59 protein-coding genes (2 of these 59 running past the window's edge) are annotated in these 55500 nt (G+C 57.3%); 38 read left to right on the top strand and 21 right to left on the bottom strand.

Annotation, left to right across the window (positions count from 1 at the left end):
* Both CMQ96_RS11290 and CMQ96_RS11285 read left to right on the top strand, forming a co-directional pair.
* Positions 1-474, top strand: the 3' portion of a protein-coding gene (locus tag CMQ96_RS11290) for a YbaK/prolyl-tRNA synthetase associated domain-containing protein (RefSeq protein ID WP_024359470.1). The gene continues 27 nt to the left of window position 1, outside the view; 474 of the gene's 501 nt are visible here — the last part of the coding sequence; its start codon lies off the left edge, out of view; the stop codon is at positions 472-474.
* Positions 475-626: 152 nt separating this feature from the next.
* The gene (locus CMQ96_RS11285) at positions 627-1073 is read left to right on the top strand and encodes a DUF441 domain-containing protein (protein ID WP_004138309.1); all 447 of its coding nucleotides are present in this window, start codon (positions 627-629) and stop codon (positions 1071-1073) included.
* Here CMQ96_RS11285 and CMQ96_RS11280 read toward each other — a convergent pair.
* The gene (locus tag CMQ96_RS11280) at positions 1057-1848 is read right to left on the bottom strand and encodes a helix-turn-helix transcriptional regulator (RefSeq protein WP_049089989.1); all 792 of its coding nucleotides are present in this window, start codon (positions 1846-1848) and stop codon (positions 1057-1059) included. The genes CMQ96_RS11285 and CMQ96_RS11280 overlap by 17 nt on opposite strands.
* Positions 1849-1948: 100 nt before the next feature.
* Here CMQ96_RS11280 and CMQ96_RS11275 point away from each other — a divergent pair, with 100 nt between their 5' ends.
* On the top strand, positions 1949-3133 hold the full coding sequence (locus tag CMQ96_RS11275) for a CynX/NimT family MFS transporter (protein ID WP_098066815.1): 1185 nt from the start codon (positions 1949-1951) through the stop codon (positions 3131-3133).
* A 37-nt stretch (positions 3134-3170) separates the two neighbouring features.
* Here the strand turns inward: CMQ96_RS11275 and CMQ96_RS11270 are convergent, their stop codons facing one another.
* Entirely contained in the window at positions 3171-3863 is a 693-nt protein-coding gene (locus CMQ96_RS11270; protein WP_064342476.1) for a CTP synthase, read from the bottom strand.
* Positions 3864-4025: 162 nt separating this feature from the next.
* Between CMQ96_RS11270 and CMQ96_RS11265 the strand changes: the two genes are divergently transcribed.
* Together CMQ96_RS11265 and CMQ96_RS11260 are read left to right on the top strand one after the other, a co-directional pair.
* Complete coding sequence (locus CMQ96_RS11265) at positions 4026-4535, top strand: DUF523 domain-containing protein (protein WP_004138316.1); 510 nt, start codon at positions 4026-4028, stop codon at positions 4533-4535.
* Positions 4522-4866 carry a DUF488 domain-containing protein gene (locus CMQ96_RS11260; protein ID WP_004138318.1) on the top strand — a complete coding sequence of 115 codons (345 nt, stop codon included), beginning with the start codon at positions 4522-4524 and terminating at the stop codon, positions 4864-4866. Before CMQ96_RS11265 ends, CMQ96_RS11260 begins: the two co-directional genes overlap by 14 nt.
* Here CMQ96_RS11260 and CMQ96_RS11255 read toward each other — a convergent pair.
* On the bottom strand, positions 4861-5100 hold the full coding sequence (locus CMQ96_RS11255; protein ID WP_098066814.1) for a DUF333 domain-containing protein: 240 nt from the start codon (positions 5098-5100) through the stop codon (positions 4861-4863). The two genes, CMQ96_RS11260 and CMQ96_RS11255, sit on opposite strands and share 6 nt — an antisense overlap.
* Before the next feature lie 297 nt (positions 5101-5397).
* Here CMQ96_RS11255 and CMQ96_RS11250 point away from each other — a divergent pair, with 297 nt between their 5' ends.
* From CMQ96_RS11250 to CMQ96_RS11240, 4 genes are all read left to right on the top strand, one after another.
* A complete protein-coding gene (locus CMQ96_RS11250; protein WP_082237268.1) occupies positions 5398-6411 on the top strand; it encodes a diguanylate cyclase in 1014 nt (337 codons plus the stop codon).
* A gap of 57 nt (positions 6412-6468) precedes the next feature.
* Positions 6469-6570: a YoaK family small membrane protein gene (locus CMQ96_RS11245; RefSeq protein ID WP_004101234.1), complete on the top strand. Its 102-nt coding sequence runs from the start codon at positions 6469-6471 to the stop codon at positions 6568-6570.
* Complete coding sequence (gene yoaJ, locus CMQ96_RS29025; protein WP_049250439.1) at positions 6570-6644, top strand: protein YoaJ; 75 nt, start codon at positions 6570-6572, stop codon at positions 6642-6644. The genes CMQ96_RS11245 and yoaJ overlap by 1 nt, the downstream gene beginning before the upstream one ends.
* Before the next feature lie 140 nt (positions 6645-6784).
* Positions 6785-6910: a hypothetical protein gene (locus CMQ96_RS11240; protein WP_004138323.1), complete on the top strand. Its 126-nt coding sequence runs from the start codon at positions 6785-6787 to the stop codon at positions 6908-6910.
* A gap of 48 nt (positions 6911-6958) precedes the next feature.
* Here the strand turns inward: CMQ96_RS11240 and CMQ96_RS11235 are convergent, their stop codons facing one another.
* The 3 genes from CMQ96_RS11235 to lpxP form a co-directional block, all read right to left on the bottom strand.
* Positions 6959-7222, bottom strand: a complete 264-nt coding sequence (locus CMQ96_RS11235) for a DUF2534 family protein (RefSeq protein ID WP_004131510.1) — start codon at positions 7220-7222, stop codon at positions 6959-6961.
* A 128-nt stretch (positions 7223-7350) separates the two neighbouring features.
* Positions 7351-7989, bottom strand: a complete 639-nt coding sequence (gene leuE / locus CMQ96_RS11230) for a leucine efflux protein LeuE (RefSeq protein ID WP_049085394.1) — start codon at positions 7987-7989, stop codon at positions 7351-7353.
* Between the two features lie 88 nt (positions 7990-8077).
* Positions 8078-8992, bottom strand: a complete 915-nt coding sequence (gene lpxP / locus CMQ96_RS11225; RefSeq protein ID WP_004138325.1) for a kdo(2)-lipid IV(A) palmitoleoyltransferase — start codon at positions 8990-8992, stop codon at positions 8078-8080.
* An 878-nt stretch (positions 8993-9870) separates the two neighbouring features.
* Between lpxP and fecI the strand changes: the two genes are divergently transcribed.
* The 7 genes from fecI (at position 9871) to fecE (ending at position 17438) form a co-directional block, all read left to right on the top strand.
* Positions 9871-10392 carry a ferric citrate uptake sigma factor FecI gene (gene fecI, locus CMQ96_RS11215; RefSeq protein WP_024359511.1) on the top strand — a complete coding sequence of 174 codons (522 nt, stop codon included), beginning with the start codon at positions 9871-9873 and terminating at the stop codon, positions 10390-10392.
* Entirely contained in the window at positions 10389-11336 is a 948-nt protein-coding gene (gene fecR, locus CMQ96_RS11210; RefSeq protein ID WP_049103372.1) for a ferric citrate uptake sigma factor regulator FecR, read from the top strand. The genes fecI and fecR overlap by 4 nt, the downstream gene beginning before the upstream one ends.
* Positions 11337-11433: 97 nt before the next feature.
* The gene (gene fecA, locus CMQ96_RS11205) at positions 11434-13764 is read left to right on the top strand and encodes a TonB-dependent Fe(3+) dicitrate receptor FecA (RefSeq protein WP_049086654.1); all 2331 of its coding nucleotides are present in this window, start codon (positions 11434-11436) and stop codon (positions 13762-13764) included.
* A gap of 58 nt (positions 13765-13822) precedes the next feature.
* A complete protein-coding gene (locus tag CMQ96_RS11200; protein WP_098066813.1) occupies positions 13823-14725 on the top strand; it encodes a Fe(3+) dicitrate ABC transporter substrate-binding protein FecB in 903 nt (300 codons plus the stop codon).
* Entirely contained in the window at positions 14722-15720 is a 999-nt protein-coding gene (fecC, locus tag CMQ96_RS11195) for an iron-dicitrate ABC transporter permease FecC (RefSeq protein ID WP_098066812.1), read from the top strand. Before CMQ96_RS11200 ends, fecC begins: the two co-directional genes overlap by 4 nt.
* The gene (fecD, locus tag CMQ96_RS11190) at positions 15717-16670 is read left to right on the top strand and encodes a Fe(3+) dicitrate ABC transporter permease subunit FecD (protein WP_098066811.1); all 954 of its coding nucleotides are present in this window, start codon (positions 15717-15719) and stop codon (positions 16668-16670) included. Before fecC ends, fecD begins: the two co-directional genes overlap by 4 nt.
* The gene (fecE, locus tag CMQ96_RS11185) at positions 16671-17438 is read left to right on the top strand and encodes a Fe(3+) dicitrate ABC transporter ATP-binding protein FecE (protein ID WP_049130898.1); all 768 of its coding nucleotides are present in this window, start codon (positions 16671-16673) and stop codon (positions 17436-17438) included.
* A 36-nt stretch (positions 17439-17474) separates the two neighbouring features.
* Here the strand turns inward: fecE and fraE are convergent, their stop codons facing one another.
* Positions 17475-18518, bottom strand: coding sequence for a fructose-asparagine asparaginase (fraE, locus tag CMQ96_RS11180; protein ID WP_004138332.1), 1044 nt, complete (start codon positions 18516-18518; stop codon positions 17475-17477).
* A 278-nt stretch (positions 18519-18796) separates the two neighbouring features.
* Here fraE and CMQ96_RS11175 point away from each other — a divergent pair, with 278 nt between their 5' ends.
* Positions 18797-19984 (top strand): HD-GYP domain-containing protein, encoded by a 1188-nt coding sequence (locus CMQ96_RS11175; protein ID WP_024359519.1) that lies wholly within the window; start codon positions 18797-18799, stop codon positions 19982-19984.
* A 75-nt stretch (positions 19985-20059) separates the two neighbouring features.
* Positions 20060-21844, top strand: coding sequence for a sensor domain-containing diguanylate cyclase (locus tag CMQ96_RS11170; RefSeq protein WP_098066810.1), 1785 nt, complete (start codon positions 20060-20062; stop codon positions 21842-21844).
* A gap of 70 nt (positions 21845-21914) precedes the next feature.
* Here CMQ96_RS11170 and CMQ96_RS11165 read toward each other — a convergent pair whose 3' ends face one another.
* Positions 21915-22799, bottom strand: coding sequence for a LysR substrate-binding domain-containing protein (locus tag CMQ96_RS11165; RefSeq protein ID WP_098066809.1), 885 nt, complete (start codon positions 22797-22799; stop codon positions 21915-21917).
* A gap of 100 nt (positions 22800-22899) precedes the next feature.
* Here CMQ96_RS11165 and CMQ96_RS11160 point away from each other — a divergent pair, with 100 nt between their 5' ends.
* Together CMQ96_RS11160 and CMQ96_RS11155 are read left to right on the top strand one after the other, a co-directional pair.
* A complete protein-coding gene (locus CMQ96_RS11160) occupies positions 22900-23202 on the top strand; it encodes a carboxymuconolactone decarboxylase family protein (RefSeq protein ID WP_024359522.1) in 303 nt (100 codons plus the stop codon).
* A gap of 5 nt (positions 23203-23207) precedes the next feature.
* Positions 23208-23594, top strand: coding sequence for a tautomerase family protein (locus tag CMQ96_RS11155; protein ID WP_004138337.1), 387 nt, complete (start codon positions 23208-23210; stop codon positions 23592-23594).
* 155 nt (positions 23595-23749) lie between these two features.
* Here the strand turns inward: CMQ96_RS11155 and icd are convergent, their stop codons facing one another.
* Positions 23750-25000: an NADP-dependent isocitrate dehydrogenase gene (icd, locus tag CMQ96_RS11150; protein ID WP_004131480.1), complete on the bottom strand. Its 1251-nt coding sequence runs from the start codon at positions 24998-25000 to the stop codon at positions 23750-23752.
* Between the two features lie 236 nt (positions 25001-25236).
* Between icd and rluE the strand changes: the two genes are divergently transcribed.
* From rluE to purB, 5 genes are read left to right on the top strand one after another with little or no spacing between them, the layout of a single operon-like run.
* Complete coding sequence (rluE, locus tag CMQ96_RS11145; RefSeq protein ID WP_098066808.1) at positions 25237-25887, top strand: 23S rRNA pseudouridine(2457) synthase RluE; 651 nt, start codon at positions 25237-25239, stop codon at positions 25885-25887.
* 20 nt (positions 25888-25907) lie between these two features.
* Positions 25908-26384, top strand: coding sequence for an NUDIX hydrolase (locus tag CMQ96_RS11140; RefSeq protein WP_049085859.1), 477 nt, complete (start codon positions 25908-25910; stop codon positions 26382-26384).
* A gap of 38 nt (positions 26385-26422) precedes the next feature.
* The gene (mnmA, locus tag CMQ96_RS11135) at positions 26423-27529 is read left to right on the top strand and encodes a tRNA 2-thiouridine(34) synthase MnmA (protein ID WP_004138341.1); all 1107 of its coding nucleotides are present in this window, start codon (positions 26423-26425) and stop codon (positions 27527-27529) included.
* Positions 27530-27588: 59 nt separating this feature from the next.
* On the top strand, positions 27589-28230 hold the full coding sequence (hflD, locus tag CMQ96_RS11130) for a high frequency lysogenization protein HflD (RefSeq protein ID WP_004138343.1): 642 nt from the start codon (positions 27589-27591) through the stop codon (positions 28228-28230).
* A gap of 3 nt (positions 28231-28233) precedes the next feature.
* A complete protein-coding gene (purB, locus tag CMQ96_RS11125; RefSeq protein WP_098066806.1) occupies positions 28234-29604 on the top strand; it encodes an adenylosuccinate lyase in 1371 nt (456 codons plus the stop codon).
* A gap of 54 nt (positions 29605-29658) precedes the next feature.
* Here the strand turns inward: purB and CMQ96_RS11120 are convergent, their stop codons facing one another.
* The 3 genes from CMQ96_RS11120 to CMQ96_RS11110 form a co-directional block, all read right to left on the bottom strand.
* Positions 29659-30021, bottom strand: coding sequence for a cupin domain-containing protein (locus CMQ96_RS11120; RefSeq protein WP_098066805.1), 363 nt, complete (start codon positions 30019-30021; stop codon positions 29659-29661).
* 82 nt (positions 30022-30103) lie between these two features.
* Positions 30104-30910 carry an AraC family transcriptional regulator gene (locus CMQ96_RS11115; RefSeq protein ID WP_049130909.1) on the bottom strand — a complete coding sequence of 269 codons (807 nt, stop codon included), beginning with the start codon at positions 30908-30910 and terminating at the stop codon, positions 30104-30106.
* Positions 30911-30997: 87 nt separating this feature from the next.
* Complete coding sequence (locus tag CMQ96_RS11110; protein ID WP_098066804.1) at positions 30998-32227, bottom strand: MFS transporter; 1230 nt, start codon at positions 32225-32227, stop codon at positions 30998-31000.
* Between the two features lie 100 nt (positions 32228-32327).
* Between CMQ96_RS11110 and CMQ96_RS11105 the strand changes: the two genes are divergently transcribed.
* From CMQ96_RS11105 to CMQ96_RS11090, 4 genes are all read left to right on the top strand, one after another.
* Positions 32328-32774, top strand: a complete 447-nt coding sequence (locus CMQ96_RS11105) for a helix-turn-helix domain-containing protein (protein ID WP_064411137.1) — start codon at positions 32328-32330, stop codon at positions 32772-32774.
* A gap of 84 nt (positions 32775-32858) precedes the next feature.
* On the top strand, positions 32859-33533 hold the full coding sequence (gene phoP / locus CMQ96_RS11100) for a two-component system response regulator PhoP (RefSeq protein ID WP_004101181.1): 675 nt from the start codon (positions 32859-32861) through the stop codon (positions 33531-33533).
* Entirely contained in the window at positions 33530-34996 is a 1467-nt protein-coding gene (gene phoQ / locus CMQ96_RS11095; protein WP_024359527.1) for a two-component system sensor histidine kinase PhoQ, read from the top strand. Before phoP ends, phoQ begins: the two co-directional genes overlap by 4 nt.
* 86 nt (positions 34997-35082) lie before the next feature.
* Positions 35083-36204: a cupin domain-containing protein gene (locus CMQ96_RS11090; protein WP_004131462.1), complete on the top strand. Its 1122-nt coding sequence runs from the start codon at positions 35083-35085 to the stop codon at positions 36202-36204.
* Positions 36205-36448: 244 nt separating this feature from the next.
* On the opposite strand, the gene CMQ96_RS11085 is transcribed toward CMQ96_RS11090, so the two are convergent.
* Both CMQ96_RS11085 and pepT read right to left on the bottom strand, forming a co-directional pair.
* The gene (locus CMQ96_RS11085; protein WP_098066803.1) at positions 36449-36940 is read right to left on the bottom strand and encodes a hypothetical protein; all 492 of its coding nucleotides are present in this window, start codon (positions 36938-36940) and stop codon (positions 36449-36451) included.
* Positions 36941-37104: 164 nt separating this feature from the next.
* Entirely contained in the window at positions 37105-38334 is a 1230-nt protein-coding gene (gene pepT, locus CMQ96_RS11080) for a peptidase T (protein WP_098066802.1), read from the bottom strand.
* A gap of 257 nt (positions 38335-38591) precedes the next feature.
* On the opposite strand from pepT, the gene potA reads away from it, so the two are divergent.
* From potA to potD, 4 genes are read left to right on the top strand one after another with little or no spacing between them, the layout of a single operon-like run.
* Positions 38592-39728, top strand: a complete 1137-nt coding sequence (gene potA, locus CMQ96_RS11070) for a spermidine/putrescine ABC transporter ATP-binding protein PotA (protein ID WP_004138358.1) — start codon at positions 38592-38594, stop codon at positions 39726-39728.
* Positions 39712-40569, top strand: a complete 858-nt coding sequence (gene potB / locus CMQ96_RS11065) for a spermidine/putrescine ABC transporter permease PotB (protein WP_004131456.1) — start codon at positions 39712-39714, stop codon at positions 40567-40569. The genes potA and potB overlap by 17 nt, the downstream gene beginning before the upstream one ends.
* Complete coding sequence (gene potC, locus CMQ96_RS11060; protein WP_004138360.1) at positions 40566-41351, top strand: spermidine/putrescine ABC transporter permease PotC; 786 nt, start codon at positions 40566-40568, stop codon at positions 41349-41351. Before potB ends, potC begins: the two co-directional genes overlap by 4 nt.
* Positions 41348-42394: a spermidine/putrescine ABC transporter substrate-binding protein PotD gene (gene potD / locus CMQ96_RS11055; RefSeq protein ID WP_024359528.1), complete on the top strand. Its 1047-nt coding sequence runs from the start codon at positions 41348-41350 to the stop codon at positions 42392-42394. The genes potC and potD overlap by 4 nt, the downstream gene beginning before the upstream one ends.
* Positions 42395-42740: 346 nt before the next feature.
* Here the strand turns inward: potD and CMQ96_RS11050 are convergent, their stop codons facing one another.
* The 6 genes from CMQ96_RS11050 to lolC are packed head-to-tail and all read right to left on the bottom strand — an operon-like array spanning position 42741 to position 48032.
* The gene (locus CMQ96_RS11050) at positions 42741-43046 is read right to left on the bottom strand and encodes a hypothetical protein (protein ID WP_004138364.1); all 306 of its coding nucleotides are present in this window, start codon (positions 43044-43046) and stop codon (positions 42741-42743) included.
* 28 nt (positions 43047-43074) lie between these two features.
* Positions 43075-43920, bottom strand: coding sequence for a Sir2 family NAD+-dependent deacetylase (gene cobB, locus CMQ96_RS11045; protein WP_098066801.1), 846 nt, complete (start codon positions 43918-43920; stop codon positions 43075-43077).
* 14 nt (positions 43921-43934) lie between these two features.
* Positions 43935-44846 carry an N-acetylglucosamine kinase gene (nagK, locus tag CMQ96_RS11040; RefSeq protein WP_024359531.1) on the bottom strand — a complete coding sequence of 304 codons (912 nt, stop codon included), beginning with the start codon at positions 44844-44846 and terminating at the stop codon, positions 43935-43937.
* Between the two features lie 48 nt (positions 44847-44894).
* On the bottom strand, positions 44895-46139 hold the full coding sequence (gene lolE / locus CMQ96_RS11035) for a lipoprotein-releasing ABC transporter permease subunit LolE (protein WP_024359532.1): 1245 nt from the start codon (positions 46137-46139) through the stop codon (positions 44895-44897).
* Positions 46139-46840, bottom strand: a complete 702-nt coding sequence (gene lolD / locus CMQ96_RS11030) for a lipoprotein-releasing ABC transporter ATP-binding protein LolD (protein ID WP_004138368.1) — start codon at positions 46838-46840, stop codon at positions 46139-46141. Before lolD ends, lolE begins: the two co-directional genes overlap by 1 nt.
* Complete coding sequence (lolC, locus tag CMQ96_RS11025; protein ID WP_004131430.1) at positions 46833-48032, bottom strand: lipoprotein-releasing ABC transporter permease subunit LolC; 1200 nt, start codon at positions 48030-48032, stop codon at positions 46833-46835. The genes lolD and lolC overlap by 8 nt, the downstream gene beginning before the upstream one ends.
* 305 nt (positions 48033-48337) lie before the next feature.
* Between lolC and mfd the strand changes: the two genes are divergently transcribed.
* Entirely contained in the window at positions 48338-51784 is a 3447-nt protein-coding gene (gene mfd / locus CMQ96_RS11020) for a transcription-repair coupling factor (protein ID WP_098066800.1), read from the top strand.
* A 167-nt stretch (positions 51785-51951) separates the two neighbouring features.
* The gene (locus CMQ96_RS11015) at positions 51952-52911 is read left to right on the top strand and encodes a L,D-transpeptidase family protein (RefSeq protein ID WP_004138369.1); all 960 of its coding nucleotides are present in this window, start codon (positions 51952-51954) and stop codon (positions 52909-52911) included.
* A gap of 218 nt (positions 52912-53129) precedes the next feature.
* Here CMQ96_RS11015 and bhsA read toward each other — a convergent pair whose 3' ends face one another.
* The gene (bhsA, locus tag CMQ96_RS11010) at positions 53130-53387 is read right to left on the bottom strand and encodes a multiple stress resistance protein BhsA (RefSeq protein WP_004131427.1); all 258 of its coding nucleotides are present in this window, start codon (positions 53385-53387) and stop codon (positions 53130-53132) included.
* A 124-nt stretch (positions 53388-53511) separates the two neighbouring features.
* Here bhsA and CMQ96_RS28640 point away from each other — a divergent pair, with 124 nt between their 5' ends.
* The 3 genes from CMQ96_RS28640 to CMQ96_RS11000 form a co-directional block, all read left to right on the top strand.
* Positions 53512-53640, top strand: a complete 129-nt coding sequence (locus CMQ96_RS28640) for a hypothetical protein (protein ID WP_176518987.1) — start codon at positions 53512-53514, stop codon at positions 53638-53640.
* Complete coding sequence (locus tag CMQ96_RS11005) at positions 53637-54272, top strand: TetR/AcrR family transcriptional regulator (protein ID WP_024359537.1); 636 nt, start codon at positions 53637-53639, stop codon at positions 54270-54272. Before CMQ96_RS28640 ends, CMQ96_RS11005 begins: the two co-directional genes overlap by 4 nt.
* A gap of 340 nt (positions 54273-54612) precedes the next feature.
* Positions 54613-55500, top strand: the 5' portion of a protein-coding gene (locus CMQ96_RS11000) for a TonB-dependent siderophore receptor (RefSeq protein WP_049089979.1). The gene runs 1290 nt beyond the window's last position; the window shows 888 of its 2178 coding nt (coding positions 1-888); its start codon is at positions 54613-54615; its stop codon lies beyond the right edge, outside the window.

The following is a 55500-nucleotide window of genomic DNA, read 5'->3' as shown; positions in this document are numbered from 1 at the left end:
CATCAGCAGCTGCTAGCGCTGCTTAACCGCTCCCACGCCCGCTATCGGGTCGTTGAACATGAGGCCGTCGGGAAATGTGAAGCCGTGTCGAAGATTCGCGGCACCGCGCTGGGCCAGGGAGCCAAGGCGCTGGTGTGTAAAGTGAAAGGGCATGGCGTTAATCAGCACGTTCTGGCTATCCTAGCCGCCGATCTTCAGGCGGATTTAGCCCGGCTGGCCGAATACATCGGCGGCAGTAAAGCCTCGCTGGCCAGCCCGGCGGAAGTGGACGCCCTGACCGCCTGCGCGTTTGGCGCCATTCCCCCCTTCACTTTCCATCCGGACCTGCGGCTGGTCGCCGATCCGCTGCTGTTTGCGCGTTTCCCGGAAATCGCCTTCAACGCCGGGCAGCTTGATAAGTCCATCATCCTTGATACCGCCGACTATCTGCGCATTGCCCGTCCGGAACTGACCGCGTTTCATCGCCTGGCCTGATTGCCCCCCTGCTACGCTAAGGCCGCGGGTAGCAATCGATCGTGCAGATGCCTCAAATCGCGAGTCTGCGATAAAAAACCTGTTTACTTACGCGATCATGCGTAGAGTAAACGGGTTTTTCTTTTTTTATTTTTTGGCAAGGACCTCTGCACATGCTCGACACCACCCTGTTAATACTGCTGGGCCTGGCGGCGCTCGGCTTTATTAGCCACAACACCACCGTTGCTATTTCAATCCTGGTTTTAATTATCGTCCGCGTCACCCCGCTCAACGCTTTCTTTCCATGGATTGAAAAGCAGGGGCTGACCATCGGTATTATTATCCTCACCATCGGCGTGATGGCCCCCATTGCCAGCGGTACGCTGCCGCCCTCAACGCTGCTGCACTCCTTTGTGAACTGGAAGTCGCTGCTGGCGATTGCCGTGGGGGTATTTGTTTCCTGGCTTGGCGGACGCGGCGTGGCGCTGATGGGCTCGCAGCCGCAGCTGGTGGCCGGACTGCTGGTCGGCACCGTCCTCGGCGTCGCCCTCTTCCGCGGCGTTCCGGTTGGCCCGCTGATCGCCGCCGGGATCATTTCGCTGTTTATTGGGAAGTCGTAGCCAGGCTGGCAAGATAGCGGCCCGGCGTTTGCCCGAGGCCCTTTTTAAACATGGTAATAAAGGCGGTGGTAGAGTCATAGCCCAGGCTCTGCGCCGTCTGCTGTACCGTCTGCCCGCGGACCAGCATCTGCAGGGCGAGGATCAGCTGCAGCTGATGTCGCCAGCGGCGAAAGCTTAAGCCCGTCTCACGCACCACCAGCCGCGCCAGATTGCGTTCGCTCATGGCGAATTCCGCCGCCCACTGCGCCAACGTTTGCCAGCGGGCCGGGTCGACGGCCATCGTGTCCACCATCTGACGAATTTTTGGATGCCCGGAGACCGGCAGCTGCAGGTGCTCCTGCGGCTGCTGCGGGAGTTCATCGAACAGCACCTGCACCAGGCGGTTCATTGCCGGTTTAGCGAGTTCTGCCCTGCCGCGCTCGGCCATGACGAGGATAAGCTCGCGCACCAGCGGTGAAATTTTTAACGTACAGCAGAAAGCCGGCATCGCCGCCGCGTCGGGTTCAATAAACAAAAAGCAGACCTGCGCCTCCGGCGTCGCCCGATTGCTGTGCGGCACCTGTCCGGGCACCCACACCGCGTACTGCGGCGGCACCATCCACATCGCGTTCTCCACTTCGCAGGTCAGCGCCCCGTGAAGCGCGAGAATAAGCTGCCCTTTGCGGTGCTGATGGCGCGGAATGTACTGCTCGTCCGCGACAACCTGAATACGAAAAGCCGCCGCCGCTTCGTGACCGCTGTCCGGGTCGTAGCCGTCAAGGCCCAGTCCGATCATAAAAATGTCCGACTTTAGCGATAATCTGTCATTTTAGCTTGATTTAAACAGAGGACAAACAGGCTATTGTAACCGCCTCGTATTCTAGTTTGAGATAGCCATGAATTCTGCTTCACCTTCTGCCGATCGCCGTCATCTTGTGTTGATTGCCGGTATTCTGCTTATCGCCACCACCTTACGCGTGGCTTTTACCGGCGCCGCGCCGCTGCTTGATGCCATTCGCAGCGAATATGGCCTCACCACCGCGCAAACCGGTCTGTTAACCACTCTGCCGCTGCTGGCCTTTGGCCTGGTCTCGCCGCTGGCGGCGGCTGTCGCCCGCCGCTTCGGCATTGAACGCAGCCTGCTGCTGGCGCTGATCCTGATTTGCCTCGGTATTGCACTGCGCTCCCTGCCCGTGGTCACGCTGCTGTTTATCGGCACCGCGATTATCGGCTGCGGCATCGCGCTGGGGAACGTTCTGTTACCAGGACTCATTAAGCGTGACTTCCCGCAGCACGTCGCCAAAATGACCGGCGCTTACTCTCTCACCATGGGGGGCGCGGCGGCGCTCGGTTCGGCAATGGTCGTTCCCTTGGCCTTCGCCGGGCTGGGCTGGCGCGGCGCGCTGTTGATGCTGATGGTATTTCCGCTGCTGGCGCTGTTTGTCTGGCTGCCGCAGTCGCGCAGGCAAGCCGCCGCGCCGCTGACCGGCTCCGGCGCCATCCACAACCGCGGGATCTGGCGATCGGCGCTGGCCTGGCAGGTGACGCTGTTTCTCGGGATTAACTCGCTGGTCTACTACGTCATTATCGGCTGGCTGCCCGCCATTCTGCAAAGCATTGGCTACAGCGAAGCGCAGGCGGGCTCCCTGCACGGGCTGCTCCAGCTGGCAACTGCCGCGCCGGGGCTGGCGATACCGTTAATACTTCATCGGCTGAAAGATCAGCGCGGTATCGCAGTTCTGATCGCCCTGATGTGCGCAGTCAGCGCGCTCGGATTATGGTTTTTACCCGGTCAGGCGGTGCTATGGACGCTTATCTTCGGCTTCGGGTCCGGCGCGACCATGATTCTCGGCTTGACCTTTATCGGTCTGCGGGCCAGCTCAGCGCACCAGGCCGCCGCGCTGTCCGGCATGGCGCAGACGGTGGGCTATCTGCTGGCCGCCTGCGGGCCGCCGGTGATGGGGAAAATTCATGATGCCAACGGCGACTGGCATATCCCGCTGATCGCCGTGGCGTTGATCTCAATTGCGATGGCGGTATTTGGCGCGCTGGCCGGGCGCGATCGGGAGATTAACGGCTAGCGCTAGCGATGCCCGGCGACCGCCGCCGGGCGTTCGCTCACTGACTTGCCGCGCGTAAAAACGCGTGAACCAGCGGCGCAGGTCTGCCTTCCAGCGCGTTGCGCTCGTGCTGGAATAACGTGGCGACAAAGAACGGATGGGTCACCAGTTCTACCGCCCGAATCTCGCCGTCATCATCCCAGCCCGTGACCCGCAGGTCGCCCTGCTCCAGTTCGCGGGCAAAATCGTCGGCAATCCCGTAGCTGCAGTGATACCCCTCTTCAATGCTGTCGCGGCCATAGGCGCGGGAGATAAGCGTATTGGCGCGCAGTTCAATATTGTCCGACTTTTCCACCAGCGAGCAGCTTAACGGCGCAATCACCATCCGCCCTTCGGTATCGGTTTCGGCATGCGCGGCATCCTGCCAGCCCATAACGTTGCGCGCGTATTCAATAATCGCGTGCTGGAAGCCGCCGCAGGTGCCAAGGAACGGAATACCGTTTTCCCGGGCGTGGCGAATGGCGATAAAGGCGCCTTCGGCATTTTTATAGGGGCTAGCGGGAACCACCCAGATAGCATCGTAATCGGCGAGGTCATCAGCGGATTTTATCTCACTGGTGGACAGCCAGTCATAGCGCAGCGGCAGTTCCAGTACGGCAGCGGCATCATCAATCGCCAGCGGAATCGCTTTATGGGCAACGACGTCGGGGTTGTAATCACCGACCAGAGCAATACGCAGGGGGGAGTTCATAGCAGGATCCTTATGTCATAGCGATTATCAGGCAACACAAGGAGCCTCAGGTTAGCGATCTCCACGGCAGAACACAATCCTTATTTTGTCTGCCCTTGAACGCGGGTAATTTACTCTAACTGGCGTTATGGTATTGGGCAAACAAACGGCTATGGATGCACGATGAAGGACAAAATTCTGGTTAGCGCCTGCCTGATGGGCTTTCAGGTTCGCTATAACGGCAGTCACAAAGCCCAACTGGCTAACGCGCTGTCTCGCTGGCAGAGCGAGGGGCGGCTGGTCACCCACTGCCCGGAGCTGGCTGCGGGGTTGCCCATCCCCAGACTACCGGCGGAGATCCTGGACGCACAGGGAGCGGACGTTATGCGAAATCGTGCTCAAATTGTCGAAAGCGACGGCCAGGACGTCACCGCGCACTATCAGCTGGCCGCCTGGCTGGCACTAAAAGCCGCGCAGGAGGAAGGCTGTACCGCGGCGCTGCTCACCGACGGCAGCCCAACCTGCGGCAGTCAGTTTATCTATGATGGTACCTTTAACGGACGGCGCAAACCCGGAGCCGGCGTTGCCGCCGCCCTGCTTCGCGAGAACGGGATTACGGTATTTTCCGAACAGCAACTGCCGCAGCTGCTTGCCTGGATGAAACAAAGGGAGAGTGACGATGATTCAATGTAAACGCGTTTATGACCCGCAGGAAGAGAGCGACGGCTACCGTATACTGGTAGACCGCCTGTGGCCGCGAGGAATAAAAAAAGAGGCACTCAATTACGCTGAGTGGTGCAAAACCCTGGCGCCATCGACAGATTTACGCAAGGCTTTTCACGGCGAGACGCTCGATTTTGCCCACTTTAGCCAGCGCTATCGCCAGGAGCTTGAGGCCCATCGTGATGAAGGCGAGCGCCTGGCCGCGCTGGCCCACCGGCAGACGCTGACGCTGCTCTACGCGGCGAAAAACACCCGGCATAACCATGCCCAGGTGCTGGCTGACTGGCTGAAAGCGCTATGACTTATCCGGATGATCGCGGCGCCAGAGCTCCCATTCATCTAACGTTTCACCACCGGGTAGCTTGCACTCGCTGCGCACGCCCTGCGGGCTTTGAATGGGAACCTGTTTCCCGCCCAGCTGCTGACAGTAAACCGAAGCCGGGTTAGCCATCCCTACCGGATGTGCTTGCTGTGTCGGCTGAGTCTGCGCGCATCCGGCAAGCGCCAGTGGCAGCATCAGTATCATCCCCTTCATTTCTGCTCCTTAATTGATGAAAACGGTCTTTGGTCCCGAATCTCCACGGTTTCTCCATTTTAGCTGCACTTTTGCGTCGTAGAGTAGCCCTGTTCTCGAACTGACCAGAGAACAGATCATTCCATAATCAATGAGTTTTTCCCCGTCGCCCCCGACGGGGCTTTTTTTCCCGCCGCGGATGCAGGTATTCTCCTAACAGATGTGTTAAATTTTATGTATCTATGTTAATTCTGCGCTGATTGTTGTTTAGCATAACTTGCTGGTAGTTATGATTAGCGTTCGGGAGCCGTATTCCTCATGTCCGATTTTATTCTCGCGCGCGTGACGCAAACGCTAGCCAATGAACACTCCCTCGAAACATTGGTGCGACAGCTGCTTGAGATGCTGGAGCTTGTTACCCGAATGGAATCCACCTACCTGACGCGTATTGACTTCGACGCGCAGCGACAGCTGATTATGTATGCGCATAACAGCAGCGAAATGCAGATCCCAGAAGGGTTCTCCGTCCCATGGAACGACTCGCTATGTAAACGTGCGCTCGACGAGCGTTGCCTTTTCAGTAACGATGTCGCCGAACGCTGGCGTTCGTGTATCGCCGCGCAGGATTTGGGCATCGCCACCTTTTTTAGCATTCCTGTGCGCCTGACCGACGGCTCATTATTCGGCACGCTGTGCGCCACCAGCCGGGTAAGACAACCCTATAACCTTGAGGGTGAGCAGGTCATGAATTTGTTCGCGAACCTCATCGCCCACTACGTTGAAAAAGAGACGCTAGTGCAGCAGCTTCGCTCGGCCAACGTCGCGCTTGAAATGCACTCATACACTGATGAGCTTACCGGTTTACCGAATCGCCGCTCGCTGTTTAAGTATCTTGCCGCGCAGTTTCCGCGGGCCCGCGAGCAGCGGCGCAGCATGCTGCTGATTTTTATCGATCTCGACGATTTTAAAGCAATAAACGATCGATTCGGCCATCCGTGCGGCGATAACTTTCTGATTCAGGTTGGCGAACGTCTGGCGGCTCACGTACGCAGCGGTGATATTGTCGGCCGTCTCGGCGGCGATGAATTTTTAATTGTCGGACCGGGCCCCGAATTAGCCGACCAGCAGGAGTATATCGCCGCGTTACGTCAAGCGCTGACGGGGATCTATTTCCTTGGCGAGCACCGGATTAACTACCCGGGGGCCAGCTTTGGCGTTATTGAGGCCGACCCGCAGCAGATTGACGTAGAACAGGCGCTACGCGCCGCCGACGACGCGATGTATCTGGATAAGCAGTCTCGTCGTCAGGGAAGATTTTTTCATATTGACTAATCTACGGTGAAATCCCGTATGATATTCGCCACGACTTGCACTTACAGGGGCTCAATAATGAGGCTGGGTATTCTATTTCCGGTGGCTATTTTCATCGTCGCCGTTGTTTTTCTGGGCTGGTTTTTTGTCGGCGGCTATGCGGCGCCAGGCGGAGCGTAATGAAAAAAAGCACCATTATTATGCTTATTGTCGCCATCGTCGCCCTGGCGGGGACGCAATTGGGTTGGTGGTAAATCCAGGAATATTCGCGCCGCTCTTCGGCAAAGATTGCAGAATTATCTCATCTACTCAATAACTTAAAAGAATACACTCACATCATCAGCCGATACCGCATGGCCGTTTCTGCGGACGGATTTAACTGGAGAAGTGAGAAATGAAAAAACCGATCGTGTTGCCGTTGATTCTCGCGCTTTGCACGCTGTTATCGGGATGTATTGTCGACCCAGGCTATCACCACCATCGCCACCATCATCATCATGACGACAGAGACTGGCGATAAAGCGGACAACATCATAAGGCGAACTTCGGTTCGCCTTATTGCATGGGATCAGTCCCGACGGTCGGAACCTAAAAAGAGGAAACCCAGCGGGATAGAGAACAGCAGCGTAAACACAATGCTATAAACCGTCACCATCGCCCCCTGCAGGAAGAACATTGACGTCGTCCACTCTGAGTAAGGCATATTGTATTCGCTCACCACGCCGCCGAAGGTCGCACGCCCAACCACGATAAGCGCGATAGCGAATATCGCCGCTATCGACAAAAAGAACTTCTTGCTATTTTTATTGCTGGTGAGTTTCTGCAGAATCATCCGGGTTCCCTTTTTTCTGAACGATAATCGGCTGTATATGTAACACCAATGCAATCAAAATTGAAGGAGTTTTGTTACAAGAAAGAGCCAATCGCTATCGGGCCGGTCGCGCGTCCCGGCCGCAACGATTACGACTGCAGCGTCGCCAGACGGGCGGCAAAACCAACAAATACAAGGCCTATCAGACTGTTGCCGATTTTCGCCAGTTTCTTTTTCGTCTTCACGTAACGCGTAACGAACGAGCCGGAGAGGATCAGAAAGCTCATATAGATGAAGCTAATAATCTCCAGGGTCAACGCCAGGATAAAGAACGCCAGCCCGGGCGTTTTGGCGCTGACGTCAATAAACTGCACGAAGAATGAGACATAAAAAAGAATGGCCTTTGGATTCGTCAGGCTGAGGGTCAGCGAACGTTTAAGAATCGCGCTCCCCGGCTCGGAATCAGCAGACGAATGACCGTCACGCTGGGTTAACACCGCGTAGAGCATCTTCCCGCCCATCCACAGCAGATAAATCGCCCCCAGGTATCGAACGATATTGAACAGTACCGGCGTGGTCTTGATAAGCGTCGCAACCCCGGCAAAAGCCAGGAACATCAGCACCGCATCACCGATAAATACGCCAGCGGCCGCCAGATACCCTTTCCTGACGCCGTGGGCGACGCCGGTCTTGAGGACAAAAAAGGTATTCGGGCCGGGAACCAGGATGATAAAGATAGCCCCAACCAGGTAGGTCAGGTAATTCAGTACACCAAACTCAGCGAACACAACGCACTCCTTCGCTTACAACAAAATATGATCCCGCGCACGTTAACGCAACCGGGACCATTTTGAAAGCGCCGCGAGTGCGGATGCCTTAATAGAGCGAAGTTTCACCCAGCGGACGGGTTTTAAAGCGGCGGTGAACCCATAGATACTGCTCCGGCGCGCGCAGGATTTCTTTCTCAATAACCTTATTGATATAGCTTGCCGCATCCTGTTTATCTTCGCCAGGATAGTCGCTCATTACGTCGCTGATGTGCAGGCTATAACCCCGGCGATCCGCTTTACGCACCATGCTGATGGTGAGCATTTTCGCGCCCGATAAACGAGAGAGCACGTAGGTGCCGTTGGTCGTTGCGGCCTGCTGTACCGAGAAGAACGGGGCAAATACGCTCCCCTTCGGACCGTAGTCCTGATCCGGCGCAAACCACACCGCTTCACCCGACTTTAGGGCATGCACCAGACCGGATAAATTACGACGGTCGATCATCGCCTTGTTCGAGCGCAAACGACCGCGCGTCTGCACCCACTCCATTAACGGGCTATTGTGCGGACGGTAGGTCGCCATCATCGGACGACACAGCCCCATCGTACGGCCGCCCAGCTCAAGAGACATAAAGTGGACGCCGACAACCATCACGCCTTTTTGTTCGCTCAGGGCATTGTTGAGATTAACCATGCCTTCGACGTCAAACCATTTCTTGACGCGTTCATCGCTCCAGAACCATGCCATTCCCGTTTCGATCAGGCCCATCCCTAGTGACATGAAGTTCTGCTCAATAAGCTTTTCGCGCGCCGCGGGCGACATCGTGGGGAAGCAAAGTTCGAGATTACGTCTGGCGATATGCTCACGACGCTTAAGGAAGCGCCGGGATGCGCGACCGGCGCTGGTACCGATAAGGTGCAATACGGGATAAGGGAGCTGGACGATAAGCCAGAGCACACCCAGGCCAAACCAGGTCCCCCAATTACGGGGATGAAGCAGTTTTTTATTAAAAGCGTAAGACATGTTTTTTCCTGTAAACATTAGAACATGAGGTAACGCTTAAGGAAAAAACGAGTCCCTTCATCTGTCATTAGGCGGTACGTGTAGCAGTTCAGACAATAATAATCCTGGTAAATTCACTCCGGCAAGTAAAAAAAGAGCCCAGTAGCAAAAAACACAATACCAGCACACTTGTAACAAAATGTAAAATAAAAAATGAAGAATAGTCAACAAATATCCATCACAAGAATGATTAACACGCTAATCATTCAACATGAAGCGGCGTGCCAGCAGACCAGAACGCGGCGGCTTCAGCCCCGCTAAGCGCCGCTGAAACCGTACCGCGCGGCACCTGGGACCCGGCGAGATCGGGGTAGGCTTTCCTCTCCGTTATCCATTTAACAACGTTTGCCGATACGCTATTCCTTTATGTTCTATAAGCCTCACTGACATAAAAGAGAAATATTTAAAAGGAATCCAGGGGTAAAGCCTAAAATAAGAATCAGCTTATTTTAGTTTCCTGACAATAATTAATATTTATCGACAATTATCCATATTGCCGCAGGTTATTTCAGACTTTTTACCTCCGTTGCTTTAACAGAACAGCAGGCAATAAAGTTAAGGTGCCTTTTCTGGCGTTGAAAAAAGCGCATCATACTTAAAAATCCCGGACGTTTCTCGCTCTTCAACACCCCGCCCGTTGCAGACAATTTTAAGCGCCTGTGTGCATTCAGCTGATTTGAAGCCAATTCCGCGATCGGCATAAAAATCTATTCAATATTTAACAATAACTTATCGTTACTATTGTGCGGTATCGCGCCGTGACGATCGCGCTTCAATTGAAATGATAACCATTCTCATATTAATATATGCCGTATTGATCAACTTTTCTGAACCTGGCTATGTCCCCTTCTTCCGCCATCGCCTCTCCGCTGACGCTTGCCTCGCTGTATAGCGACCATCACGGCTGGCTGAAAAAATGGCTTACCCATAAGCTGCAATCCGTTTATGACGCCGACGACGTAGCGCAGGATACCTTTGTCCGAATTATGGCCGGCGGGTCGCTGTCGACCATTCGCGACCCAAAATCTTTTCTTTGCACAATTGCCAATCGGGTGATGATCGATCTGTTCCGCCGAAATGCGCTGGAGCGCGCATGGCTCGAGATGCTCTCTCAGCTACCGGAAGAACTCTCCCCTTCCCCGGAACAGCGACAAAGCCAGCTTGAATTGTTACAGCAGATTGACGCCATGCTGGACGGGCTTAACGTCAAAGCCCGGGAGGCCTTTTTACTCTCGCAGCTTGAAGGATTGACCTACGCCGACATCGCCAGCCGCCTGGCGGTTTCCGTCAGTTCGGTTAAGAAATATATCGCGAAAGCCACCGAGCACTGCCTGCTGTTTCGTCTGGAGAATGGCCTGTGAAACCAATGCTAAGCGACTCCCGCCGTCAGGCGCTGCGTTCCGCTTCGCACTGGTACGCGGTCCTCAGCGACGGGCGCGTGAGCCCGCAGCAGGAGGCCCGCTGGCAGCAGTGGTATGAACAAAACAACGAAAATCAGTGGGCGTGGCAGCAGGTAGAAAACCTGCGCCAGCAGATGGGGCAGTTGCCGGGCGGGCTGGCCAGCCGTGCCCTTCACGATAGCCGCCTGGCGCGTCGTCACGTGCTGAAAGGGCTGCTGCTTTTACTGGTCGCCGGCGGCGGCTGGCGGCTCTGGGAGTCCGAGCTGGCGGAGGGGCTGCGCGCCGACTACCGAACGGCGAAGGGTATGCCGCGCCAGCAGCGGCTTGCCGACGGTACGCTGTTAACCCTGAATAGCGAAAGTGCCGCCGATGTCCGTTTTGACGCCCGGCAGCGGATGGTGCATTTACGCTATGGCGAAATCGCCATCACCACCGCTCAAGACAGCCGGCGGCGGCCATTCCGGGTGCAAACCCGCGAAGGCACCCTCACCGCGCTCGGCACCGAATTCACCGTCCGTCAGTTTGCCGGCGGCACCCGGCTGGCGGTACAGCAGCATGCCGTAGAAGCCGTTTTACCGTCCGGCGGCGCCCAAATCGTTAACGCCGGCGAAAGCCTGTGGTTTACCCGCGATCGTTTCGCCGCTCTGGTGAAGCTCAACGGCGGCGAGGATAGCTGGACCCGAGGCGTGCTGACCTTTCGCGATACCGCGCTGAGCGAGGTGGTCGCCACCCTCGCCCGCTATCGCACCGGAGTGCTGCGCTGCGATCCCGCCGTGGCTGATTTACGCCTGAGCGGCACCTTTACGCTGGGCGATCCGGACGCCATCCTGCAGGTCATCGCGCAAACGCTGCCGATTAAATTGCGGTTTGTCACCCGCTACTGGGTCACGCTCGCCGCGGCCTGAGAAAAAAAACGAAAAAATTCTCATTCTCCTTTGTCCCTTTTCCCCTGCTCGTTCGACTTATTAGGTGAATACAACCAAAAACGATCGTGGAGAAAACATGACGCCCTTACGCGTTTTACGCAAACCGATGCCTCTGGTGATGGTCATCCGTTTAAGCCTGCTGCCGTTCGCGGCGCTGGCTGCCGCGCCGGCATTTGCCGCCGCGCAGTTTGATATTGCCGCCGGAGATTTAGATACCGTACTGAACCAGTACGCCGCCCGCAGCGGTATCACGCTCTCTGCCGACGCCAGCCTGACGCGCGGCAAGCATAGCCCGGGCCTGCACGGCAGCTTTGAAACCGAAGAGGGCCTGCATACGTTGCTGAACGGCAGCGGATTACGGCTAAAGCCGCTGGGCAAGAATGTCTGGACCCTGGAGCCCGCGCCCGTTAGTTCAGAATCCACCCTCACCGTCGTCGGGGACTGGCTCGGCGACGCGCGCGAAAACGATGTCTTTGAACACGCCGGCGCCCGCGACGTTATCCGTCGGGGGGATTTCGGCAAAACCGGCGCCGCCACGATGCGCGAAGTGCTGAACCGGATCCCCGGCGTTAACGCGCCGGAAAATACCGGTACCGGCAGTCACGATCTGGCGATGAACTTTGGTATTCGCGGCCTCAATCCGCGCCTTGCCAGCCGTTCCACGGTGCTGATGGACGGTATTCCGGTTCCCTTCGCCCCCTACGGCCAGCCGCAGCTTTCTTTGGCGCCGGTCTCGCTCGGCAATATGGACGCCATCGATGTCGTGCGCGGCGGCGGCGCGGTGCGCTACGGGCCGCAGAGCGTCGGCGGCGTGGTGAACTTCGTCACCCGCGCAATCCCCGAGAATTTTGGCATTGAGGGCGGCGTTGAAGGACAGCTCAGCCCCACCTCGTCGCAAAACAATCCGAAAGAGACGCATAACTTCGCGATCGGCGGCACGGCGGAAAACGGTTTCGGCTCCGCTCTGCTCTATTCTGGCACCCGCGGCAGCGACTGGCGCGAACGCAGCGCGACGCGGATTGATGATGTGATGCTGAAAAGCAAATACGCGCCCAACGAAGTGCATACTTTTAACAGCCTGCTGCAATACTACGACGGCGAAGCCGATATGCCCGGCGGCCTCTCTCGCGCCGACTATAACGCCGACCGCTGGCAGTCGACCCGACCTTACGACCGCTTCTGGGGGCGTCGTCAGCTCGCCAGCCTCGGCTACCAGTTTCAGCCGGATGCGCAGCATAAGTTTAATATTCAGGGGTTCTATACGCACACCCTGCGCAGCGGCTACCTGGAACAGGGCAAGCGCATTACCCTCTCCCCGCGCGAATACTGGGTCCGCGGCATCGAACCGCGCTACAGCCAAAGCTTTATGATCGGCCCATCCGCCCACGAAGTCGGCGTCGGCTATCGCTACGTCAACGAATCGACCCACGAAATGCGTTACTACACCGCGACCACCAGCGGCGAGCTGCCCAGCGCCGCCAGCCCGTACGATCGCGATACCCGCTCCGGCACCGAAGCGCACGCCTGGTATATCGACGATCGTGTGGATATCGGCAACTGGACGATTACGCCAGGGATGCGCTTCGAGCACATTGCGTCTTATCAGGACAACGCTCTGCTGGGCACCCGCGAACGGGTCAGCTATAACGCCCCGCTCCCGGCGCTGAACGTTCTCTATCACCTCACCGACAGCTGGAATCTTTATGCTAATACAGAAGGTTCATTCGGCACCGTACAGTACAGCCAGATTGGCAAGGCTGTGCAAAGCGGCAATGTGGAACCGGAAAAAGCGCGCACCTGGGAAGTCGGCACCCGCTACGACGACGGCGCGCTGACCGCCGAAATGGGGCTGTTCCTGATCAACTTCAATAATCAGTACGACTCCAACCAGACCAATGACACGGTGACCGCCCGGGGTAAAACGCGTCATAGCGGCCTGGAAGCGCAAACCCGTTACTCTCTCGGCGAGCTTTCACCCGCCCTTGATAATCTCTCGCTCTACGCCAGCTATGCGTACGTCAACGCTGAAATCCGCGAAAAGGGCGATACCTACGGCAATCAGGTTCCCTTCTCGCCGAAACACAAAGGCAGCTTTGGCGTCGATTACAAGCCCGGCAGCTGGACGTTTAACCTCAACAGCGACTTCCAGTCCAGCCAGTTTGCCGATAACGCCAATACCGTTGCCGAAAGCGCCGATGGCAGCACCGGCCGTATTCCCGGCTATATGCTGTGGGGCGCTCGGGTGGCCTACGACTTTGGCCCGCAGATGGCCAATCTCAATCTCGCGCTGGGGGTGAAAAACATCTTCGATCATGAGTACTACACCCGCTCATACGACGATAACAACAAAGGGCTTTACGCCGGCCAGCCGCGCACGCTGTACCTGCAAGGGTCGATGAAGTTCTGATGAGAATGGGTTGCCGGACAGCGGTATTAGCGCCCTGTCCGGAAAACGGGAGTTGATTATGTTTAGCCTTGTTCGCCTGTGTATTTTCAGCCTGCTGTTTCTGGCAGGCCCGGTATTCGCCGTCACCGTGCAGGATGAGCACGGTCGCTTTACGCTTGATAAAACGCCGCAGCGCATCGTCGTGCTTGAGCTCTCCTTCGTCGACGCGCTGGCGGCGGTCAACGTCAGCCCGATTGGCGTGGCCGATGACAACGATCCGTCGCGTATTCTGTCGGACGTACGCGCGCGCCTGAAGCCCTGGCAGTCGGTGGGCACCCGCGCTCAGCCTTCGCTGGAAGCAATCAGCGCGCTGCATCCCGACCTGATCGTTGCCGATAGCAGCCGCCATGCCGGGATCTACGCCGCCCTGCGGCAGATTGCCCCGGTACTGCTATTGAAATCGCGCAATGAAACCTGGGAAGAGAACCTGCAGTCCGCGGCGATTATCGGCAAAGTCGTGGGTCAGGACGAGGAGATGCAGCGGCGTCTGGCGCAGCACCGGCAAAAAATGGCGGCGTTTTCCCGTCAGCTGCCGGCTGGCGCCAGCGTGCTGTTTGGCACCTCGCGCGAACAGCAGTTTAATCTTCATTCATCGCAAACCTATACCGGCAGCGTGCTGGCGGCCCTTGGCCTGAAGGTTCCGCTGCCGAACGGCGGCGCGCCGATGGCGGCGATAAATCTCGAACAGCTGCTGGCGCTAAATCCGCAATGGCTGCTGGTCGCCCACTACCGCGCTGAAAGCATCGTCACAAAATGGCAGCAGGACGCGCTGTGGCTAATGCTGCAGGCCGAGCAAAAACAGCAGGTCGCCGCCGTCGATAGCGACAGCTGGGCGCGGATGCGCGGGATCGTTGCCGCCGAGCGTATCGCCAGCGATATGGTGAAAATCGTCCACCACCAGGCCGTCGATATCGCGCCATGAAACTCTTCCATCGCGCGCCCTTTATCTGGGGATTGCCGCTGCTGGCGCTCACCGGCCTGTTCTGGTTGAGCCTGTTCTGCTATTCGCCGATCCCGATTTCGCCGTTAAACGCGCTTCACGCCCTGCTGGCGCCAGATACGCCTGCGCTTGCGGAGGCGCTGGTGCTTAACCTGCGCCTGCCCCGCAGCCTGGTGGCGATAATGCTCGGCGCCTCGCTGGCAATGTCCGGGGCCTTATTGCAAACGCTCACCCATAACCCGCTGGCGTCGCCTTCGCTGCTGGGCATTAATAGCGGCGCGGCGCTGGCGATGGCGCTGACCAGCGCCTTCAGTCCGGCGCCGCTGGCAGGCTTTTCGCTGGCGTTGATAGCCGCCTGCGGCGGCGGACTAAGCTGGTTGCTGGTGATGACCGCCGGCGGCGGCTGGCGCCAGCAGTTGGATCGCCATCGGCTGATCCTCGCCGGTATTGCTCTTTCGGCGCTATGCATGGCTCTGAGCAGAATGACCCTGCTGCTGGCGGAAGATCGCGCCTGGGGCATTCTGACCTGGCTTGCGGGCGGCGTTTCTCACGTGCGCTGGGCCGAGTTCTGGCAGCTTTTCCCTTTTTTCGCGCTCATTGCTCCCGGCGTATTCCTGCTGGCCAACGCGCTTAATCTGCTCAACGTCGGCGATACCGCGGCCCATTCGCTGGGAGTGAATTTGCCGCGCCTGCGCCTGCTTATCAACGCGGCCGTGTTGCTGCTTACCGGCGCCAGCGTCAGCGTCGCCGGGCCGGTGGCCTTTATTGGCCTACTGGTTCCGCATCTGGCGCGCTTTTGCGCAGGTCACGATCATCGTTTTCTTCTACCCATGAGCGCGGTGTTGGGCGCCCTGCTTATGCTGCTGGCCGATATTCTCGCCAGAGCGCTGGCCTGGCCAGGTGAACTGCCGGCGGGCGCGGTGCTGGCGCTGGTCGGGGCGCCTTGTTTTGTCTGGCTGGTCAGGAGGCGGGGATGAGACGACGCATCGTTTTTTTACTGCTCGCGCTGACGCTGTTAACCCTCTTTTCGCTGCGGATGGGCGCGATCCCGCTGCCGTGGCGAGTGCTGCTCGGCGGGTGGCATGCGGACAGCGAGTATCACTATGTCCTTATGCAATATCGCCTGCCGCGCGTCGTGCTGGCGCTGATTATTGGCGCCGCGCTGGCCGTTTCCGGGGCGCTGGTTCAGGGTGTGGTGCATAATCCGCTGGCCTCGCCGGACATTCTGGGAATTAACCACGGGGCGAGCCTGGCCTCGGTGGCCGCATTGTGGTTTTTGCCGTCCCTGCCCCTGCCGTGGTTGCCGCTGCTGGCCTTTATCGGCGGGATGGCGGCGATGACGATCGCGATCGCGCTTGCCGGGTTTTCCCGTCCAATGCGCCTGGCGCTCACCGGCATCGCGCTGTCGGCCTGCTGGGCCAGCGTGACCGATTACCTCTTACTTTCCCGGCCGCAGGAGATCAACAACGCGCTGCTGTGGCTGACCGGCAGCCTGTGGGGCAGGGACGGTTCGTTCGTCGTCATCGCCCTACCCCTGCTGGCGATTTTGCTGCCCTTAAGCTTCGCCCTCAGCCGCGATCTTGACCTACTGGCGTTAGGCCGCGACCGCGCGGGAACCCTCGGCGTCAACGTGCGCCGGCTTAACGGCTACGCGTTGACGCTGGCGGTCGCCCTCGCGTCGATCGGCGTGGCGGTTTGCGGACCCATCGCCTTTATCAGCCTCGTGGTGCCGCATCTTGTGCGTCGCCTGTTCGGCGGTCGCCACCGCTATTTATTGCCCCTGTCCGCGCTGACGGGCGGGCTGGTTCTGCTACTCGCCGATCTGCTGGCGCGAACGCTGCATCCGCCGCTTGAGCTGCCGGCAGGCGTATTGACGGCGATTATCGGCGCGCCCTGGTTTATCTGGCTGCTTGTGAGAATGCGTTAAATGGAACTGCGAACCCAAAAGCTCACCGCCGGCTATGGCGGCAAACACGTTATCAATCATCTCGACCTGACGCTGCCCGGCGGCAAAATCACCGCGCTGCTGGGGCCAAACGGCTGCGGTAAATCAACGCTGCTGAAGTGTTTCTCCCGCCTGCTAACGCCGCTCGCCGGCGAGATCTGGCTCGGTGATGTCGCCTTAACGCGCCTCTCCGTGCGTCAGCTGGCGCGCCGACTGGCGCTGTTGCCGCAGCAGCATCACGTTCCGGAAGGCGTCAGCGTACGCGAGCTGGTCGGCTATGGCCGCAGTCCGTGGCTACCGCTATGGGGTCGGCTTACAGAGCACGATCGACAGCTGGTCGACAGCGCGCTACAGCGCACCGGCATCGCTGCGCTGGCGGAACAGCCGCTGACCGCCCTTTCCGGCGGCCAGCGGCAGCGGGCTTTTCTGGCGCTGCTGCTGGCGCAGGATACGCCGCTGGTGCTGCTCGATGAGCCAACGACCTGGCTGGATATTAATCATCAGGTGGAACTGATGACGCTGATGCGCGAGCTGCAGCGGATGGGAAAAACCGTGGTTACCGTGCTGCACGATCTCAACCAGGCCAGCCGCTACTGCGATCATCTGGTGGTGCTTGAAGGGGGGCAGGTGCGGGCTCAAGGTTCAGCGGAAACGGTGCTGACGCCGGAGATGCTGCGGGAGATCTTTCACCTGGAAGCGGAAATTCACCCGGAGCCGGTGTCGCAGCGCCCGATGTGCGTGGTGAAATAACCCGGGTAAGGCGCCCTGCGCCCTACCCGAAGTTAATCAGTAGGTGTGGAAGTACTGCTGGATCACCTGCGGATTTTTCGTTTGCGTCAGCGCCGTCATCAGCAGGATGCGCGCTTTTGCCGGGTTGAGCGAATCGGATACCAGCCCCGGCTGGCCATCATCAACCGGCACGACGCCGCTGCCGGTGCGCGAGGCGCGAACCACCACGATACCGGCTTTTTCCGCTTTTTCGATCCCCGCCGCGCTGCGTACGGAGACCGATCCCGCGCCGGTGCCCGCATAGATAATGCCGTCTACATGGTGCGCGATCGCCGCGTCATACATATATTCAGGGTCATCCTGATAGCCATAAATAATGACTACCTTCGGTAGCGCGTTAAGCTGGCGGACGTCAAAAACCGAGCGCACGGTATGAATTTTATCCACGCGCGTTTCGAACTGCGGTTTGCCGCTCACGATAACGCCCAGATAGCCCTCTTCCGGCGCCTTGAAGGTATCCAGCGTTGTGGCATTGGTCTTCGTAACAAAACGCGCGGCGCCAATGCGATCATTGAGGACCACCATCACGCCGCGGCCTTTCGCTTGCGGATCGGCCGCCACGGTCACCGCTTCCAGCAGGTTCATCGGGCCGTCGGCGCTGATGGCCGTGGCCGGACGCATCGCCGCCGTGAAGACTACCGGTTTATTGCTTTTTACCGTCAGGTTGAGGAAGTAAGGCGTCTCGTCCAGAGTATCGGTGCCGTGGGTAATCACCACGCCGTCGACATCATCGCGGGCCAGCAGCTCATTGACGCGTTTTGACAGCTTGAGAATAATGTCGCTGGTCATATTTTCGCTGCCGATATTGGCAACCTGTTCGCCGTCAACGCGGGCGACTTTGCTCATCTCAGGCACGGCGTTAATCAGCGTCTGGACGCCAATCGCGCCGGCTTTGTACCCGGTAGTCTGGGTATTGCTGGCTGCCGAACCGGCAATCGTTCCTCCGGTCGCCAGGATAACGATATGCGGCAGACGCGTATCACTAAATGCAAAAGCGCTTATCGTCAGTAACGTAATTGCCAGTAATGCTCTAAAATTCATCATGACTCATCCCAAAATAGATATTAAATATATTCGCGCAGAGAGAATGCAAACGGCTTGCCAGGATTTAATATATTTTACCTGTTAAAAGTGATTAACTATCAGACAAAAAAGGATTTTTACTTCGTCCTGAGCGCTACTTTGGTGCAGGAACGCGCTAAAAACGGGCATGACATAAAAGCGAAATCAGAATCAACTTATTCAATCTATTTTGTCGTGTCGGCATCGCTATCAACGAAATAGACCAACACGATGCGGGTAATGCGATGGAGAAAACGATGCGTATCGCCTTAAAATCAGCATTGATGCTTACCTCCCGCGTCATACAAGTAATTAATCCCGAATTACACCTGCATATGCAACGCACGGCGCTGATTGCGCTGGAGCTTGCGCAGGCATCGGGCCTATCGCGCCGGCAGCAGCAAACTATCTTTTGCGCCGCGCTGCTGCACGACATTGGCGTGCTGGGCGATAAAAGGGCGTTTTCGTCGCTGAACGCCATCGATAACCTCAATGACCCACATCAGCACCGGGGAGCCGAAATGCTGGCCGGGTTAGCCACCCTGGCCCCCATCCTGCCGATTATCCGCGATCACCATTTTAGCCCAAACCACAGAGGCAGCCTCGAACAGCATATTGTCTATTTTGCCGACGTTTTTGAACGCCAGCTCCCTGGTGATAAGAGCGCAACCACCTATCAAACCGATATGAGTATTGATAACTTCCGCGCGCTTTACCAGGCGATCGACCCGCCGCTGTGTCAGACCTTGTGCCAGCTCGCAGAAAAAGAGCATTTTTGGCTGCATCTTAATCCCGGACATATTCAGCGAATGTTGGAAATCATCGGCCCCATCAACGATGTGTATATCGATATCGACGGACTGAAAGATATCTGTCTACTTATTGCCAAAATTGTCGATACCTACAGCAGCTTTACCGCCAGCCACAGTCTGAAGGTTGGTCAAATTTCGCGCGCCCTCGCCGCTTATATGAGTCTGCCGGATCTGGAGTGCAGGAAGATTGAGATTGCCGGTTATTTGCACGATATCGGCAAAGTGTATATTCCGCTGGCAATCCTCGAGAAACAGGGTGAGCTGAACGACGAAGAGTTGCTTCAGGTTCGCGAGCATAGCTATATGACCGGCGAAATTCTTAGCACCTTCAGCGAACTCGGCGAGATAATTAACTGGGCCGCAAACCATCATGAAAAACTGGATGGCAGCGGTTATCCGCTTCATCTCAATGAGGATTACCTGCAACTACCGGATCGGATTATCGCCATCGCGGATATATTCACCGCGCTGACCGAAGACCGCCCCTATCGCCCAGGAATGCGCCGTCAGCAAGCGTTACAGCTGATAGAGAGTGATGTTATAAATGGCGCGTTGGATAAAGATGTGTATCGCATATTGCATCAGCATGCCGAAGCGCTGCACGCTATTATTACTCACACGCTGCCCCCTTAATCACCGGCTTTTTCTGGTGAAGCCGGTGCGCAACGATAAAAACAAAATAATTCATCTGCACGCAAGGAATATTCGGTGAGAATCGCCACCATGACCAACTGGGCCTACGGGATCACCGTCGCCCTGACCCTCGCCTCAGGCATCGCAATGCTGATGGCTTCAAGTGCGGATAATGCCGAACGCCGCGCCGTCGAACAACGCCAGGTGTTCGACCAGCTAAGCGAAGAAGTGGAAAGCGGCGCCTGGGAGCTTTCCGATCTCGCGCGACTTTACATCATCAAAAAAAATCAGGATGTGCTGCAGGAGTACCGGCAGCAAACTCAGGCCATCACCGCCATTGAACGCCGGCTAGTAAAGCTGAAAGACAATGGCGCAACCACTGAAGAGCTGGCGCTGCTGCGCGAGGGGTTACAGATGGCCGATGAACTCCAGGACGAGCAGCGGACGGCGCTGGCGCAGGTTGCCAGGGGCGAGGAAAAAGAGGCGGTCAACCTGCTTTACGGCACCGCCTATGAGCAGGAGCTCGAGCGGGTCCAGACGCAGCTTGACCACTTTCGCCTGATGCTCGAAGGCCGGGTGAATAAAACCATTGCCGAGGCGACGGAGAAATCGCGGATCTGGCGTACGCTCTCTGAGGTCATGGTTGGGCTCACGGCGCTGATGTTCCTGTTTGTGCTGGGCTTTATTCTTAAGCGGCGGGTGCTGTATCCCGTCGTCCGTCTGAGCGATGTCGTGCAGCGGCTGGCCTCGCAGGATTACGCGGTTGAAACGCCGCAGTTTACCCAGATTGATGAAATTGGCGATATGGCCCAGGCCATTCGCATCTTTCGCGAGAACGGGCTGGCGCGCCAGCGGCTGGAACAAGAGCGCGACGCCGATTGGGCGGTCCGCGAGCTGCTGGCGCGGATGACCCAGCGTTTACAGGGCTGCGAATCCTTCGAGGACGTGATCAAGGTTGCCGAACTGTTCGCGCCGAATATCGCCCCGGCGATCCCGGGGCGACTGTATATTCTTGATACCGATCCCTGGCAGATGCGCTGCGTGGCGCAGTGGCTTTCTCCGCCGCTTGAAGCGGACGTCTTTCATCCGGATAACTGCTGGGCCGTGCGGCGCGGGCTGAGCCATCCGCCGGTCAACGGTGAGCCGGATATCGCCTGTTATCACCTGTCGGAATCGCAGGCTAATCAGTCGCTATGCGTGCCGCTGATTGCGCAGGGAGAAGCGATTGGCCTGCTCTCCTTCAGCAACGTTACTTCCGCGACCGCCCCTTCCCGCGCCTATCTTGAACTGATGGCCGAAGCGCTGGGTCTGGCGCTGGCGAATCAGCGTTTGCGCAACGCGCTGCTGGAAAAGGCGCTGTTTGATTCATTAACCGGCCTGCGTAACCGCCACCACCTGGATGACGCTCTGCATACCCAGATGAATCTGGCGGTTCGCAACGGCACGCCGCTGAGCTGCCTGATGATCGATATCGATCACTTTAAGGCGATTAATGATAGTTACGGTCACGAGGCGGGCGACCTGGTGATCAAAAGCGTCGCCGCGATTATTCAACGCGCGGTGCGCGATATCGGCATGGCCTTCCGCTATGGCGGCGAAGAGTTCCTGGTGCTGCTGGGTGGAACCGATGAACAGACCGCGATGGTCTGCGCGAACGATATCTATAACAGCGTGCACCTGCTAACCCTACGCTACGGCCTCGCTGAGATTGGCCAGATCGATGTCTCCATCGGCATCGCCAGCTACCCCCAGCATACGCAAAGCGACAGCCTGCTGCGCGCGGCCGATGCAGCGCTCTACCGGGCCAAAGAGCTGGGGCGGTCGAGAATTGTGAGTTTTGGGATGTTAAAGGCGGATTGAGCCGCGTTCCAGAAGGCGAAGATGCCCTATTCACCCGTGCTATGAAAGCCGACGCGCGGGTGAATAACGCTCACATCGCGCTTAATAGCGCGTCTTCCATCAGTTGCCCCAACAGCGCCCGCGCTCCGTGAACCCCGTCGTTCCCCTGGCCGTGCGTCAGCGTAATACCGAGATTCCCCGGCGATGGCAGCAGGCTTCCCGCCACGCGCAGGTTGCCGGGCATGCCGATGCGCGTACGTACGGTAATGCCCAGTCCGGCCTGCAGCGCCGCCCAGATGCCGCTCAGACTATGGCTGATAAACACCACCTGCCAGGCGATGTTGGCCCGGTCCAGACAGTCGATGGCGCGGGAACGCATCAGGCACGGGCTGTCCAGCATCACCAACGGTAACGGCTTGCCCTCCGCCAGCAGCGCGGCAATATCCAGCTGCGGATGGGTTATCCACTCCAGCCGGCTCTGGCCGATCGGTTTGCCTTCACGCTGCGCGCTCTCCGGCTGCCACAGCAGCGCCATATCAAGCATATTGTCATTGAGCGCGTTGAGCAGCGCCCGGTTGCGATCGACACGGGCAATAATTCGCATTCCTGGATGGTGACGCTTGAACTCGCCAAGGATGCCGGGCATAAGCGACTCGCCAAAATCCTCCTGCATGCCAATGCGTATTTCTCCCTGCAAAAGTTCGCCCTGCAGGGCTCGCTGCGCTTCATCGTTCAGCGCCAGCAGACGCCGGGCATAGCCCATAATTATCTCGCCATTCTGCGTCAGCGCCAGGTGGCGGCCTCTCTTCTCCACCAGAGCGGTGCCGCACTGCTGCTCCAGCTTTTTCAGCTGAGCGCTCACCGCCGAGGTTGAACGGCAGAGGCGACCTGCCGCCTGCGCAAAGCTGCCGCATTCAATACCGGTGACAAAACTGCGCAGCGCGTCGAGATCGAACGTGAGTGGGAGCTTGTTCATAATTGTCCTGATAAACGGGATGAACGGTCTAATATAATTCAATTTTCAGGATTGAAACAGCGCGCCAGAATGACGTTATTGTCAATACGGAGAGATAACGATGGCCAACCCCCTCGATCGTGAAACCCTGGCTCGCATCGCGCCGAAGCTAGCCGAGCTGAGTCAGAATGTACTTTTTAATGATATCTGGACGCGTGAACCGCTTTCTCCCCGCGAGCGCAGCCTGGTGACGCTCGGCGCGCTGACGGCGCTGGGCCGCGTTCAGCAGCTCCCCTGGCATATCCGCTTCGCCCAGCAAAATGGCCTGACCCGTGAAGAAATCGTTGAGGTTTTCACCCATCTGGCATTCTACGCCGGCTGGCCCGCGGCGGTTTCCGCCCTCGAATGCCTGCAAGAGGAGTAACGCCGATGCCCTTTACCCGCATTAGCCTCCATCAGAGTTATAACGATACGCAAATCATGCAGATTTCCGACATTCTGCAACAGAGCCTTGAAACAGAATTTGCCGTCCCGCCCCACGATCGCTTTCAGGTTTTCGAACGGCTGCCGGCGAACCAGCATGTGTTCGACCGCCGCTATAAAAGCGCTGGCCGCAGCGACAGTTTTATTCAGTTCCATCTTCTGGCAGGTAAGCCTCGTTCAGTGGAGCAGAAGAGGAACTTCTGCCGTACCCTGTGCCAGCGGCTGCAGACGAAACTGCATATTAGTCCGGATGATGTGATGGTGATGATGCAGTTCAATACCGCCGATGAGTGGAGTTTCAGCCACGGGCTGCTGCTCTCCGAGGAGGCGTGATGATGGTGATGCCGTATCGTTTTACCTGGCCGGGCCGACTACCCAGGACTCTCACTGACCAACGCATTGTGCAAAACGGCGCCAGGCTTATCATTCAGGTGTAAAAAAAAACGGGAGCCCATCGGCTCCCGTTTTTGTCTAACCCAGAGACTGGATTACATATTCGCGATAATCGCGTCGCCAAACTCACTACATTTCAGCAGCTTAGCGCCTTCCATCAGACGTTCAAAGTCATAGGTCACGGTCTTAGCGGCGATTGCGCCTTCGGTGCCTTTAACGATCAGGTCTGCCGCTTCGAACCACTGCATGTGGCGCAGCATCATCTCAGCGGACAGAATAATAGAACCTGGGTTCACTTTATCCTGGCCGGCATATTTCGGCGCAGTACCGTGGGTCGCTTCGAACAGTGCACACTCGTCGCCGATGTTCGCGCCCGGAGCGATACCGATACCGCCAACCTGCGCCGCCAGGGCGTCAGAGATATAGTCGCCGTTCAGGTTCATACAGGCGATAACATCGTATTCCGCCGGACGCAGCAGGATCTGCTGCAGGAAGGCGTCGGCGATAACGTCTTTCACGACGATCTCTTTCCCGGTGTTCGGGTTTTTGATCTTCAGCCACGGGCCGCCGTCAATCAGCTCACCGCCGAACTCTTCGCGTGCCAGCTGGTAGCCCCAGTCTTTGAATGCGCCTTCGGTGAATTTCATGATGTTGCCTTTGTGCACCAGGGTTAGTGAATCGCGATCGTTGGTGATGGCGTATTCAATGGCGGCGCGAACCAGGCGTTTGGTACCTTCTTCAGAGCACGGCTTGATGCCGATACCGCAATGTTCCGGGAAGCGAATTTTCTTCACGCCCATTTCATCGCGCAGGAATTTGATCACTTTATCCGCTTCGGCAGAATCGGCTTTCCACTCGATACCGGCGTAGATGTCTTCGGAGTTTTCGCGGAAGATAACCATATCGGTCAGTTCAGGATGTTTAACCGGGCTCGGAGTACCCTGATAATAACGAACCGGGCGCAGGCAAACGTAGAGGTCCAGTTCCTGACGCAGGGCAACGTTCAGAGAACGGATACCGCCGCCGACTGGCGTGGTCAGAGGGCCTTTGATAGCAACACGATATTCACGAATCAGATCAAGAGTTTCGGCAGGCAGCCAGACATCCTGGCCATAAACCTGGGTCGATTTTTCACCGGTGTAAACTTCCATCCAGGAAATTTTACGCTCGCCCTTATAGGCTTTCTCGACGGCAGCATCAACCACTTTCAGCATCGCCGGAGTCACGTCAACGCCGATACCATCGCCTTCGATGAACGGGATAATCGGGTTATTAGGGACGTTCAGCTTGCCGTTTTGCAGGGTGATTTTTTGACCTTCCGCCGGAACTACTACTTTGCTTTCCATTAACCTCTCCTTCGAGCGCTTCTGGTTCTGCTCTTCCCTCTTCACGCTAGCCGGGCGTTGGCTTTATTCGCCCACTCCCGTCATCGGAATATCCCGCTAACCGGAGATTTCGCGTCCGTGTCGCCTTCCTGTAATGCGAATCGGTTTGAGCAACCTTTTTGTTAATAAGTTGTAATGAGCATGTCAATACTACCTGAATGTTTGCGTCCATGAAAGGCATTCGTAATTAGGCTATAATGCGGCAATTGATTGAGTCTGAAAATACCATGCAAAAAACTTCTTTTAGAAAACATCGCGTTGAGCGATTCAGCACGCAACAAGTCACCAGACAACGCAAAGAACGCCAGCCAAAAACTGTGATCTTGTTCAATAAACCATATGATGTATTGCCGCAATTTACCGATGAAGCCGGACGCAGCACGCTTAAAGATTTTATTCCGGTTGCCGGCGTCTACGCTGCCGGTCGGCTGGACCGCGATAGCGAAGGCCTGCTGGTGCTGACTAACGACGGCGCGCTGCAGGCGGCCCTCACCCAGCCGGGCAAGCGCACCGGAAAGATTTATTTTGTCCAGGTGGAAGGCGAACCCACGGCGGACGCGCTGGCCGCCCTTCGCGACGGCGTCACGCTGAATGACGGCCCCACCCTGCCTGCGGGAGTCGAGCGGGTGGCGGAGCCAGAGTGGCTATGGCCGCGAAATCCGCCCATTCGCGAGCGCAAATCCATCCCTACCAGCTGGCTTAAAATCACCCTCTATGAAGGACGCAACCGCCAGGTGCGGCGGATGACCGCCCACGTCGGCTTTCCGACGCTACGTCTGATTCGCTACGCGATGGGCGGCTATACGCTGGATGGCCTGGCCAACGGCGAATGGCGCAAAATTGATTAACAGTAGCCTAAGGAAAATCAATGTTTAAACCGCACGTCACCGTCGCCTGCGTGGTTCACGCGAAAGGCAAATTCCTCGTTGTTGAAGAGACGATCAACGGAAAAGCGCTGTGGAACCAGCCTGCGGGCCACCTCGAAGCCGATGAAACGCTGGTTCAGGCCGCAGAGCGCGAGCTCTGGGAAGAGACCGGCATTCGCGCCACGCCGCAGCACTTTCTTCGCCTGCATCAGTGGATAGCCCCGGATCGCACCCCATTTTTGCGCTTCCTCTTTACTATCGAGCTTAACGATACGTGCGCCACCGAGCCCCATGATAGCGATATCGATCGCTGCCTGTGGCTTAGCGCTGAGGAAATTCTTAACGCAACAAACCTGCGTTCTCAACTGGTTGCTGAGAGCATTCGCAGCTATCAGCAGGATCCGCGCTACCCGCTGTCGCTCATCGGTGAATTTAACTGGCCGTTTACAGGGGGTGCCTCAACCGAGGACGCGTGCTAGAATACGCCGCCTCGAAGTTCAATGTAATGAGTATTCCAATGTCAGAAAGCCAGAAAAAAGTGATCGTCGGCATGTCCGGCGGGGTTGATTCCTCAGTTTCCGCCTACCTGCTGCTCCAGCAAGGGTATAAGGTGGAAGGCCTGTTCATGAAGAACTGGGAAGAAGACGACGGCGAGGAATACTGCACCGCAGCGGCGGATCTTGCCGACGCGCAGGCCGTTTGCGATAAGCTGGGAATTGAACTTCATACCGTTAACTTTGCCGCAGAATACTGGGACAACGTATTCGAACTGTTCCTTGAAGAATACAAAGCCGGACGCACGCCGAACCCGGATATTCTGTGTAACAAAGAAATTAAATTTAAAGCTTTCCTCGAATTTGCCGCAGAAGACCTCGGCGCCGACTACATCGCTACCGGACACTACGTGCGCCGCGCCGACGTTAACGGCAAGAGCCAGCTGCTGCGCGGCCTCGACGGTAACAAAGACCAGAGCTACTTCCTTTATACCCTAAGCCACGAACAGATCGCGCAAAGCCTGTTCCCGGTGGGGGAGCTGGAAAAGCCGCAGGTGCGTAAAATCGCCGAAGAGTTGGATCTCATTACCGCGAAGAAAAAAGACTCGACCGGTATCTGTTTTATCGGCGAACGCAAATTCCGTGAGTTCCTTGGCCGCTACCTGCCCGCTCAGCCGGGAAAAATTATCAGCGTTGACGGCGACGAAGTTGGCGAGCATCAGGGCCTGATGTACCACACCCTTGGGCAGCGTAAAGGCCTTGGCATCGGCGGTATCAAAGACGGCGGCGAAGACCCGTGGTACGTGGTCGACAAAGACGTCGAAAACAATATTCTGGTTGTCGCCCAGGGCCACGACCATCCGCGTCTGATGTCCGTTGGGCTGATTGCCCAACAGCTGCACTGGGTCGATCGCGAGCCGGTTACGGGCACGCTGCGCTGCACGGTGAAAACCCGCTACCGTCAGACCGATATCCCCTGCAGCGTTAAAGCGCTGGATGACGACCGCATTGAAGTCATCTTTGATGAGCCGGTTGCCGCCGTGACGCCGGGCCAGTCTGCGGTCTTCTACCGCGGCGAAGTCTGCCTCGGCGGCGGGATTATCGAACAGCGCTTGCCGCTGCCGGCTTGACAGACATTTCAGCCGCTGAATGCGCCGCTCGGGCATTTGGCGGTTTATAAGGAGAATGTGTGGCGAAGAATTATTATGACATTACGCTGGCGCTGGCCGGCGTTTGCCAGGCCGCGCGTCTGGTTCAGGAACTGGCGCACCAGGGGCACTGCGATAGCGATGCTCTGCATGTGTCGCTGAACAGCATCATCGACCTCGATCCGGATTCAACGCTGGCGGTGTTCGGTGGTAGCGAAGCCAATCTTCGCCTCGGGCTGGAGACCCTTATTGGCGTGCTGAATACCAGCAGCCGCCAGGGGCTGAACGCCGAACTTACCCGCTATACTTTAAGCCTGATGGTGCTGGAGCGTAAGCTTGCCGCCAGCAAGGGGGCCATGGATACCCTCGGCAACCGTATCGGTGGCCTGCGCCGTCAGCTTGAACATTTCGATCTGCAATCCGAGACGCTGCTCAGCGCGATGGCCGGCATCTATGTTGATGTCATTAGCCCGCTGGGCCCGCGGATTCAGGTGACCGGCTCTCCCGCCGTGCTGCAAAGCCCTCAGGTTCAGGCGAAGGTTCGCTCTGCCCTGCTGGCCGGAATTCGCTCCGCGGTGCTCTGGCACCAGGTCGGCGGCGGGCGCCTGCAGCTGATGTTTTCTCGTCATCGTCTGGTTAACCAGGCAAAACAAATTCTTGCTCATTTAACCCCGGAGTTGTGATCTATGGAATTATCCTCACTGACCGCCGTTTCCCCAGTCGACGGCCGCTACGGCGACAAAGTCAGCGCGCTGCGCGGTATCTTCAGCGAATTCGGTTTGCTGAAATTCCGCGTTCAGGTAGAAGTGCGTTGGTTGCAAAAACTGGCCGCGCACGCAGCGATCAAGGAAGTTCCTGCTTTTGCTGCCGACGCAAACGGTTACCTTGATAAAATCGTCGCTGATTTCAGCGTAGAAGATGCAGAGCGCATCAAAACCATCGAGCGCACCACCAACCACGACGTCAAAGCGGTTGAGTATTTCCTTAAGGAAAAAGTCGCCGATGTCGCTGAACTGCACGCGGTCTCCGAGTTTATCCACTTTGCCTGCACCTCCGAGGACATCAACAATCTGTCCCACGCGCTGATGCTAAAAACCGCTCGCGACGAAGTGATCCTGCCCTACTGGCGCAAGCTGATCGACGCGGTGAAAGACCTGGCGGTGCAATATCGCGATATCCCGCTGCTTTCCCGCACTCACGGCCAGCCGGCCACGCCATCCACCATGGGGAAAGAGATGGCGAACGTCGCTTACCGTATGGAGCGCCAGTATCGTCAGCTGAATCAGATTGAAATCCTTGGCAAAATCAACGGCGCGGTGGGTAACTATAACGCCCACATCGCCGCCTACCCGGAAGTCGACTGGCACCAGTTCAGCGAAGAGTTCGTCACCTCGCTGGGTATCCAGTGGAACCCGTACACCACCCAGATTGAACCCCACGACTATATCGCCGAACTGTTCGACTGCGTCGCGCGCTTTAACACTATCCTGATTGATTTCGATCGTGACGTCTGGGGCTATATCGCGCTCAACCATTTCAAGCAGAAAACGATTGCCGGCGAAATCGGATCTTCCACCATGCCGCATAAAGTGAACCCGATCGACTTCGAGAACTCCGAAGGCAACCTCGGTCTGGCTAATGCGGTGATGCAGCATCTGGCATGCAAACTACCGGTTTCCCGCTGGCAGCGCGACCTGACCGACTCCACCGTCCTGCGTAACCTCGGCGTGGGTATCGGCTACGCGCTGATCGCTTATCAATCCACGCTCAAAGGCATAAGCAAACTCGAACTGAACCAGGATCGTCTGCTGGATGAGCTGGACCACAACTGGGAAGTTCTTGCCGAGCCGATCCAGACCGTGATGCGCCGCTACGGCATCGAGAAACCTTACGAGAAGCTCAAAGAGCTGACCCGCGGCAAGCGCGTCGACGCGCAAGGAATGCAGCAATTCATCGATAGCCTGCCGCTGCCGGAAGATGAAAAAGTTCGCCTGAAGGCGATGACCCCGGCCAACTACATCGGCCGCGCGACCACCATGGTTGATGAACTGAAGTAAACCTTTCCACCCTCTTTCCGCTCTGGGAAGAGGGTTTCCCTGCCCCCGCGATCGTTAAATCCAGACGTCGTTCACCGCGGTCCGATCTCCGCCCTCATGCCCGGTATTCAGGACGCCGCGCGGCTCGATCAGCATAAGTTTGGTTTCGGTTTCCGCCGAGGTTTTATGCTCAACGCCCCGAGGCACCACGATCATTTCGCCGGCCTGGAGCAACAGATGCTTATCGCGAAAATCCAGACGCAGCACGCCCTCCAGCACAATCAGGGTTTCATCCGTTTCCGGATGGCTATGCCAGATAAAGTCGCCGAGGATCCTGACCACCTTGAACTGATAATCATTCATTTCGGCCACCACCTTCGGCTGCCATTGCTCGGTAAAGAGAGTGAATTTCTGAGCAATATTAATCGATTGATACATGAGCTGACTCCTTGTGATAAAGGCTGTCAGCATAGATAACTCCCTACCGCAGAGATTGAACGATTGTGCAACTTGCGGCGCGTCAGGGGCGGACAAACTTCAGCCAGCGGCCGGGAGAGAGGCCAAAGCGGCTGATGAACTGGCGCGTCATATGGCTTTGATCGGCAAAGCCCGCGTGGGCTGCGATATCCGCCAGATTATCCCCTGCCAGCATCCGCTGGCGGCAAAATTCGAGGCGCCTCATCATCACATAACGCCAGGGGCTGGCGCCAAACAGCGCCCTGAAATCGCGGCTCAGGCTCCAGCGGTCTCTGCCGCTGACGTTCGCCAGAGTGTCGAGGGTGATGTTCTGCGCAAAACAGGCGTGGATATACTCCCGGGCCCTTTCCGCAGCGGGGTAATCGAAGGCCCGGCGTCGAAAGCGCTGGCCGCCGACGGCGGCCAGGGTCTGCGCCAGATCGTACAGCGCGTCCTCCTCCTCCAGAGGCGCGAAGTGGGCATTGACGTCTTTCAGCAACGGCAGCGCGGCGTGCAGCAAGCGCGGATCGCTGGATATTCCCCCGGGGATAAAGGGCAACGGCCTACCGCCAAGGATCTTTTGAATCAGCGCGGGCTCAATGTACACCATCCGGTAGCGAAACCCCTCCTCGGTCCCTGCCTCGCCGTCATGGACTTCATCGGGGTGCAAAACCATCGTCCCACCGGGGAGGCTGTGCTGGAGGCCGCCGCGATAGTGAAAGCGCTGCACGCCGGAGAGCGTCTGGCCAATGGCGTAAGTATCATGCCGGTGAGGCTCATAACCGTGGCCGCCGAAAAAGGCTTCGATACGCTCAATATGCGCGGGCGACTGGGCCAGGCGGACCCAATCCGCACGTTTCTGTTGTGGCATGTGATTTACGCTCCCGCGCGCCATTAAAAACGACATCCGCTATTCCGCTATATTACACAAAAAATTAACATCGCCGCTCGTTCTCCGCTACCCTTCACCACCGTTATGGTTGGTCATCACGCCCCGAGTCATCAACCAGAACAGCAGCGCCAGCAGACTGACCGATGCCCCCAGCAGGCAAACGCCCTGCCATCCCGCGCGCGCATATACCGCGGTCGTACTAACCGCCCCCAAACCGCTGCCAAGCGCATAAAACAGCATATACAGACCGACCAGCCTGCTGTGCGCTTCGGGTCGGGTACGGAAAATCATGCTTTGATTAGTGACATGCAGCGCCTGACCGCCGAGATCCAGCAGCACAATGCCAGCCAACAGCGCCGCTGGCGACCATGCCATCAGCGATAATGGCCACCAGGCCACCAGCAACATGACCAGGGCCACGGCGCTGGTGCGCTGCCCGTATCCGCGATCGGCCCATTTACCGGCTCGCCCCGCCGCCAGGGCGCCGATAGCCCCCACCAGGCCCAGGGCGCCGATCTCCGTATGCGAAAAGCCGAAGGGCGGAGCGCTCAAGGGCAAAACCAGCGCGCTCCAGAAGATATTGAAGGCGGCAAACATCAGTAACGCCAGCACGCCGCGCACCTGAAGCACTTTTTCCTGACGCAGCAGAGTCAGCATCGATGCCAACAGGCACGGGTAGCTCAGGGGGGTCGACGCTACCGCTAACACCGGCAGCCGACGCCACAGCGGCAGCGCAATGCCCAGCATCAGTAAAGCGGCAAAGATGTATACCCCGCGCCAGCCGAAGAGATCGCTTACGCCCCCTGAAAATACCCGCGCCAGCAGCAGCCCGATAAAGACTCCGCTCTGCGCGGCGCCCACCACGCGTCCCTGTTCATGGGGCGAAGCGGCGCTGGCGGCATAGGCGATCAACCCCTGGGTCATTGCGGTACCCAGCAGGCCAACGGCAAGCATGCCGCCCAACAGCATCACGGTGGTGGACGCCAGACTCACCGCCGTCAGCGCAGCGATCAACAGAAAAACCTGCGTCGCTATCAGGCGGCGGCGATTGACTCTGTCGCCCAGCGGTACCAGCAAGAGCAACGCCATCGCGCAGCCAATCTGAGTCGCCGCAATCACCCCGCCAATCGCGGCGTCGCTGATGGCGAAATCTCGCGCCAGCGCGTCGAGCAGCGGTTGTGCGTAATAAACGTTCGCCACGCTCAACCCGCTGGCGAGAGCAAACAGCCACACCAGGCTACGCGGCATAACCGTTTCCGGGTCTATTAGCGATGGGGATAACATTGACGCTTTCATGATTCCAGCCTTAATAATCTAGTTTCAAAATAAAACTAGTTGTAGGCTAGAACAGGGAGTTTTAAAATGCAACTACTTTACCCGACCGTTTGGAGAGCCCATGCCTGCGCGTGAAAAAATGAAAAACGAAACCTGCCCCGTCGCCCGAAGCGTGGATATTATCGGCGATCGCTGGTCCTTGTTGATTGTGCGCGACGCCTTCGATGGTATGCGCCGCTTTAGCGATTTCCAGCGAAGCCTCGGTATGGCGCGTAATATTCTCTCTGACCGTCTGCACAAACTGGTAAATTCAGGTATCCTCACGACGCAAGCCGCCTCGGACGGCACGGCTTATCAGGAATACGTACTGACGGCAAAGGGGGAGCGTTTGTTCCCTGTGGTGGTTGCGCTACGCCAGTGGGGAGAGCAGCATCTGTTTGCCCCTGACGAACCCCATTCCGTCCTGATCGATAAACGTACGCTGCGCCCGGTTCCCATGATGTCGCCCGCGGCCGAAGACGGACTCGTCCTGATGCCTCACGAGACTGAGGTACAAAAAATCAAATAAAATTCTTTATTTAACAGCTGTTTATGTTAAAGGTGTATAATAAGCGCTAAACTATTCAAATCATAAATAAAATGGAGAACGGGCATGCGCGTACTCGTGGTTGAGGATAACGCTCTCCTGCGCCATCACCTGAAAGTTCAGCTGCAGGAGCTGGGACATCAGGTCGATGCGGCGGAAGACGCAAAGGAAGCGGATTACTATCTGGGTGAACATGTTCCGGACATCGCCATCGTCGACCTTGGCCTGCCGGATGAAGACGGCCTTTCGCTGATTCGTCGCTGGCGCAGCCACGACGTGTCGGTGCCGGTGCTGGTGCTGACCGCGCGCGAAGGCTGGCAGGATAAAGTCGAGGTGCTGAGCGCCGGCGCGGATGATTACGTCACTAAGCCGTTCCATATCGAAGAGGTCGCGGCCCGCATGCAGGCGCTGCTGCGGCGTAACAGCGGCCTGGCGTCACAGGTCATCTCCATACCGCCTTTCCAGGTGGATTTATCGCGTCGCGAGCTGTCGGTCAACGACCAGCCCATCAAGCTGACGGCATTTGAATACACCATTATGGAAACCCTGATCCGCAACCGGGGCAAAGTGGTCAGCAAAGATTCGCTGATGCTGCAGCTCTATCCCGACGCCGAGCTGCGCGAAAGCCATACTATCGATGTGCTGATGGGACGACTGCGCAAAAAAATACAGGCTGAGTATCCGCAGGATGTGATTACCACCGTGCGCGGCCAGGGCTATCTGTTCGAACTGCGCGGATGAAAGGGCTACTGCGGCATATTCTGCCGCTGTCGTTGCGCGTCCGCTTTCTGCTGGCAACGGCCGCCGTGGTGCTGGTGCTATCGCTTTCCTATGGCATGGTCGCGCTGGTGGGATATAGCGTTAGCTTCGATAAAACCACCTTCCGCCTGCTGCGCGGCGAGAGCAACCTGTTCTATATGCTGGCGAAGTGGGAAAACAACACCATCGAAGTTGATATTCCCGATAACCTCAATATGCAGAGCCCCACGGTAACGCTGATTTACGACGCTCACGGCCAGCTGTTGTGGGCGCAGCGCGATGTTCCGTGGCTCGTCAAGCGTATTCAACCTGACTGGCTCAAAAATAACGGCTTTCATGAGATTGAGGCCGACGTAGACAGCAGCAGTATGCTGCAGCACAACAATCATGAGATTCAGCAACAGCTGGACGCCATCCGGGAAGAGGACGACGGCTCCGAGATGACCCACTCGGTGGCGATCAACATCTATCCGGCCACCAGCACCATGCCGCAGCTCAGTATCGTGGTTGTCGACACCATTCCGGTGGAGCTGAAGCGCTCCTATATGGTGTGGAGCTGGTTTATTTACGTCCTGGCAGCCAACCTGCTGCTGGTGATCCCGCTATTGTGGGTCGCGGCGTGGTGGAGCCTGCGCCCTATCGAATCGCTGGCCAAAGAGGTGCGCGAACTGGAGGAGCATCACCGCGAGATGCTCAACCCGAACACCACCCGGGAGCTTACGCGGCTGGTCAGCAATCTCAACCGCCTGCTGAAAAGCGAACGCGAACGCTATGATAAATACCGCACGACGCTGACCGACCTCACCCACAGCCTGAAAACCCCTCTCGCGGTGATGCAGAGCACGCTGCGTTCCATGCGCGGCGAGAAGCTGAGCGTCAACGAAGCAGAACCGGTGATGCTGGAGCAGATTAGCCGCATCTCGCAGCAGATTGGCTACTATCTGCATCGCGCCAGCATGCGCAGCGGCGGTTCGCTGCTCAGCCGCGAACTGCACCCCATCGCTCCGCTGCTCGACAGCCTGACCTCGGCGCTGAACAAAGTCTATCAGCGCAAAGGCGTGAACATTACCCTGGATATCTCGCCGGAAATTAGCTTTGTCGGCGAAAAGAACGATTTTATGGAAGTCATGGGCAACGTTCTCGATAACGCCTGCAAATATTGCCTGGAGTTTGTGGAAGTCTCCGTTCGTCAGACCAACGACAATCATCTGCATATTTTGGTTGAAGATGATGGCCCGGGGATCCCGGCAACGATGCGCAGCGCGGTGTTCGATCGCGGCCAGCGCGCCGATACGCTGCGCCCCGGGCAGGGCGTGGGCCTCTCGGTTGCCCGCGATATCGTTGCCCAGTACGACGGCCGTATCCTGGCCGAGGACAGCCTTCTCGGCGGCGCCTGCATGGAAGTGATTTTTGGCCGTCAGACCCTCGAAGATAAAGAGAGCTAAAACAGTCGGTTTTTTAACGGCGCCTGCATCATGCTGGTGCCGCATCCGTTATAATCCCTATCAGACACCTGCTGTGGAATATAAATATGGATTATCAATTAACGCTTAACTGGCCCGACTTTATCGAACGCTACTGGCAAAAACGCCCTGTAGTGCTAAAACGGGGCTTTGCTAATTTCGTCGATCCGTTAAGCCCGGACGAGCTGGCCGGACTGGCGATGGAGAGCGAAGTCGATAGCCGCCTGGTCAGTCATCAGGACGGTAAATGGCAGGTTAGCCACGGCCCCTTCGAGAGCTACGATCACCTGAGCGAGAATAACTGGTCGCTGCTGGTACAGGCGGTTAATAACTGGCACCAGCCAACGGCGGCGCTGATGCATCCGTTCCGCGCTCTGCCCGACTGGCGCATCGACGATCTGATGATCTCGTTTTCCGTCCCGGGCGGCGGCGTCGGTCCGCATCTCGACCAGTACGATGTGTTCATCATTCAGGGGACCGGCCGCCGCCGCTGGCGCGTGGGCGAAAAAGTGCCGATGAAACAGCACTGTCCGCATCCGGACCTGCTGCAGGTCGATCCGTTTGAAGCCATTATTGATGAAGAGATGGAGCCGGGCGATATTCTGTATATTCCGCCGGGATTCCCGCATGAAGGCTACTCGCTGGAAAATTCGCTTAACTATTCGGTCGGCTATCGCGCGCCAAATGCCCGTGAGCTGTTCAGCGGCTTTGCCGATTACGTTTTGCAGCGCGAACTGGGCAGCCAGCGCTACGCCGATCCGGACGTACCGTCTCGCGACCATCCTGCCGACATTTTGCCGGTTGAACTGGATCGTCTGCGCGAGATGATGCTGGGGCTGATTAACCAGCCGGAGCACTTTAAGCAGTGGTTTGGCGAGTTTATCACCCAGTCCCGCCACGAACTGGATGTCGCGCCGCCGGAGCCGCCGTATCAGCCGGATGAAATTTACGATGCGCTGCAGCAGGGGGACAAGCTGTCGCGGCTCGGCGGTCTGCGCGTGCTGCGGATTGATGGCGAGGTATTCGTCAACGGCGAGAAAATCAACTCACCGCACCGGCCGGCGCTGGATGCCCTGGCGACTCATCTGACGCTAAACGCAGAGCATCTCGGCGATGCGCTGGAAGATCCCTCCTTCCTCGCCCTGCTGGCCGCGCTAGTCAACAGCGGCTACTGGTTCTTTGAGGACTGAGCCATCTGTTTGCCCGGTGGCGGCTGGCGCCTTACCGGGCCTACGGGGTGTGCCGTGGATTAACCTTCCGCGCCGTCTGTTTCGCCCGGTGGCGGCTGACGCCTTACCGGGCCTACGGGGTTGTGCCGTGGATTAACCTTCCGCGCCGTCTGTTTCGCCCGGTGGCGGCTGATGATTTAACGAACTGGTGGGATAGATGACCGGGTCGGTAGGCCGGGTAAGGCGCCAGCCGCCACCCGGCGTTTTATCTACGCTCGCCGGCGTCAAAATCGGCAACATTCCCAGCCCAATCCGGGGGATACAACCCCGCGCGAACATCGCGGTGAAACGTTGAATACGGCCAGTCAATAACGTTCTTCACGTAGCCATGTTTCACCGGGTTAATATAAACGTAATCCACATGCCGACGATAATCATCTTCGTTACGGATCGCATGTTCCCAAAAACGCGGCTGCCAGACCTGGCGTATCGCCAAATCGCGGGAGAACGTTTTTTTAATATCCCGCCAGCGTCCCGAATAATCGCTATCCCCCTCCGGCAACGTCCAGATACAGTGCATCTGTTCGGGTAAAATAACCCACGCCTGAATCAGAAAAGGCTTTTTGCGTTTAGTGAAGATCGTCGCAGCGCGGAGTCGCTCAATATGACGAATAAGAAGATCGCTTTGTCTATTTTGTAGATTAACAGTGAAGAACCAGGTGCCGCCGGGAATAACGCTGCGGCGATAATTCGACATCAGAGGCTCCCTCCTCTTCGCCTAATACGGACCTTTTAGAACACAACCCCGACTATTTCGCCCGGTGGCGGCTGGCGCCTCACCGGGCCTATGGGATGGCATTCTACATTTGCCTACCGCACCGTCAGTTTCACCACCTCACCGGGCCGTAGCTTATAGAACCTTTATGCGCCGCGTTTCGCCGTCAGCTCGGCAATGCGTACAATCACCTGCACCGCCTTCTCCATGCCTTCAAGCGTCACAAACTCATGCTTCCCGTGGTAGTTATAGCCGCCGGTAAACAGGTTCGGGCACGGCAGGCCCATAAACGAGAGCTGCGCGCCGTCGGTACCGCCGCGAATCGGCTTTAACTGCGGTTCAATATCGCAATCCACCATCGCCTGGCGGGCGATATCGACCACGTGCGGGTGCGCCATCACCTTCTCATGCATATTGTAATAGCTGTCCTCAATGACCAGCTCGATATAGCAATCCGGATGAAGCCCCTTGCCGACCTTTTTGGCGATCTCCATCATCTTGCGCTTGCGGGCCTCAAACTGCTTCCGGTCAAAATCGCGGATGATGTAGTGCATATCTGCCCGATCGACGGTGCCTTTGATGCTGGCCAGATGGTAGAAACCTTCGTAGCCTTCGGTGGTCTCGGGCGCTTCGTCCGCTGGCACCTCGGCATGAATGCGCGCCGCCAGCGATAGGGCGTTCACCATCACCCCTTTCGCCGTGCCGGGATGAACGTTATTACCCACGATCTTAATCGTCACCGAGGCGGCGTTAAAGTTCTCGAACTCCAGTTCACCCACGCCGCCGCCGTCGACGGTGTAAGCCCAGCGCGCATCGAATGCCGCGACATCAAAATGCTTCGCCCCTTTACCCACCTCTTCATCCGGCGTAAAGGCGACGCGGATATCGCCGTGGGGAATATTCTTCGCTTTTAGCGTCGCCAGCGCGGTCATGATCTCCGCGATGCCCGCTTTGTCATCCGCGCCGAGCAGCGTTTTGCCATCGGTGGTAATCAGCGTCTGCCCGAGCAGCTGGTGCAGTACCGGGAACATCACCGGGGAGAGAACCTCGTCGCCAATACCGAGAGCGATATCACCGCCGCGGTAGTTTTCGACGATCTGCGGATTAACATTCTTACCGCTGAAGTCAGGCGACGTATCGACATGGGAAATAAAACCAACGGCCGGAATATCACCCTCAACGTTAGCCGCCAGGGTGCCCATGACCGTCCCTTTCTCACTCAGCGTCACGTTCACCAGTCCCATTTCTTGCAGCTGCGCCTGAAGCAGACGTAACAGCTTCCACTGACCTTCCGTGCTCGGTACCTGACGCACGCCAGGCTTCGACTGCGTGTCTAAAGAAACGTACTGCAAAAAACGCTCAAGCAATTTATCCATGTAGCCACCCTCTTCTTTTGTGACAACATTATTGATAAGCCGGAAAAGACAAATATTGCGTCAGGTCATTTTTAGCCCGGCAAATGAGAATTTAATCCATTTCGCACGATAATGTTGTAAAGGTAGCTCATCATAGCGCATCAATCATTGGCGATTACAATCGTTTGCCGTAGAATGCTCGGCCTTATTATTTTATGTGTCAAACCAAAGGTGGTTAACCACAAACCCCGCATCGGTAAGCTTTCCGCTGCGCCTACATGGGACAGAGTCAAAAATTGAATACACAACCGCGTTCGCGTTCTCCGCTGGTTCAGCTGGCGGGAATTCGCAAAAGCTTTGATGGTAAAACGGTAATATCCGACCTCAATCTGACCATCAACAACGGTGAGTTTCTCACCCTGCTTGGCCCCTCCGGCTGCGGTAAAACAACCGTTCTTCGTCTTATCGCCGGCCTGGAAAGCGTCGATAGCGGCCGAATCCATCTCGAAGATCACGATATCACCCATATCCCGGCGGAAAACCGCCACGTTAACACCGTCTTTCAAAGCTATGCGCTGTTTCCGCACATGACGGTGTTTGAAAACGTCGCCTTTGGCCTGCGTATGCAGAAAACCCCGGCCGCGGAAATTACCCCCCGCGTCCACGACGCCCTGCGTATGGTGCAGCTTGACGCGTTTGCCCAGCGTAAACCGCATCAGCTCTCCGGCGGCCAGCAGCAGCGCGTCGCCATCGCCCGCGCGGTAGTCAACAAACCGCGCCTGCTGCTGCTTGATGAATCTCTCTCCGCACTTGATTATAAACTGCGCAAGCAGATGCAGAATGAGCTGAAGGCGCTTCAGCGTAAGCTCGGTATCACCTTCGTCTTCGTGACCCACGATCAGGAGGAGGCGCTGACCATGTCCGACCGCATCGTGGTCATGCGCGAGGGTAAAATTGAGCAGGACGGCACGCCGCGCGAGATCTACGAAGAGCCAAAAAACCTGTTTGTCGCCAGCTTTATCGGCGAAATCAACATCTTCGATGCCACAGTCATCGAGCGGATCGACGAGCAGCGGGTGCGCGCCAGCGTCGAAGGCCGCGAATGCAATATTTACGTCAGCTTCGCCGTTGAAAAAGGCCAGCGGCTTAACGTTCTGCTGCGTCCGGAAGATCTGCGCGTGGATGAGATCCACCACAGTAACGATGCCGATGGCTTGATAGGCTATATCCGCGAACGCAACTATAAAGGCATGACGCTGGAATCGGTGGTTGAACTGGAAAACGGCAAAATGGTCATGGTCAGCGAATTCTTTAATGAAGACGATCCTGATTTTGACCACTCTCTCGACCAGAAAATGGCCATTAACTGGGTAGAAAGCTGGGAGGTTGTGCTGGCCGATGAAGAACACAAGTAAATTCCAGAATGTGGTGATCGCCACCATCGTGGGCTGGCTTGTGCTGTTCGTCTTTTTGCCCAACCTGATGATCATCGCTACCAGCTTCCTGACCCGCGACGATACCAACTTCGTTAAGCTGGTCTTTACGCTGGATAACTACGCGCGCCTGCTCGACCCGCTCTACTACGACGTGCTGTTGCATTCGTTGAATATGGCGCTGCTGGCGACGCTGGCCTGCCTGGCGCTCGGCTACCCTTTCGCCTGGTTCCTGGCAAGGCTGCCGGAGAAAGTGCGCCCGCTGATGCTGTTTCTGCTGATCGTGCCGTTCTGGACCAATTCGCTGATTCGTATCTACGGGCTGAAGATTTTCCTCAGCACCAAGGGCTACCTCAACGAATTTTTGCTGTGGCTGGGGGTCATCGATACGCCGCTGCGCATCATGTACACCCCCTCGGCGGTCATTATCGGCCTGGTCTATATTCTGCTGCCGTTTATGGTGATGCCGCTCTACTCCAGCATCGAGAAGCTCGACCGCCCGCTGCTGGAAGCGGCGAGAGATCTTGGCGCCAGTAAGCTGCAAACCTTTATCCGCATCATCATTCCGCTGACTATGCCGGGCATTATCGCCGGCTGCCTGCTGGTGATGCTTCCGGCGATGGGGCTGTTCTACGTTTCCGACCTGATGGGCGGCGCGAAGAACCTGCTGATCGGCAACGTGATTAAGAGCCAGTTCCTCAACATTCGCGACTGGCCGTTCGGCGCGGCGACCAGCATCACGCTGACGCTGGTGATGGGCCTGATGCTGCTGATTTACTGGCGCGCGGCGCGCTTACTGAATAAAAAGGTGGAGCTGGAATGATTGGTCGACTGCTGCGCGGCGGCTTTATGACCGCCATTTACGCGTATCTCTACATCCCCATTATTATTCTGATCGTGAATTCGTTTAACAGTTCGCGCTTTGGCATCAACTGGCAGGGTTTCACCACCAACTGGTATAGCCTGCTGATGAATAACGACAGCCTGCTGCAGGCGGCGCAGCACTCGCTGACCATGGCGGTGCTGTCGGCCACCTTCGCCACCCTTATCGGCTCGCTGACCGCCGTAGCGCTCTACCGCTATCGCTTTCGCGGCAAGCCGTTCGTCAGCGGGATGCTGTTCGTGGTGATGATGTCGCCGGATATCGTGATGGCGATTTCGCTGCTGGTACTATTTATGCTGATCGGCATTCAGCTGGGATTCTGGTCGCTGCTGTTTTCGCATATCACTTTCTGCCTCCCCTTCGTGGTGGTCACGGTGTTTTCGCGCCTGAAAGGCTTCGATGTACGCATGCTGGAAGCCGCAAAAGATCTCGGCGCCAGCGAACTGACCATTCTGCGAAAAATCATTTTACCGCTGGCGCTGCCCGCGGTGGCCGCGGGGTGGCTGCTGAGCTTTACCCTGTCGATGGATGATGTGGTGGTTTCTTCATTCGTCACCGGGCCGGGCTATGAGATCCTGCCGCTGAAGATTTATTCGATGGTTAAAGTGGGGGTATCGCCAGAGGTTAACGCGCTGGCGACCATTCTGTTGGTTCTGTCGCTGGTGATGGTTATTGCCAGCCAGTTAATTGCACGTGATAAAACTCAGGGGACGTTAAAATGAAAAAATGGTCACGCCACCTGCTCGCTGCGGGCGCTCTGGCAGTCGGGATGAGCGCCGCGCATGCGGACGATAGCAAAACGCTCTATTTCTACAACTGGACCGAGTATGTCCCGCCGGGACTGCTGGAGCAGTTCACCAAAGAGACCGGCATCAAGGTTATCTATTCGACCTACGAATCGAATGAAACCATGTACGCCAAGCTCAAAACCTATAAAGACGGCGCCTACGACCTGGTGGTGCCGTCCACCTACTTCGTCGACAAAATGCGCAAAGAGGGCATGCTGCAGAAGATCGATAAGAGCAAGCTGAGCAACTTCGGCAATCTTGACCCTGAAATGCTCAACAAACCCTTCGACCCGAACAACGACTACTCGATTCCGTACATCTGGGGCGCGACGGCCATTGGCATCAACAGCGACGAGATCGATCCCAAAACCGTCACCAGCTGGGCGGATCTGTGGAAGCCAGAGTATAAGAGCAGCCTGCTGCTCACCGACGACGCGCGCGAAGTGTTCCAGGTAGCGCTGCGTAAGCTGGGTTACTCCGGCAATACTACCGATCCCAAAGAGATCGAGGCGGCCTATAACGAGCTGAAAAAGCTAATGCCGAACGTGGCGGCGTTCAACTCGGATAACCCGGCGAACCCGTATATGGAAGGCGAAGTAAACCTCGGCATGGTATGGAACGGCTCCGCGTGGGTCGCGCGTCAGGCCGGTACGCCGCTGGAAGTGGTGTGGCCGAAAGAAGGCGGCATCTTCTGGATGGATAGCCTGTCGATTCCGGCAAACGCCAAAAACGTCGACGGCGCGCTGAAGCTGATCAACTTCCTGCTGCGCCCGGAAATCGCCAAACAGGTAGCGGAAACCATCGGCTACCCGACGCCAAACCTGGCCGCGCGTAAGATGCTGAGCCCGGAAGTCGCCAATGATAAATCGCTCTACCCGGACGCCGCGACGATTCAGAAAGGCGAATGGCAGAACGATGTCGGCAGCGCCAGCACCCTGTATGAAGAGTATTATCAGAAACTGAAAGCGGGTCGTTAATTTCGCCATACTGCCGGGCTTCGGCCCGGCAGTATGCGCTTATCCCGGTAGGCGTTATTGGCGCACGAATAACGCACAGAAGCCGGACGTACACGCAGCACGTGAGGATTGTCTCGCTACGCTCGCCCTCCGGGCCGCCCTGAAGGGCGTTCAAAATACTTCCGTATTGTGTCAAGCACTGCCCAGGTCCAAAATGGCCAGTGAAAGAGTCCTGATGGGATAGGCTCTAAGATGTGTTACAAGGGTTAGTTATCCTGTTGTTCTGTTTTTCAATCTGTCACCAGGCTTTCCCCAGCCTGGGTGAGAGTGAATTACGGCGGCGGCTTTTTTACGACCCGTCAGAGGCCTACTCTTTGCGCTTTCCCTTACGTTTATTTGCGGCGTCGGTGACATAGTTCAGCGGCTTCCAGAGCGCTGCTATCGTAATAAGCGTACCGAACGCGGCGATATCGCCCTGTGCGCTCTGGCCGACCAACAGCAGATAGAGCAGATGAAACAAACATGAAGCGGCGGATCCGATACCGAGAAAAAAACAAATAATAAACAGGATATTTCGGCTATCGGAAAGACGGGGCAGGCAATACTGACTCCACAGCCCAACCCCAACTGCGGCAATAAAAATAATGAAAGATATCACTAACGGGCTATCCATAGCCGCTCCTGTTTTCCATTGCGATTTATCAAAGACGTGGCGTCGACCTGGCGACCTCATGCAGCAATTTTTCCACAAACCTCGGTACTTCTTCGCTTGCCAGGCCATAGTGCTTTTCAGCAAATTCGCTGCCCACCTGGCTTGGTTCGAGGTTTAGCTCAACCGTATGGGCGCCCTGCAGCCGCGCTTCGTGGACAAAGCCGGCCGCCGGATAAACGTGCCCGGAAGTGCCGATGGCGATAAAGATATCGCACTCGGCCAGCGCCAGGTAGATTTCATCCATATCCAGCGGCATCTCGCCGAACCACACCACGTGCGGGCGCAGCGGCGCGGGAAACTGGCAGCAGTGGCATTTATCCTCCGTGGTCACATCGCCGGTCCACTCCAGCACCTGCCCACTCCACGAGCAACGCACCTTCAGCAGTTCGCCGTGCATGTGTATTATCCGCCGGTTACCCGCGCGTTCGTGTAGATTATCGATATTCTGGGTCACCAGCAGGAAATGGTCGCCCAGCGCCTCTTCCAGCCGCGCCAGCGCCTGATGCGCCGCATTGGGCGCAATGTCAGGGCTTTGCAGCTGGCGGCGGCGGTCGTTGTAAAACGCCTGTACCAGCGCCGGGTCGCGGGCGAAACCTTCCGGCGTCGCCACGTCTTCCACCTGATGCTCTTCCCACAGACCATCTGCGGCGCGGAAGGTTTTAATTCCCGATTCCGCCGAGATGCCCGCGCCGGTTAGCACCACGACTCTTGGTTTTTCCATCGTTTCAGGTGTCTCCTTATCTTCGCCGAAGAAAATCCGCTGGCGCAAACGGTCTCGTAACCGGCGCTTGTTGCGGCGAAATCGGCTTAATCGGTGTAAGCGGCGCGACTGCATAGCTACCTCTGTCGTTATTGAGTCAGATGAAGGAAGGCCGCACCGCGCATACCTCCGGCATCGCCATGACGCGCGCGCTCAATACGCGGCACGCTGGCAACGGGAAGCAGATGTCGCGGCAGGCGCTGCGCCAGCCCTTCGGTTATTGCAGTAAAGTTAGACAATCCTCCGCCAAGCACCAGCAGATCGGGGTCGACAATGGTTAAAATATTGCCCAGACACACCGCCAGCAGATCGAGATAGCGCTCAACGTGCTCGCGCGCCTTCGCGTCTCCCTGTTGCCAGAGCGCGACGATCTCGGGTGAGGTTAAGGATTGTTGATAAAAGTGTTGGTATAACCAGGCGAAACCGCGCCCGGAAAGATAGTTTTCAATACAGCCCAGCTGACCGCAGCCGCAGCGGGTCAGAGGAAAATCACGCCCTACCACTTCCAGCGCATCCACCGGCAGGCGGATATGGCCGAATTCGCCGGTAATATAGCGATGCCCGGTAATCGATTTACCGTTAAGCACCAGACCGCCGCCAACCCCGGTGCCGAGGATCAGCCCCATCACCAGCGGATATTGCGTAAATTCATCGTCCCACGCTTCGGAGAGGGCAAAACAGTTGGCGTCGTTATCAAGGCGCACGTCGCGCCCCAGACGCTCGCTCAGATCGGCCCGCAGGCGCCTGCCGCTGGCGGCGGGCACGTTGGCGGCGTACAGCGTGCCGTCTTCAGTTTCCGGCATTCCCGGAATACCAATGCCCACCGAGCCCTGGCAGCCAAAGCGCTGGTCAGCTTCCTGTACCAGCGCTTCTACCGCCTGCAAAAATGCTTCGTAGCTCTCTTTCGGCGTGGCGACGCGTTTTTCCCACTGCAGCCGCCGCGCTTTATCAAATATGCCCAGCGCTATCTTGCTGCCGCCAATGTCAAATCCATAGTACATTTCAGCAATTCCTCTTTACTGGTCAGCAAAGCCGACCATGACGATAAATTACTGGCCACTCAGCACCCTCGCCGGGTCAATGCGGCTGGCGCGGCGGGCGGGATACCAGCTGGCCAGCAAACTCAGCAACAGTGCCGTCACCAGCACGTAAACGACGTCCAGCCAGTGCAGTTCAGACGGCAGGAAGTCAATAAAATAGATGTCGCCGGAGAGGAATTTATGCCCGATCAGGTTCTCAATACCGTTAATGATTGCGGTCAGCTTGAAGGCGCAGATAACGCCAATCGCCACCCCAATCAGGCTCCCTACCGAACCGGCAAGTAAACCATACCATACGAAAATCGCGCGGATCAGCCCGTCTTTTGCGCCAAGCGTGCGCAGCACCGCAATATCGCCGCTTTTATCCTTCACCGCCATCACCAGGGTCGAGACGATGTTAAAGCAGGCCACGCCGATCACCAGCACCATCGCGAGGTACATAATGGCGCGGATCATCTGGATGTCGCGGTACATATAGCCATAGGTGCCTATCCAACTCTTAATGTATACGTAGCTGTTGGTCACTTCGCCGGCATCGCGCACCAGGGTGTTCGCGTGGAACACATCGGTGACTTTAATGGCGATACCGGTCACGCTGCTGCCCATTTCAAGGTACTGCTGCGCATCCTGCATGGGGATCATGGCAAAACTATGATCGAGCTGGCCGCTGAGCTGCAAAATACCGGTAACGTGGAGCCTGACGCGCTTTGGCTGCAGCAGCTGGTGGTCGGCATCCGAGTTGGGGATCATGATTGACACCCAGTCGCCCTGCTTAACGTGCAGCGCATCGGCGACGCCTTTACCGAGGATCACCTGCTGCTCTCCTGCTTTAAAGCTGGCCCACGCGTTGTTCTGCACAAAGTTGGGTAGCGAACTGAGGCGGCTCTCCTGCTGCGGATCGACGCCCTTTACCTGGATGGCGCGCATGTTGCTGCCGCTCTCCACCAGCCCGGTGAAGTTAATGTAAGGCGCCGCGGCAACGATGCCTTTGACCTTTTCAACCTTCGCCAGCGCTTCGTTCCAGTTGTTCCACGGCTGGTTCACCGGCTCAATTTCACCGTGCGGCACCACCGCCAGAATGCGGTTGTTGAGCTCGCGCTCGAAGCCGTTCATGGCGCTCAGGCCAACGATCAGCACCGCCACGCCTAGCGCAATGCCGATGGTCGAGATAACTGAAATCAGCGAAACCATCCCTCCGCGCCGCCGTCCGCGGCTAAAGCGCAGGGCAATCAATAATGATAACGGAGAAGCCATTACTCAGCCCCCATCAGGGAGAGTTCGGCGGTCAGGCGCCCGTCGCGCATCTCCAGCTGGCGGCTCATCCGTTTTGCCAGCTGCAGGTCGTGGGTCACCACCAGAAAGGCGGTGCGCTGCGCCACGTTCAGTTCGCCAAGCAGCTGAAAAATGCTGTCGGCGTTGCGGGCATCAAGGTTACCGGTAGGTTCATCCGCCAGCACCAGCCGCGGTTTATTGACCAGCGCGCGGGCAATCGCTACGCGCTGACGCTCGCCGCCGGAGAGCTCCGACGGGCGGTGGTCGCTGCGGTGCTCAAGCCCGACGGCGCGCAGCATCGCTTTCGCCTGACGCTCAATATCCGCCGCCTTCTGTTTACCGATTAACAGCGGCATCGCCACGTTTTCCAGCGCGGTGAAATCCGGCAGCAGGTGGTGAAACTGATAAATAAAGCCCAGCTCGCGGTTGCGCAGATCGGCGCGCGCGGCGGCTGAGAGTCGGCTCATCGACTGACCGGAAAAGATAACGTCGCCGGAGGTCGGCGTATCCAGCCCGCCAAGCAGATGCAGCAGCGTACTTTTGCCGGAACCGGAGGTGCCGACAATCGCCATCATCTCGCCCTCTTCAATGCTGAAGCTGACATCATGCAACACGTCGGTTTGCACGCTGCCTTCCTGATAGCGTTTGCACAGGTTGTCGCATTGCAGCAGGATCTTATTCATAACGTAAAGCCTCAGCGGGTTGAGTGGCGGCAGCGCGCCATGAAGGATACAACGTAGAGAGTAATGCCAGCGCCATTGCCACCAGGGCAATCACGATCACCTGTAGCGGCTCAATGGCTACCGGCAGCGCGGCGCCGTCGAGGAACGCGCCGATAATCGGCATCAAATTATTCAGCTGGCTGGCAAGCAGCGCGCCCAGTCCGGCGCCAAGCAGCGCGCCGACGATCCCGGCGCTCGCGCCCTGGACCATAAAGACCAGCATGATCTGCCGCGGCGTCAGGCCGAGAGTCTGGAGGATCGCCACCTCGCCCTGCTTTTCCATGACCATCATGCCTAGCGAGGTAATGATGTTAAAAGCGGCGACGGCGACGATCAGGCTCAACAGCAGGCCCATCATATTTTTTTCCATCCGCACGGCCTGGAACAGCTCGCCTTTACGTTCGCGCCAGTCCTGCCATTTGGTCCCTTCCGGTAGCGTCTGCTGGCTGAGGGTATCCACCTGTAAAGGCTGATTCAGCCACAGCCGCCAGCCGGTAATATTCCCCTGCGGATAGCGCATCAGGCGCGAAGCGTCGTCAATGTTGGTCAACATCTGATAGCCATCGACTTCGCTGTTGGCGGCAAAGGTGCCGATCACGTTAAACAGACGCTGGCTGGGAACCCGCCCCATCGGGGTGAACTGGCTGGCGGAGGGCACCATCACGCGGATCTGGTCGCCGCGATTGACGCCCAACTGCCCTGCCAGCTGCTCGCCCAGGATGACGTTATACTTTCCGGCCTGCAGATCGCTCTGCTTGACGTTAACCAGGTAAGGCGTCAGGGGATCTTTTTGCGCCGGGTCGATGCCGAGCATTACGCCAACCGCCACGCTGCGGGCGCTTTGCAGCACCACATCGCCGGTGGTCAGCGGCGCCACGCGGGTGACGCCCTGTAATCTGGCCGCGCTTTCCGGCAGCTGTTGCGGGTTTATGGACCCCTGCTTGGCGCTAAGGATGGCCTGCGGCATCAGCCCCAGGATGTTATTTTGCAGCTCGCGCTCAAAGCCGTTCATCACCGACAGAACGGTAACCAGCGCCATGACGCCAAGCGTAATGCCAATGGTCGAGAGCCAGGAGACGAAACGACCGAAGCGGTCGGCTGCGCGCCCACGCATATAGCGAAGGCCGATAAAGAGTGCGGCAGGTTGATACATGTCATCCATCTGATTGCTGATAGCCGATGCCCGAGTATATAAGCGATTATGAGCAGCGTAAATGACTGATACCTGTAGATTTTATTGGCAATAATAACAAAAATTCAATATAAACAACAAGATAGACAAGCAAGTCGTTATTTAACTTTACGCTTATCGGAGTTCGTTACATTTCTGGCCAAAACATGACCTTTGCGATACGGGTTGGCGAATCCGGGTCAATCGCGGATAATCTCACTATTGAATATCAGCGAGTTGCCCTCCATATCGGCAGAGCGAATACCCAAGAGATCATGATACCGTCTATGCCTGAACAATACCGATACTCTCTGCCGGTTAAAGCCGGCGATCAGCGCCAGCTTGGCGAACTTACCGGCGCGGCCTGCGCCACTCTGGTGGCGGAAATGGCCGAGCGCCACGGCGGCCCGGTGGTACTGATTGCCCCCGATATGCAAAACGCCCTGCGTCTGAACGATGAAATCAGGCAGTTTACCGATAGCATGGTGGCGGGCCTCGCGGACTGGGAAACGCTCCCCTACGATAGCTTCTCCCCGCACCAGGACATTATCTCTTCGCGTCTCGCTACCTTATACCAGCTCCCGACGATGGAACGCGGCGTATTAATCATTCCGGTCAGCACCCTGATGCAGCGCGTCTGTCCGCATAATTTCCTCCACGGCCACGCGCTGGTGATGAAAAAAGGCCAGCGGCTGTCGCGGGATGCGCTGCGCGCCCAGCTGGATAGCGCCGGCTATCGTCACGTCGACCAGGTGATGGAGCACGGCGAGTACGCCACCCGCGGCGCATTGCTTGACCTGTTCCCTATGGGCAGCGAGCAGCCCTATCGTCTCGATTTTTTTGATGATGAGATAGATAGCCTGCGTCTGTTCGACGTCGACAGCCAGCGTACGCTGGAGGAAGTCGCCAGCATCAACCTGCTTCCGGCGCACGAATTCCCGACGGATCAGGCCGCCATCGAGCTGTTCCGCAGCCAGTGGCGCGACCGCTTTGAGGTCAAACGCGACGCCGAGCATATTTATCAGCAGGTCAGTAAAGGCACGCTGCCTGCGGGGATCGAATACTGGCAGCCGCTGTTCTTTAACGAGCCGCTGCCGCCGCTGTTCAGCTATTTCCCGGCGAAAACGCTGATCGTTAACACCGGCGATCTGGAAGCCAGCGCCGAACGTTTCCAGAACGAAACGCGCGCCCGCTTTGAAAACCGCGGCGTCGATCCGATGCGCCCGCTTTTGCCGCCGGAGCAGCTGTGGCTACGCAGTGATGAACTGTTTAGCGAGCTGAAAAAATGGCCGCGCGTACAGCTCAAAACCGAGCGTCTGGCGGAAAAAGCCGCCAATACCAACCTCGGCTACCAGAAACTACCCGAGCTGGCGATCCAGGCGCAGAACAAAGCGCCGCTGGATAATCTGCGTCGCTTCCTCGAGTCCTTCAGCGGGCCGGTGATTTTCTCGGTCGAGAGCGAGGGGCGTCGCGAGGCGCTCGGCGAAATGCTGGCGCGCATTAAAATCGCGCCAAAGCATATCCTGCGTCTTGAAGAGGCGACGGCTAACGGCCGCTATCTGATGATTGGCGCGGCAGAGCATGGCTTTATCGATAGCCAGCGGAATCTGGCGCTGATTTGCGAAAGCGATCTGCTGGGCGAGCGCGTCGCCCGCCGTCGTCAGGATTCACGCCGCACCATCAATCCGGACACCTTAATCCGTAACCTGGCGGAGCTGCATATCGGCCAACCGGTGGTGCATCTTGAGCATGGGGTTGGGCGCTACGCCGGCATGACCACGCTTGAGGCGGGCGGGATTAACGGCGAATACCTGATGCTGACCTACGCGAACGACGCCAAACTGTACGTGCCGGTATCGTCGCTGCATCTGATTAGCCGCTACGCCGGCGGCGCGGAAGAGAATGCGCCGCTGCACAAGCTGGGCGGCGATGCGTGGGCGCGAGCGCGGCAAAAAGCCGCCGAAAAGGTGCGCGACGTGGCCGCCGAGCTGCTGGATATCTACGCCCAGCGCGCGGCAAAAGCGGGCTACGCATTTAAACATGATAAAGAGCAGTATCAGCTGTTCTGCGACGGCTTCCCGTTCGAAACCACGCCCGATCAGGCGCAGGCCATCAACGCCGTACTGAGCGATATGTGCCAGCCGCTGGCGATGGACCGCCTGGTGTGCGGCGACGTTGGCTTCGGCAAGACGGAAGTGGCGATGCGCGCCGCGTTTCTGGCGGTGGAAAACCATAAGCAGGTGGCGGTGCTGGTGCCTACCACCCTCCTCGCCCAGCAGCACTTCGATAACTTCCGCGATCGCTTCGCCAACTGGCCGGTGCGCATTGAGATGCTCTCGCGCTTTCGGAGCGCTAAAGAGCAGGCGCAGATCCTTGAGCAGGTCGCGGAGGGGAAAATCGATATTCTTATCGGCACCCATAAGCTGCTGCAGCCGGACGTTAAGCTGCGCGATCTCGGCCTGCTGATTGTCGATGAAGAGCACCGCTTTGGCGTACGCCACAAAGAGCGCATTAAGGCAATGCGCGCCGACGTCGATATCCTGACCCTGACCGCGACGCCGATTCCGCGAACGCTGAATATGGCAATGAGCGGTATGCGCGACCTCTCGATCATCGCCACGCCCCCCGCACGGCGTCTGGCGGTCAAAACCTTCGTTCGCGAATATGACGCGCTGGTGGTACGTGAGGCGATCCTGCGTGAGGTGCTGCGCGGCGGCCAGGTCTACTATCTCTATAATGACGTCGAGAATATTCAAAAAGCGGCGGAAAGACTCGCGGAGCTGGTGCCGGAAGCGCGTATCGCCATTGGCCACGGGCAGATGCGCGAACGCGAACTCGAACGGGTGATGAACGATTTCCACCACCAGCGTTTTAACGTGCTGGTATGTACCACCATTATCGAGACCGGGATCGACATTCCGACGGCGAACACCATTATTATCGAGCGCGCCGATCACTTCGGGCTGGCTCAGCTGCACCAGCTGCGCGGCCGCGTCGGGCGTTCGCATCATCAGGCCTACGCATGGCTGTTGACGCCGCATCCAAAAGCGATGACCACCGATGCGCAAAAACGCCTTGAGGCTATCGCGTCGCTGGAAGATCTCGGCGCCGGATTCGCGCTGGCCACCCACGACCTCGAAATTCGCGGCGCGGGTGAACTGCTGGGCGAAGATCAGAGCGGCTCCATGGAAACCATCGGCTTCTCTCTCTACATGGAGCTGCTGGAAAATGCCGTTGACGCGCTAAAAGCCGGACGCGAGCCCTCGCTGGAGGATCTCACCAGCCAGCAGACCGAAGTTGAGCTACGGATGCCGTCGCTGCTGCCGGACGACTTCATCCCCGACGTCAATACGCGCCTGTCGTTCTACAAACGCGTTGCCAGCGCGAAGAACGAGATTGAGCTGGAGGAGATCAAAGTCGAGCTTATCGATCGCTTTGGCCTGCTGCCGGATCCGGCAAGAAACCTGCTCGACATCGCCCGACTGCGCCAGCAGGCGCAGAAGCTAGGGATCCGTAAGCTGGAGAGCAACGAAAAAGGCGGCACCATTGAGTTTAACGAGAAGAATAACGTTAACCCGGTGTGGCTGATTGGTCTGTTGCAGAAGCAGCCCCAGCACTATCGCCTGGACGGCCCGACGCGTCTGAAGTTTATGCAGGATCTCGCCGAGCGTAAAACGCGGATGGAGTGGGTGCGCCAGTTTATGCGCCAGCTGGAAGAGAACGCTACCGCCTGATAGCATTCGGGATACGGTCCGCGCGCCGTATCCCGCCCCTCCCCGCCTGTGCGGCAAAATTTACAAACATTTTGCAATCCCTCTGAACTTCCAGACACTCGTTTCACCATAATCTCAGGGACTTTTCGTATAAAAATAACCACTTACTTATTATGGAAATTAGAGTGATGAAAAGCTTTTCGCGAATTTCTCTCTGGCTGGGGATGATAGCTATCGCCACCGCGCTGGCGCTGCCCGCTCGCGCCAATACCTGGCCCCTGCCGCCGCCGGGCAGCCGTCTGGTCGGGCAAAACCAGTTCCACGTGGTCGAGAATAACGGCGGCTCGCTCGAAGCGATCGCTAAAAAGTATAACGTCGGTTTTCTGGCCCTGCTCCAGGCGAACCCCGGCGTGGACCCTTATGTTCCGCGAGCCGGTAGCGTGCTGACGATTCCGCTGCAAACTCTGCTGCCTGACGCGCCGCGAGAAGGGTTAGTCCTTAACCTCGCCGAACTTCGCCTCTATTACTATCCGCCAGGAAGAAGTGAAGTGACCGTGTATCCTATCGGCATCGGTCAGCTCGGCGGTGATACCATCACGCCGACAATGGTCACCACCGTCTCCGACAAACGCGCCAACCCGACCTGGACGCCAACGGCCAATATTCGCGCCCGCTATAAAGCCATGGGCATCGATCTGCCCGCCGTGATGCCCGCCGGCCCGGATAACCCGATGGGGCACCACGCCATTCGCCTGGCGGCGTACGGCGGCGTGTATCTGCTGCACGGTACTAATGCCGATTTCGGCATCGGCATGCGCGTCAGCTCCGGCTGTATTCGCCTGCGCGATGACGACATCAAAGCGTTGTACAACGAAATAACCCCGGGAACGAAGGTGACGATTATCAATACGCCAATCAAGGTTTCCGTTGAGCCGAACGGCGCCCGCCTGGTGGAGGTGCATCAGCCGCTGTCGAAGCATATCGATGACGATCCGCAGACGCTACCGATCGTCCTCAATGACATCATGCAAGCGTTCAAACAGGCGCAGCTGACCGATACCGAGGTAATGGAACGCGCAATGACGCTGCGTTCGGGTATGCCAATTGATGTCACCCGCCACCATCGCGTCACGGAGCAGTCGCTATAGTTTCCTGAATCGTTGACGAAAAAAAACCGCCTACAGTTCACTGGGGCGGTTTTTTTATGGCAATAATCAAACAGGGTACTGCTTTTTTGCGGGTTGCGGCGCCAGATAAGGGGTGGGCGCCGCTTCGCGTCAGAGACAACGCTTTCTTACTTCACGCGGACTGCTGAAGGGGGTCAGATCCGCGCGTGGTCAGTGGCATAACAGGAGTAGCGTGACAATTATTTGTAAATAACCGCAGTCCCGTGAAGGGTGTTAGGACCTGTGACTGACGTAATACGGTAAGAGGTTGCGCCCATCTCTTCCGCCTTTTGCGCCAGCTGATCTTCCAGCGAACCGAGGTTGGTCCCGGCTGAGGCGGAAACGGTACCGATTTTATGCTGACCCGCCGGCGTTGACTGGACTTCGACAGCGGCAAAGCTGGCGAATGAGAGTGAGCTAAGAACCGCGGCGATGGCAAGCGTTTTAACGTTTTTCATGATTGTTATACCTGTGCAGATGAATGTTATTGTAGGGGCGAACGCATTTAATTAACGATCGATAGGGAAATAATAATGTGATCCACATCACACGTCAAACGATTTTTATAACGACCGTTTAACTATTTATAAAAAGCATAAAATTCATACATATATGAATTATTTATTTTTAGACCGACATCGCTGGCAGCACGTAAGGTTTATTTTTATAATGGCCTTTCAACAAACCAACATAGGTACAGCGGCACCATGACAACTGACGTTCAAAGTTGCACGAAAAAAAGCCGTGGCCGACCTAAAGTGTTCGACAGGGAAGCGGCGCTGGATAAGGCCATGACACTCTTCTGGCAGCACGGCTATGAAGCCACCTCTCTCGCCGATTTAGTGGAAGCAACGGGCGCCAAAGCGCCTACGCTCTACGCAGAGTTTGTGAATAAAGAGGGGTTGTTTCGCGCGGTGCTGGATCGCTATATCTCCCGCTTTGCCGCCAAACACGAAGCGCTTCTTTTTGATGAGGAAAAAAGCGTCGATCGGGCGTTACGCGATTATTTCACCGCCGTCGCGACCTGCTTCACCAGTAAAGAGACGCCGGCAGGCTGTTTTATGATCAATACCTCCGCGGCGCTGGCGGCGGCGTCAACCGACATCGCCAATACCGTTAAGTCGCGGCACGCGATGCAGGAACAGACCCTTACGCAGTTTCTGCAGCAGCGTCAGCTGCGCGGCGAACTCCCGGCAGAGGGCGATGTGCGTCAGTTGGCCCAGTTCCTTAACTGCATATTACAAGGCATGTCGATCGGCGCACGCGAAGGCGCCGATTTCACTAAAATCATGCAAATCGCCGAGACCACGCTGCGCCTGTGGCCCCAGGTTCTTCAGCGCTAAGGCCTCGCTCACCGGTGGGCTCCCACCGGTTCCCTCCCCCTTAATCCCTACATAACGTCATGTTTTCAGTGATTTATTTTGTGCATTTCACGAGAATGATATTGATAACAATAATCAATACGGGCAAAATTCAGCTTTAAACATTTCTGTTTATTTCACCGTGTAACAACCGGTACGCCCGTATCGGAAAACTAAAACAACGATATCGTAAGCCCTTAATAATTCGAGTTGCAGGACAAGGCACGTGTGCCTTGAACTGCGCTAGCGCTGGCCCCGTAGGGGCGAGTAACGCGCCTGCGACTTGGAGAATGACGGGTATAAACTCATAAAAGGAATGAGCATGAACAAGCGTCTCTGGGTACTAAACCCACTGCTGCTGGCAACCGCCCTGCCCGCCTGGGCGGCTGATGACAACATGATCGTCAGCGCTAACCGAACGCACCGTACCGTCGCAGAAATGGCCCAGACCACCTGGGTTATTGAAGGCCAGGAAATTGAACAGCAGGTTCAGGGCGGTAAAGAATTCAAAGACGTGCTGGCGCAGCTGATCCCCGGCATCGACGTCAGCAGCCAGGGACGCACCAACTACGGCATGAATATGCGCGGCCGCGCGATCGTCGTCCTGATCGACGGCGTTCGCCTTAACTCCTCCCGTACCGACAGCCGCCAGTTAGACTCTATCGATCCGTTTAACATTGAACACATCGAGGTGATCTCCGGCGCAACATCCCTGTACGGCGGCGGCAGTACCGGCGGCCTGATTAATATCGTCACCAAAAAGGGCCAACAGGAGCGCCAGGTCGATCTGGAGCTGGGGGGTAAATCCGGTTTTGCCAACAGCAACGACCATGATGAACGCGTGGCGGCCGCGGTAAGCGGCGGCACAGACCACGCATCCGGTCGTTTATCGGTCGCTTATCAGCGTTTTGGCGGCTGGTATGACGGTAACCACGATGCGCTGCTCCTGGATAATACCCAAACCGGGCTTCAGCATTCCGATCGTCTGGATGTGATGGGAACGGGAACCATTGAGATTGACGAGAACCGCCAGCTGCAGCTGGTGACGCAGTACTATAAAAGCCAGGGCGACGATTACGGCCTGTACCTGGGGAAAAATATGTCGGCGGTGACCGGCGACGGCAAAGCTTTTACTACCGACGGTCTGAATTCCGACCGCGTCCCCGGCACCGAACGCCACCTGATTAGCCTGCAGTACTCCGATGCCGAT

This window comes from Klebsiella sp. MBT K-1 (assembly GCF_002556465.1).
Taxonomy (GTDB): domain Bacteria; phylum Pseudomonadota; class Gammaproteobacteria; order Enterobacterales; family Enterobacteriaceae; genus Klebsiella; species Klebsiella grimontii.
This window is presented reverse-complemented; position numbering and strand designations above follow the sequence as displayed.

Coding starts and splice junctions, on each gene's coding strand:
- lolC (WP_004131430.1), bottom strand. CDS start 48,032: ATGTATCAACCTGCCGCACTCTTTATCGGCCTTCGCTATATGCGTGGG.
- CMQ96_RS11245 (WP_004101234.1), top strand. CDS start 6,469: ATGAGGCTGGGTATTCTATTTCCGGTGGCTATTTTCATCGTCGCCGTT.
- CMQ96_RS11250 (WP_082237268.1), top strand. CDS start 5,398: ATGTCCGATTTTATTCTCGCGCGCGTGACGCAAACGCTAGCCAATGAA.
- fecA (WP_049086654.1), top strand. CDS start 11,434: ATGACGCCCTTACGCGTTTTACGCAAACCGATGCCTCTGGTGATGGTC.
- CMQ96_RS11155 (WP_004138337.1), top strand. CDS start 23,208: ATGCCCTTTACCCGCATTAGCCTCCATCAGAGTTATAACGATACGCAA.
- CMQ96_RS11255 (WP_098066814.1), bottom strand. CDS start 5,100: ATGAAGGGGATGATACTGATGCTGCCACTGGCGCTTGCCGGATGCGCG.
- CMQ96_RS11160 (WP_024359522.1), top strand. CDS start 22,900: ATGGCCAACCCCCTCGATCGTGAAACCCTGGCTCGCATCGCGCCGAAG.
- CMQ96_RS11110 (WP_098066804.1), bottom strand. CDS start 32,227: ATGAAAGCGTCAATGTTATCCCCATCGCTAATAGACCCGGAAACGGTT.
- CMQ96_RS11050 (WP_004138364.1), bottom strand. CDS start 43,046: ATGGATAGCCCGTTAGTGATATCTTTCATTATTTTTATTGCCGCAGTT.
- CMQ96_RS11005 (WP_024359537.1), top strand. CDS start 53,637: ATGACAACTGACGTTCAAAGTTGCACGAAAAAAAGCCGTGGCCGACCT.
- CMQ96_RS11015 (WP_004138369.1), top strand. CDS start 51,952: ATGAAAAGCTTTTCGCGAATTTCTCTCTGGCTGGGGATGATAGCTATC.
- CMQ96_RS11270 (WP_064342476.1), bottom strand. CDS start 3,863: ATGAACTCCCCCCTGCGTATTGCTCTGGTCGGTGATTACAACCCCGAC.
- CMQ96_RS11275 (WP_098066815.1), top strand. CDS start 1,949: ATGAATTCTGCTTCACCTTCTGCCGATCGCCGTCATCTTGTGTTGATT.
- fecE (WP_049130898.1), top strand. CDS start 16,671: ATGGAACTGCGAACCCAAAAGCTCACCGCCGGCTATGGCGGCAAACAC.
- CMQ96_RS11165 (WP_098066809.1), bottom strand. CDS start 22,799: ATGAACAAGCTCCCACTCACGTTCGATCTCGACGCGCTGCGCAGTTTT.
- lolD (WP_004138368.1), bottom strand. CDS start 46,840: ATGAATAAGATCCTGCTGCAATGCGACAACCTGTGCAAACGCTATCAG.
- mnmA (WP_004138341.1), top strand. CDS start 26,423: ATGTCAGAAAGCCAGAAAAAAGTGATCGTCGGCATGTCCGGCGGGGTT.
- CMQ96_RS11240 (WP_004138323.1), top strand. CDS start 6,785: ATGAAAAAACCGATCGTGTTGCCGTTGATTCTCGCGCTTTGCACGCTG.
- potC (WP_004138360.1), top strand. CDS start 40,566: ATGATTGGTCGACTGCTGCGCGGCGGCTTTATGACCGCCATTTACGCG.
- fecD (WP_098066811.1), top strand. CDS start 15,717: ATGAGACGACGCATCGTTTTTTTACTGCTCGCGCTGACGCTGTTAACC.
- CMQ96_RS11085 (WP_098066803.1), bottom strand. CDS start 36,940: ATGTCGAATTATCGCCGCAGCGTTATTCCCGGCGGCACCTGGTTCTTC.
- phoP (WP_004101181.1), top strand. CDS start 32,859: ATGCGCGTACTCGTGGTTGAGGATAACGCTCTCCTGCGCCATCACCTG.
- phoQ (WP_024359527.1), top strand. CDS start 33,530: ATGAAAGGGCTACTGCGGCATATTCTGCCGCTGTCGTTGCGCGTCCGC.
- CMQ96_RS11235 (WP_004131510.1), bottom strand. CDS start 7,222: ATGATTCTGCAGAAACTCACCAGCAATAAAAATAGCAAGAAGTTCTTT.
- cobB (WP_098066801.1), bottom strand. CDS start 43,920: ATGCAGTCGCGCCGCTTACACCGATTAAGCCGATTTCGCCGCAACAAG.
- lolE (WP_024359532.1), bottom strand. CDS start 46,139: ATGGCTTCTCCGTTATCATTATTGATTGCCCTGCGCTTTAGCCGCGGA.
- potA (WP_004138358.1), top strand. CDS start 38,592: ATGGGACAGAGTCAAAAATTGAATACACAACCGCGTTCGCGTTCTCCG.
- bhsA (WP_004131427.1), bottom strand. CDS start 53,387: ATGAAAAACGTTAAAACGCTTGCCATCGCCGCGGTTCTTAGCTCACTC.
- CMQ96_RS11200 (WP_098066813.1), top strand. CDS start 13,823: ATGTTTAGCCTTGTTCGCCTGTGTATTTTCAGCCTGCTGTTTCTGGCA.
- CMQ96_RS11115 (WP_049130909.1), bottom strand. CDS start 30,910: ATGCCACAACAGAAACGTGCGGATTGGGTCCGCCTGGCCCAGTCGCCC.
- CMQ96_RS11265 (WP_004138316.1), top strand. CDS start 4,026: ATGAAGGACAAAATTCTGGTTAGCGCCTGCCTGATGGGCTTTCAGGTT.
- purB (WP_098066806.1), top strand. CDS start 28,234: ATGGAATTATCCTCACTGACCGCCGTTTCCCCAGTCGACGGCCGCTAC.
- potB (WP_004131456.1), top strand. CDS start 39,712: ATGAAGAACACAAGTAAATTCCAGAATGTGGTGATCGCCACCATCGTG.
- fecI (WP_024359511.1), top strand. CDS start 9,871: ATGTCCCCTTCTTCCGCCATCGCCTCTCCGCTGACGCTTGCCTCGCTG.
- CMQ96_RS11285 (WP_004138309.1), top strand. CDS start 627: ATGCTCGACACCACCCTGTTAATACTGCTGGGCCTGGCGGCGCTCGGC.
- lpxP (WP_004138325.1), bottom strand. CDS start 8,992: ATGTCTTACGCTTTTAATAAAAAACTGCTTCATCCCCGTAATTGGGGG.
- CMQ96_RS11140 (WP_049085859.1), top strand. CDS start 25,908: ATGTTTAAACCGCACGTCACCGTCGCCTGCGTGGTTCACGCGAAAGGC.
- potD (WP_024359528.1), top strand. CDS start 41,348: ATGAAAAAATGGTCACGCCACCTGCTCGCTGCGGGCGCTCTGGCAGTC.
- CMQ96_RS11120 (WP_098066805.1), bottom strand. CDS start 30,021: ATGTATCAATCGATTAATATTGCTCAGAAATTCACTCTCTTTACCGAG.
- mfd (WP_098066800.1), top strand. CDS start 48,338: ATGCCTGAACAATACCGATACTCTCTGCCGGTTAAAGCCGGCGATCAG.
- CMQ96_RS11280 (WP_049089989.1), bottom strand. CDS start 1,848: ATGATCGGACTGGGCCTTGACGGCTACGACCCGGACAGCGGTCACGAA.
- CMQ96_RS11260 (WP_004138318.1), top strand. CDS start 4,522: ATGATTCAATGTAAACGCGTTTATGACCCGCAGGAAGAGAGCGACGGC.
- CMQ96_RS11105 (WP_064411137.1), top strand. CDS start 32,328: ATGCCTGCGCGTGAAAAAATGAAAAACGAAACCTGCCCCGTCGCCCGA.
- CMQ96_RS11090 (WP_004131462.1), top strand. CDS start 35,083: ATGGATTATCAATTAACGCTTAACTGGCCCGACTTTATCGAACGCTAC.
- CMQ96_RS11175 (WP_024359519.1), top strand. CDS start 18,797: ATGCGTATCGCCTTAAAATCAGCATTGATGCTTACCTCCCGCGTCATA.
- fraE (WP_004138332.1), bottom strand. CDS start 18,518: ATGAATTTTAGAGCATTACTGGCAATTACGTTACTGACGATAAGCGCT.
- fecC (WP_098066812.1), top strand. CDS start 14,722: ATGAAACTCTTCCATCGCGCGCCCTTTATCTGGGGATTGCCGCTGCTG.
- icd (WP_004131480.1), bottom strand. CDS start 25,000: ATGGAAAGCAAAGTAGTAGTTCCGGCGGAAGGTCAAAAAATCACCCTG.
- pepT (WP_098066802.1), bottom strand. CDS start 38,334: ATGGATAAATTGCTTGAGCGTTTTTTGCAGTACGTTTCTTTAGACACG.
- nagK (WP_024359531.1), bottom strand. CDS start 44,846: ATGTACTATGGATTTGACATTGGCGGCAGCAAGATAGCGCTGGGCATA.
- rluE (WP_098066808.1), top strand. CDS start 25,237: ATGCGGCAATTGATTGAGTCTGAAAATACCATGCAAAAAACTTCTTTT.